This window comes from Vibrio sp. 070316B (assembly GCF_013114115.1).
Taxonomy (GTDB): domain Bacteria; phylum Pseudomonadota; class Gammaproteobacteria; order Enterobacterales; family Vibrionaceae; genus Vibrio; species Vibrio chagasii_B.
The window spans coordinates 1-57,671 of sequence record NZ_VTYC01000017.1 but is presented as its reverse complement, the minus strand read 5'-3'; the positions used below and the strand labels follow the sequence as shown (position 1 = coordinate 57,671).

The 57,671-nt window shown below is 46.0% G+C and carries 52 protein-coding genes and 1 pseudogene (1 of these 53 running past the window's edge); 18 read left to right on the top strand and 35 right to left on the bottom strand.

Annotation, left to right across the window (positions count from 1 at the left end; all coding sequences use genetic code 11):
* Positions 1-214 carry the 5' portion of a tyrosine-type recombinase/integrase gene (locus F0251_RS14205; RefSeq protein WP_171731212.1) on the bottom strand. It extends 1,262 nt beyond the left edge of the window, so only the first 214 of its 1,476 coding nucleotides appear in the window; its start codon is at positions 212-214; its stop codon lies off the left edge, out of view.
* A 97-nt stretch (positions 215-311) separates the two neighbouring features.
* Positions 312-920, bottom strand: a pseudogene (locus tag F0251_RS14200) (magnesium chelatase domain-containing protein); the annotation flags it as partial.
* 472 nt (positions 921-1,392) lie between these two features.
* On the opposite strand from F0251_RS14200, the gene ilvG reads away from it, so the two are divergent.
* From ilvG to ilvA, 5 genes are read left to right on the top strand one after another with little or no spacing between them, the layout of a single operon-like run.
* On the top strand, positions 1,393-3,039 hold the full coding sequence (gene ilvG / locus F0251_RS14195) for an acetolactate synthase 2 catalytic subunit (protein ID WP_116869882.1): 1,647 nt from the start codon (positions 1,393-1,395) through the stop codon (positions 3,037-3,039).
* A gap of 1 nt (position 3,040) precedes the next feature.
* Positions 3,041-3,325 carry an acetolactate synthase 2 small subunit gene (ilvM, locus tag F0251_RS14190; RefSeq protein ID WP_004739310.1) on the top strand — a complete coding sequence of 95 codons (285 nt, stop codon included), beginning with the start codon at positions 3,041-3,043 and terminating at the stop codon, positions 3,323-3,325.
* A 12-nt stretch (positions 3,326-3,337) separates the two neighbouring features.
* Entirely contained in the window at positions 3,338-4,291 is a 954-nt protein-coding gene (locus F0251_RS14185; RefSeq protein WP_061033959.1) for a branched-chain amino acid transaminase, read from the top strand.
* Positions 4,292-4,324: 33 nt separating this feature from the next.
* Positions 4,325-6,166, top strand: a complete 1,842-nt coding sequence (ilvD, locus tag F0251_RS14180) for a dihydroxy-acid dehydratase (RefSeq protein WP_171731210.1) — start codon at positions 4,325-4,327, stop codon at positions 6,164-6,166.
* Between the two features lie 3 nt (positions 6,167-6,169).
* Complete coding sequence (gene ilvA, locus F0251_RS14175) at positions 6,170-7,714, top strand: threonine ammonia-lyase, biosynthetic (protein WP_102426595.1); 1,545 nt, start codon at positions 6,170-6,172, stop codon at positions 7,712-7,714.
* A 71-nt stretch (positions 7,715-7,785) separates the two neighbouring features.
* On the opposite strand, the gene punR is transcribed toward ilvA, so the two are convergent.
* A complete protein-coding gene (punR, locus tag F0251_RS14170; RefSeq protein WP_008221371.1) occupies positions 7,786-8,700 on the bottom strand; it encodes a DNA-binding transcriptional activator PunR in 915 nt (304 codons plus the stop codon).
* A gap of 163 nt (positions 8,701-8,863) precedes the next feature.
* Here punR and punC point away from each other — a divergent pair, with 163 nt between their 5' ends.
* On the top strand, positions 8,864-10,075 hold the full coding sequence (punC, locus tag F0251_RS14165) for a purine nucleoside transporter PunC (RefSeq protein WP_171731209.1): 1,212 nt from the start codon (positions 8,864-8,866) through the stop codon (positions 10,073-10,075).
* 74 nt (positions 10,076-10,149) lie between these two features.
* Here the strand turns inward: punC and F0251_RS14160 are convergent, their stop codons facing one another.
* From F0251_RS14160 to F0251_RS14045, 24 genes are all read right to left on the bottom strand, one after another.
* Positions 10,150-11,769 (bottom strand): sensor domain-containing diguanylate cyclase, encoded by a 1,620-nt coding sequence (locus F0251_RS14160; protein ID WP_171731233.1) that lies wholly within the window; start codon positions 11,767-11,769, stop codon positions 10,150-10,152.
* 221 nt (positions 11,770-11,990) lie between these two features.
* Positions 11,991-13,349 (bottom strand): bifunctional UDP-N-acetylglucosamine diphosphorylase/glucosamine-1-phosphate N-acetyltransferase GlmU, encoded by a 1,359-nt coding sequence (glmU, locus tag F0251_RS14155; RefSeq protein WP_008221377.1) that lies wholly within the window; start codon positions 13,347-13,349, stop codon positions 11,991-11,993.
* Between the two features lie 182 nt (positions 13,350-13,531).
* Entirely contained in the window at positions 13,532-13,954 is a 423-nt protein-coding gene (locus tag F0251_RS14150; RefSeq protein WP_004739296.1) for a F0F1 ATP synthase subunit epsilon, read from the bottom strand.
* An 18-nt stretch (positions 13,955-13,972) separates the two neighbouring features.
* Positions 13,973-15,376, bottom strand: coding sequence for a F0F1 ATP synthase subunit beta (gene atpD / locus F0251_RS14145; protein WP_008221380.1), 1,404 nt, complete (start codon positions 15,374-15,376; stop codon positions 13,973-13,975).
* A 51-nt stretch (positions 15,377-15,427) separates the two neighbouring features.
* Positions 15,428-16,294 (bottom strand): F0F1 ATP synthase subunit gamma, encoded by an 867-nt coding sequence (gene atpG / locus F0251_RS14140; RefSeq protein WP_008221382.1) that lies wholly within the window; start codon positions 16,292-16,294, stop codon positions 15,428-15,430.
* 48 nt (positions 16,295-16,342) lie between these two features.
* A complete protein-coding gene (gene atpA / locus F0251_RS14135) occupies positions 16,343-17,884 on the bottom strand; it encodes a F0F1 ATP synthase subunit alpha (protein WP_008221384.1) in 1,542 nt (513 codons plus the stop codon).
* A gap of 13 nt (positions 17,885-17,897) precedes the next feature.
* Positions 17,898-18,431: a F0F1 ATP synthase subunit delta gene (atpH, locus tag F0251_RS14130; protein WP_004739291.1), complete on the bottom strand. Its 534-nt coding sequence runs from the start codon at positions 18,429-18,431 to the stop codon at positions 17,898-17,900.
* A 15-nt stretch (positions 18,432-18,446) separates the two neighbouring features.
* Entirely contained in the window at positions 18,447-18,917 is a 471-nt protein-coding gene (gene atpF / locus F0251_RS14125) for a F0F1 ATP synthase subunit B (protein WP_032498590.1), read from the bottom strand.
* A gap of 59 nt (positions 18,918-18,976) precedes the next feature.
* Positions 18,977-19,234: a F0F1 ATP synthase subunit C gene (gene atpE, locus F0251_RS14120; protein ID WP_004411110.1), complete on the bottom strand. Its 258-nt coding sequence runs from the start codon at positions 19,232-19,234 to the stop codon at positions 18,977-18,979.
* Between the two features lie 51 nt (positions 19,235-19,285).
* Positions 19,286-20,083 (bottom strand): F0F1 ATP synthase subunit A, encoded by a 798-nt coding sequence (atpB, locus tag F0251_RS14115; RefSeq protein ID WP_004739289.1) that lies wholly within the window; start codon positions 20,081-20,083, stop codon positions 19,286-19,288.
* A gap of 8 nt (positions 20,084-20,091) precedes the next feature.
* Entirely contained in the window at positions 20,092-20,481 is a 390-nt protein-coding gene (locus F0251_RS14110) for a F0F1 ATP synthase subunit I (protein WP_008221392.1), read from the bottom strand.
* 191 nt (positions 20,482-20,672) lie between these two features.
* Positions 20,673-21,554, bottom strand: coding sequence for a ParB/RepB/Spo0J family partition protein (locus tag F0251_RS14105; protein WP_061033953.1), 882 nt, complete (start codon positions 21,552-21,554; stop codon positions 20,673-20,675).
* Positions 21,555-21,577: 23 nt separating this feature from the next.
* Positions 21,578-22,351: a ParA family protein gene (locus tag F0251_RS14100; RefSeq protein ID WP_026084427.1), complete on the bottom strand. Its 774-nt coding sequence runs from the start codon at positions 22,349-22,351 to the stop codon at positions 21,578-21,580.
* 14 nt (positions 22,352-22,365) lie between these two features.
* The gene (gene rsmG, locus F0251_RS14095; protein ID WP_004739283.1) at positions 22,366-22,998 is read right to left on the bottom strand and encodes a 16S rRNA (guanine(527)-N(7))-methyltransferase RsmG; all 633 of its coding nucleotides are present in this window, start codon (positions 22,996-22,998) and stop codon (positions 22,366-22,368) included.
* A complete protein-coding gene (gene mnmG, locus F0251_RS14090; RefSeq protein WP_171731208.1) occupies positions 22,998-24,893 on the bottom strand; it encodes a tRNA uridine-5-carboxymethylaminomethyl(34) synthesis enzyme MnmG in 1,896 nt (631 codons plus the stop codon). The genes rsmG and mnmG overlap by 1 nt, the downstream gene beginning before the upstream one ends.
* Before the next feature lie 482 nt (positions 24,894-25,375).
* Positions 25,376-25,810 carry an FMN-binding protein MioC gene (gene mioC / locus F0251_RS14085; RefSeq protein ID WP_171731207.1) on the bottom strand — a complete coding sequence of 145 codons (435 nt, stop codon included), beginning with the start codon at positions 25,808-25,810 and terminating at the stop codon, positions 25,376-25,378.
* Positions 25,811-25,859: 49 nt separating this feature from the next.
* Positions 25,860-27,221, bottom strand: a complete 1,362-nt coding sequence (gene mnmE / locus F0251_RS14080) for a tRNA uridine-5-carboxymethylaminomethyl(34) synthesis GTPase MnmE (RefSeq protein ID WP_061033980.1) — start codon at positions 27,219-27,221, stop codon at positions 25,860-25,862.
* A 129-nt stretch (positions 27,222-27,350) separates the two neighbouring features.
* Positions 27,351-28,973, bottom strand: coding sequence for a membrane protein insertase YidC (gene yidC / locus F0251_RS14075; protein WP_171731206.1), 1,623 nt, complete (start codon positions 28,971-28,973; stop codon positions 27,351-27,353).
* 2 nt (positions 28,974-28,975) lie between these two features.
* Positions 28,976-29,233 (bottom strand): membrane protein insertion efficiency factor YidD, encoded by a 258-nt coding sequence (gene yidD, locus F0251_RS14070; protein WP_004735802.1) that lies wholly within the window; start codon positions 29,231-29,233, stop codon positions 28,976-28,978.
* On the bottom strand, positions 29,200-29,523 hold the full coding sequence (gene rnpA / locus F0251_RS14065) for a ribonuclease P protein component (RefSeq protein WP_017055478.1): 324 nt from the start codon (positions 29,521-29,523) through the stop codon (positions 29,200-29,202). Before rnpA ends, yidD begins: the two co-directional genes overlap by 34 nt.
* Positions 29,524-29,568: 45 nt before the next feature.
* Positions 29,569-29,703 (bottom strand): 50S ribosomal protein L34, encoded by a 135-nt coding sequence (gene rpmH / locus F0251_RS14060; protein ID WP_004735800.1) that lies wholly within the window; start codon positions 29,701-29,703, stop codon positions 29,569-29,571.
* A gap of 206 nt (positions 29,704-29,909) precedes the next feature.
* On the bottom strand, positions 29,910-30,647 hold the full coding sequence (locus F0251_RS14055) for an amino acid ABC transporter ATP-binding protein (protein ID WP_061033949.1): 738 nt from the start codon (positions 30,645-30,647) through the stop codon (positions 29,910-29,912).
* Positions 30,644-31,315, bottom strand: a complete 672-nt coding sequence (locus F0251_RS14050; RefSeq protein ID WP_004739268.1) for an amino acid ABC transporter permease — start codon at positions 31,313-31,315, stop codon at positions 30,644-30,646. The genes F0251_RS14055 and F0251_RS14050 overlap by 4 nt, the downstream gene beginning before the upstream one ends.
* Positions 31,316-31,432: 117 nt before the next feature.
* Positions 31,433-32,182: an amino acid ABC transporter substrate-binding protein gene (locus F0251_RS14045; RefSeq protein WP_008224665.1), complete on the bottom strand. Its 750-nt coding sequence runs from the start codon at positions 32,180-32,182 to the stop codon at positions 31,433-31,435.
* A gap of 310 nt (positions 32,183-32,492) precedes the next feature.
* Here F0251_RS14045 and dnaA point away from each other — a divergent pair, with 310 nt between their 5' ends.
* The 5 genes from dnaA to F0251_RS14020 all read left to right on the top strand — a co-directional run bounded on the left by dnaA (position 32,493) and on the right by F0251_RS14020 (position 39,555).
* On the top strand, positions 32,493-33,920 hold the full coding sequence (gene dnaA, locus F0251_RS14040; RefSeq protein ID WP_004739264.1) for a chromosomal replication initiator protein DnaA: 1,428 nt from the start codon (positions 32,493-32,495) through the stop codon (positions 33,918-33,920).
* Positions 33,921-34,001: 81 nt separating this feature from the next.
* Positions 34,002-35,102 carry a DNA polymerase III subunit beta gene (gene dnaN, locus F0251_RS14035; RefSeq protein WP_116869869.1) on the top strand — a complete coding sequence of 367 codons (1,101 nt, stop codon included), beginning with the start codon at positions 34,002-34,004 and terminating at the stop codon, positions 35,100-35,102.
* A gap of 37 nt (positions 35,103-35,139) precedes the next feature.
* The gene (gene recF, locus F0251_RS14030) at positions 35,140-36,219 is read left to right on the top strand and encodes a DNA replication/repair protein RecF (protein WP_061033946.1); all 1,080 of its coding nucleotides are present in this window, start codon (positions 35,140-35,142) and stop codon (positions 36,217-36,219) included.
* Between the two features lie 17 nt (positions 36,220-36,236).
* Positions 36,237-38,654 carry a DNA topoisomerase (ATP-hydrolyzing) subunit B gene (gyrB, locus tag F0251_RS14025; protein WP_061033945.1) on the top strand — a complete coding sequence of 806 codons (2,418 nt, stop codon included), beginning with the start codon at positions 36,237-36,239 and terminating at the stop codon, positions 38,652-38,654.
* Positions 38,655-39,120: 466 nt separating this feature from the next.
* Positions 39,121-39,555: an Hsp20 family protein gene (locus F0251_RS14020; RefSeq protein ID WP_171731205.1), complete on the top strand. Its 435-nt coding sequence runs from the start codon at positions 39,121-39,123 to the stop codon at positions 39,553-39,555.
* A gap of 253 nt (positions 39,556-39,808) precedes the next feature.
* Here F0251_RS14020 and F0251_RS14015 read toward each other — a convergent pair whose 3' ends face one another.
* The 4 genes from F0251_RS14015 to glyQ form a co-directional block, all read right to left on the bottom strand.
* Complete coding sequence (locus F0251_RS14015; protein ID WP_061033943.1) at positions 39,809-41,062, bottom strand: valine--pyruvate transaminase; 1,254 nt, start codon at positions 41,060-41,062, stop codon at positions 39,809-39,811.
* Between the two features lie 254 nt (positions 41,063-41,316).
* Positions 41,317-43,404, bottom strand: a complete 2,088-nt coding sequence (locus F0251_RS14010) for an alpha-amylase (protein WP_171731204.1) — start codon at positions 43,402-43,404, stop codon at positions 41,317-41,319.
* A gap of 202 nt (positions 43,405-43,606) precedes the next feature.
* Positions 43,607-45,673: a glycine--tRNA ligase subunit beta gene (glyS, locus tag F0251_RS14005; protein WP_171731203.1), complete on the bottom strand. Its 2,067-nt coding sequence runs from the start codon at positions 45,671-45,673 to the stop codon at positions 43,607-43,609.
* Positions 45,674-45,675: 2 nt separating this feature from the next.
* Positions 45,676-46,590, bottom strand: coding sequence for a glycine--tRNA ligase subunit alpha (gene glyQ, locus F0251_RS14000; protein WP_017632669.1), 915 nt, complete (start codon positions 46,588-46,590; stop codon positions 45,676-45,678).
* A 420-nt stretch (positions 46,591-47,010) separates the two neighbouring features.
* Between glyQ and F0251_RS13995 the strand changes: the two genes are divergently transcribed.
* Both F0251_RS13995 and F0251_RS13990 read left to right on the top strand, forming a co-directional pair.
* Positions 47,011-47,568 (top strand): TMEM165/GDT1 family protein, encoded by a 558-nt coding sequence (locus tag F0251_RS13995; RefSeq protein WP_004739245.1) that lies wholly within the window; start codon positions 47,011-47,013, stop codon positions 47,566-47,568.
* Positions 47,569-47,715: 147 nt separating this feature from the next.
* The gene (locus F0251_RS13990; RefSeq protein ID WP_008223224.1) at positions 47,716-47,970 is read left to right on the top strand and encodes a hypothetical protein; all 255 of its coding nucleotides are present in this window, start codon (positions 47,716-47,718) and stop codon (positions 47,968-47,970) included.
* Between the two features lie 84 nt (positions 47,971-48,054).
* Here F0251_RS13990 and tusA read toward each other — a convergent pair whose 3' ends face one another.
* A complete protein-coding gene (tusA, locus tag F0251_RS13985; protein WP_004739242.1) occupies positions 48,055-48,306 on the bottom strand; it encodes a sulfurtransferase TusA in 252 nt (83 codons plus the stop codon).
* Between the two features lie 149 nt (positions 48,307-48,455).
* Here tusA and F0251_RS13980 point away from each other — a divergent pair, with 149 nt between their 5' ends.
* Both F0251_RS13980 and F0251_RS13975 read left to right on the top strand, forming a co-directional pair.
* Positions 48,456-48,641: a hypothetical protein gene (locus F0251_RS13980; RefSeq protein WP_105057710.1), complete on the top strand. Its 186-nt coding sequence runs from the start codon at positions 48,456-48,458 to the stop codon at positions 48,639-48,641.
* A gap of 153 nt (positions 48,642-48,794) precedes the next feature.
* Positions 48,795-49,736, top strand: a complete 942-nt coding sequence (locus F0251_RS13975) for a LysR family transcriptional regulator (protein WP_105057711.1) — start codon at positions 48,795-48,797, stop codon at positions 49,734-49,736.
* Positions 49,737-49,818: 82 nt separating this feature from the next.
* Here the strand turns inward: F0251_RS13975 and F0251_RS13970 are convergent, their stop codons facing one another.
* From F0251_RS13970 to fadB, 3 genes are all read right to left on the bottom strand, one after another.
* Positions 49,819-50,799, bottom strand: coding sequence for an MDR family oxidoreductase (locus F0251_RS13970; RefSeq protein ID WP_061033939.1), 981 nt, complete (start codon positions 50,797-50,799; stop codon positions 49,819-49,821).
* Between the two features lie 243 nt (positions 50,800-51,042).
* Positions 51,043-52,206 (bottom strand): acetyl-CoA C-acyltransferase FadA, encoded by a 1,164-nt coding sequence (fadA, locus tag F0251_RS13965; RefSeq protein WP_061033938.1) that lies wholly within the window; start codon positions 52,204-52,206, stop codon positions 51,043-51,045.
* A gap of 26 nt (positions 52,207-52,232) precedes the next feature.
* Positions 52,233-54,404: a fatty acid oxidation complex subunit alpha FadB gene (fadB, locus tag F0251_RS13960; RefSeq protein ID WP_061033937.1), complete on the bottom strand. Its 2,172-nt coding sequence runs from the start codon at positions 54,402-54,404 to the stop codon at positions 52,233-52,235.
* Positions 54,405-54,631: 227 nt separating this feature from the next.
* On the opposite strand from fadB, the gene F0251_RS13955 reads away from it, so the two are divergent.
* From F0251_RS13955 to hemG, 3 genes are read left to right on the top strand one after another with little or no spacing between them, the layout of a single operon-like run.
* Positions 54,632-55,255, top strand: a complete 624-nt coding sequence (locus tag F0251_RS13955; protein WP_061033936.1) for a YigZ family protein — start codon at positions 54,632-54,634, stop codon at positions 55,253-55,255.
* A gap of 34 nt (positions 55,256-55,289) precedes the next feature.
* Positions 55,290-56,747, top strand: a complete 1,458-nt coding sequence (locus tag F0251_RS13950) for a TrkH family potassium uptake protein (RefSeq protein ID WP_008223210.1) — start codon at positions 55,290-55,292, stop codon at positions 56,745-56,747.
* 10 nt (positions 56,748-56,757) lie between these two features.
* Positions 56,758-57,285 carry a menaquinone-dependent protoporphyrinogen IX dehydrogenase gene (hemG, locus tag F0251_RS13945; RefSeq protein WP_061033935.1) on the top strand — a complete coding sequence of 176 codons (528 nt, stop codon included), beginning with the start codon at positions 56,758-56,760 and terminating at the stop codon, positions 57,283-57,285.
* The last annotated feature ends 386 nt before the right edge of the window (positions 57,286-57,671 follow it).

The following is a 57,671-nucleotide window of genomic DNA, read 5'->3' as shown; positions in this document are numbered from 1 at the left end:
AATTAACACGACCTGTGTATTTCTGCTGTAAGAACAAGTTAGCATCAAGACATTCACTCATCATAGAAGTGCTATGCAACACGGGAAACTTAAGTACCACCTCTGGTGCCTGATATTTGATAACTCTCAAATGTTCACCATTCAGCTCTTCTGTCTCTCCATTGAAAGAACCTAATGCGCCTACTTCTAATTCGATAGCCTTCTTAAGAATCATATGGATAACCACTGTTAAGTAACACAAACTAAAGGGTAACACTTTTTGCATTATTTTACAGGTGATACTTCCATAAACTTGATCGAGGTGACGGTGATGCTCGCTTACCTTGTTGTTGACCAATGATGTCTTGCAAGTCGCGAAGCTCAGATACATCGACTTGATGTTGCTCAGTGCGATACAACCCCAATTGAGCCTGGCCACACATATCCGCACAAACTTCTAACAGGGTTTGAGCCGATTTATGCGCCCCTTTACCAACTAATGCTGCCTGATCACCATTGTGATGCGGTACCACCAAGCAACGCTCAACGCTGTCCGCAGCCAGTGTCGCTGGCAGAACCCCTTTCACTGAACGCAACTCTCCAGACAATGCCAACTCACCAATAAATTCATGCTGCGCTATTTTTGATGTGGGTAACTGATCAGAGGCGACCAAAATCCCAAGCGCGATTGGCAAATCAAAACGACCTCCCTCTTTGGGCAAGTCAGCAGGAGCAAGGTTGACCGTGATTCTTTTCGATGGAAACTCAAAGCGAGAATTGATGATGGCACTTCTGACTCTATCCTTGGACTCTTTAACCGTTGTCTCAGGTAAGCCCACCAGCGTGAAACCGGGCATTCCGTTACTAATATGCACCTCAACCGTCACTTCTGGCGCTTCTACCCCCACACTAGCCCGGCTATGAATTATCGCGAGTCCCATAAGTTTCCTTTCTCTTTGATTTAAAAGTATTCGCTCTGGATATTCGTTGCGCACCAAAGCAATAAGATTGTTATATAGCTTGGTGGAATGGTGTTTTAATGTGAAAAAAGAATGACATTTTCCTTGTCATGCGACAGATTTGTGTGATAACACTAGAGATGTAGACATTTACTGAACAGAATAAACAAGAAAACTCGAATTATATGAACTTCAACGCTCGCATTTACGCACTGATTAACCTGATTATCGTAGTCATTATTGAGACTGCGCGGGGGCGAGTGGGAAAAAAGTAACCACGAATTAGAAAAAACCCCCGCACTGACAAGTCCGGGGGTTTTTTCTAATTTACAGATTCGAATTTTATATTTTTGAACATTTTCGGCTTTGCCGATTTACAGGAAGAATGGGAGCACAAGATGTGCAGAGACAAAGGAAAAAGTTACCAAAATAAAGGTAATACGGGAGAATTCCGATGAAAGGCGCAGAACTAGTTGTATCCGCACTAAAGCAGCAAGGAATTGAGACCGTATTTGGCTACCCAGGCGGTGCCATCATGCCAATCTACGATGCACTTTATGACGGCGGAGTTGAGCACATCTTATGTCGCCATGAGCAAGGCGCGGCCATGGCTGCGATCGGTATGGCTCGTGCAACACAAGATGTGGCAGTATGTATGGCAACCTCAGGTCCAGGTGCTACTAACTTAGTAACAGGCCTAGCCGATGCCTTTATGGACTCTATTCCACTGGTCGCTATCACAGGTCAGGTAGCAAGTTCCCACATCGGTACCGATGCATTCCAAGAGATGGATGTGATTGGTATGTCTCTATCATGTACTAAACACAGCTACCTAGTTACCGACATTGAAGAGCTAGCTCCAACACTAGCCGAAGCATTTGTGGTAGCGAAATCTGGCCGACCTGGCCCAGTTATCGTTGATATCGCCAAAGATGTTCAACTGGCTGAAGCTCCGGTAAACACTCTTCCTGAATTTACTCCTCCTGCAATTCCGGTAGCAACGACTGATGCTATTGAGCAGGCGCAGCACTTCTTATCTCAAGCTACCCGCCCTGTTTTATACGTAGGTGGTGGCGTTCAATTAGCAAAAGCGACCGATGCCGTTCGCGAGTTTTTGCGCCTTAACCCAATGCCAGCAGTAAGCACATTGAAAGGCTTAGGCACTATTGAGCGTGACGACCCGCACTACCTTGGTATGCTTGGTATGCACGGCACGAAAGCCGCTAACCTAGTGGTTCAAGAGAGTGACTTACTGATCGTAGTTGGTGCTCGTTTTGATGACCGAGTAACCGGCAAGCTTGATACCTTTGCACCACACGCGAAAGTTATCCATATCGATATCGATGCGGCTGAGTTCAGTAAACTGCGTCTTGCCGATGCGCCAATTCGTGGCGACATCAACAAGATCATGCCTCAACTTGAATTGAGCCAAGACATCTCCTCTTGGGTTCATCACTCAGAAGGCCTACGTAGCTCATTCAAGTGGCGCTATGACCACCCAGGCGATCTGATCTTTGCTCCACTGCTGTTAAAGCAACTGTCAGACATGATGCCTGCAAGCTCTATCGTTTCAACCGATGTGGGCCAACACCAAATGTGGGCTGCACAGCATATTCAACCTCGCGATCCACAAAACTTCATCACCTCTGCTGGTCTAGGCACTATGGGCTTTGGTTTACCAGCCGCGATGGGTGCTTCGGTTGGCCGTCCTGATGACCAATCTATTCTTATCTCTGGTGATGGCTCGTTCATGATGAACGTGCAAGAGCTGGGTACGCTAAAACGCCGCCAAATCCCAGTGAAGATGGTACTGCTAAACAACTCTCGCTTGGGCATGGTTCGCCAATGGCAATCGCTGTTCTTTGATGGTCGCCACAGTGAAACCATCTTAGATGACAACCCTGACTTCGTGATGTTAGCGAAAGCCTTCGATATCCCGGGCAAGACCATTACTCGTAAAGAAGAAGTAGAGCCCGCTCTAAAAGAGATGCTAGAGAGCAAGACGGCTTACCTACTTCATGTTCTTATCGATGAAGAAGAGAACGTATGGCCACTAGTACCGCCAGGTGCTTCAAACAGTGATATGTTGGAGAACACATAACATGAAAAGATACCTATTAGACATCAAAGCCGATGATAAGCCAGTACTACTAGAGCGTGTTCTTCGTGTTATTCGTCACCGTGGCTTTATCGTTAAACAAGTAGCCGGCACTCAGAACCATGAAAGCAAGATCGCTAGCGTTGAAATCATTGTCGACAGTGAGCGTCCGATTTCCTTCTTGGTCAATCAAATCGAAAAACTGTGGGATGTACGTACCGTTGACGTTATCTCTATCAGTCGTAATGAATTGCCAAACAATAACTTACAACAAAAGATAAGTGCATAAGGAACCGCAAACATGACAGCAAAAACGGCAGACTATATTTGGTTTAACGGTGAAATGGTTCCTTGGGCAGAGGCGAACGTTCACGTCTTAACCCACGCTATGCACTACGGTACTTCAGTGTTTGAAGGTGTTCGTTGCTACAACACACCAAAAGGGCCGGTCATCTTCCGTCACCCAGAACACGCAAAGCGCCTAAAAGATTCAGCAAAAATCTACCGCTTCCCGATTCCTTACACTGAGGAAGAGATTATGGAAGCGACTCGCGAAACACTACGTCAAAACAAACTAGAGTCAGCCTACATCCGCCCTCTAGGCTTTGTTGGTAACGTAGGTTTGGGCGTATGTCCTCCAGAAAATACTGAGATGGACCTTATCATCGCCGCTTTCCCTTGGGGCTCTTACCTAGGTGAAGAAGCGCTAGAAAATGGCGTAGATGCGATGATCTCAAGCTGGAACCGTGCAGCTCCAAACACCATCCCAACGGCAGCAAAAGCGGGTGGTAACTACCTATCTTCTCTACTGGTTGGTGGTGAAGCACGTCGTCATGGTTACGATGAAGGTATCGCTCTCAGTGTCGATGGTTACCTTTCAGAAGGTGCAGGTGAGAACATCTTTGTAGTACGCAATGGCGTGCTATCCACACCACCAGCGACCAGTGCGATTCTACCGGGCATCACGCGTGATTCGATCATGACGCTAGCAAAGGACATGGGTTATGAAATCCGTGAAGAGAACATTGCTCGTGAAGCGCTATACCTTGCCGACGAAGTCTTCATGACAGGTACAGCAGCGGAAATTGTTCCGGTTCGCAGCGTAGACAAAATTACAGTAGGTGAAGGCAAACGCGGTCCTATCACTGAAAAAGTTCAAGCGGCTTACTTTGGTCTCTTCAATGGTACCACTGAAGATAAGTGGGGCTGGCTAGACTATGTTTACCCAGAAAACCAAACTTCAGACAATCAGTAAGCAACAGCCAAATATTTTATAAGGATTTAAGCAATGCCAATCTATCGTTCAGCAACGACTACCCACGGACGCAACATGGCTGGTGCGCGCGCTTTATGGCGTGCAACTGGCGTTAAAGATGATGATTTCGGTAAGCCAATCATCGCAGTTGTAAACTCTTTCACTCAATTCGTACCAGGCCACGTTCACCTTAAAGATATGGGTCAATTGGTTGCAGGTGAAATCGAGAAAGCGGGCGGTATCGCTAAAGAATTCAACACCATCGCAGTTGATGATGGTATCGCAATGGGTCACGGCGGCATGCTGTACTCACTGCCATCACGTGAGCTTATCGCAGACTCTGTAGAGTACATGGTTAACGCTCACTGTGCGGACGCGATGGTATGTATCTCGAACTGTGACAAAATCACTCCGGGAATGATGATGGCAGCTATGCGCCTAAACATCCCAGTGATCTTTGTATCAGGCGGCCCAATGGAAGCAGGTAAAACCAAGCTTTCCGATCAAATCATCAAGCTAGACCTTGTTGATGCAATGATCCAGGGTGCCGATCCAACAATTTCAGACGAGCAAAGTGAGCAAGTAGAGCGCTCTGCGTGTCCAACATGTGGTTCATGTTCAGGTATGTTCACAGCTAACTCAATGAACTGTCTAACTGAAGCACTTGGTCTATCTCAGCCTGGTAACGGCTCTATGCTAGCAACGCACGCTGACCGTGAAGAGCTGTTCATCAATGCCGGTAAGCGTATCGTTGACCTGACTAAGCGTTACTACGAGCAAGACGATGAATCAGCACTGCCTCGCAATATCGCGAACCGCGCAGCCTTTGAAAATGCAATGGCTCTAGATATTGCAATGGGTGGTTCGAGTAACACCGTTCTTCACCTATTGGCAGCAGCTCAAGAGGGTGAAGTCGACTTTGATATGGGTGATATCGACGAGATGTCTCGCCGTGTTCCACACCTATGTAAAGTAGCTCCTTCAACACCGAAATATCACATGGAAGACGTTCACCGCGCAGGTGGTGTAATGGCTATCCTTGGTGAACTAGACCGTGCAGGCCTACTGAACAACCAAACTCGCACTGTGCTTGGTCTAAGCATGCAAGAGCAGCTTGCTCAATACGACATCATGCAGACAGAAGACGAAGCGGTACTTAAATTCTTCCGTGCTGGCCCTGCGGGCATTCGCACGACTAAAGCCTTCTCGCAAGATTGTCGTTGGGATCGCCTTGATGACGACCGTAAAGAAGGTTGTATCCGTACTAAAGAGAATGCATTCAGCCAAGAAGGTGGCCTAGCGGTACTTTCAGGTAACATCGCCGTTGACGGTTGTATCGTTAAGACAGCTGGCGTTGATGAAGAGAACCTGAAATTCCAAGGCCCAGCGATCGTATTTGAAAGCCAAGACACCGCCGTAGAAGGTATCTTAGGTGGCAAAGTAAAAGCGGGTGAAGTGGTTGTTATCCGTTACGAAGGTCCTAAAGGTGGCCCGGGCATGCAAGAGATGCTTTACCCGACGACTTACCTAAAATCTATGGGCTTAGGTAAGTCTTGTGCACTACTAACCGATGGTCGCTTCTCTGGTGGTACATCGGGTCTGTCTATCGGTCACGCTTCTCCAGAAGCAGCAAGTGGCGGTGTGATTGGTCTAGTCAATACTGGCGACATCATCACTATCGATATCCCTAGTCGCTCGATCACACTTGACGTGCCTGAAGCTGAACTAGAAGCGCGTCGTGTTAAGCAAGACGCACTAGGCTGGAAACCAGCAGACCGTCAGCGTGAAGTGTCGTTCGCACTGAAAGCTTACGCAAGCATGGCAACCAGTGCCGACAAAGGCGCGGTGCGTGATAAGTCGAAGCTTGAGGGCTAATCTATGAGTGATGACACGGTCAGTCCCCAAAAACAAACTGGCGCAGATTATCTGCGTCAGATCCTGAGAGCGCCAGTTTACGAAGCCGCAATCGTGACACCTCTTCAAGAGATGCCTCGCTTAAGTGCTCGCATTGGTAATCAGGTTCAGCTAAAGCGTGAAGACCGTCAGCCGGTCCACTCGTTCAAGCTACGTGGTGCCTACAACATGGTATCAAGCCTTTCAGAGCAACAGAAAGCCGCAGGTGTGATTGCAGCATCGGCAGGTAACCATGCTCAAGGTATGGCGCTGTCCGGTTCTAAGCTTGGTATTCAAACCACGATTGTGATGCCAAAAACCACACCAGACATCAAGGTTGATGCGGTACGTGGCTTTGGCGGTAACGTAGTTCTACACGGCAGCAACTTTGATGAAGCTAAAGCTGAAGCAGAACGCCTTTCCGCTGAACATGGCTACACCTTTGTGCCTCCTTTCGATCACCCATTAGTGATCGCCGGACAGGGCACCATGGGTATGGAAATGCTTCAGCAAAATGGTCACATGGATTACATCTTTGTGCCTGTCGGTGGTGGTGGTTTGGCTGCGGGTGTTGCCGTGCTAGTTAAGCAATTGATGCCAGAAATAAAAGTCATCGCGGTTGAACCTGAAGATTCATCTTGCTTGAAAGCAGCACTGGATGCCGGTGAGCCAGTAGTACTGGATCAAGTCAGCATGTTTGCCGATGGCGTTGCGGTTAAGCGCATTGGTGAAGAGACATTCCGTCTGTGTCAGCAGTACATCGATGGTCACATAGCCGTATCTAGCGATGAGATCTGCTCTGCGGTCAAAGACATCTTTGAAGACACTCGTGCGATTGCCGAGCCTTCTGGTGCGCTTGCTCTGGCTGGTTTAAAGAAGTTTGCAGAGCAGAACCAACTGCAAGGCAAACAACTGGCAACGGTACTTTCTGGTGCTAATACCAACTTCCATGGTCTGCGTTATGTGTCTGAACGTTGCGAGCTGGGTGAGAAACGAGAAGGTCTACTTGCGGTTACTATTCCAGAGCGACAAGGTGCCTTCCTAGAGTTCTGTAATATCATTGGCGGCCGTGCTGTGACTGAGTTTAACTACCGTCATAACGATGACAGCCTAGCGAACATCTTCGTCGGTGTACGTCTCAATGGTGGACAAGAAGAACTCGATCACATCATCAACGACCTGCGTGAAGGTGGCTATCCAGTCGTCGATCTGTCTGATGATGAGATGGCAAAACTGCACATTCGTTACATGATTGGTGGCAAACCATCAAAACCATTGAAAGAGCGCTTGTACAGCTTTGAGTTTCCAGAATATCCAGGTGCATTGATTAAGTTCCTTGATACATTGGGCACCCATTGGAATATCAGCCTGTTCAACTACCGTAACCACGGCGCTGATTACGGCCGTGTATTGTGTGGATTCGAACTGGATGATGATGATTTGGCTCAGTTCTCTACTCACCTCAGAGAGCTTGGTTACCAGTGTAAAGATGAAACCGATAACCCTTCTTACAAGTTCTTCTTGTCATAAGAGAGAGTTACCGAAACAAAAGAGCGAGTTTTCACTCGCTCTTTTTGATCTTACCAACAAAGATCTTTCAACTAGATCGCTTTGCGATGATCCAGCCAATCACGGTGAAGTTGTTCACTGGATCCTAAATAATTGACCATCCACTCGATCAACTTATGGTTATCGTCTTTTCGCCACACCAAGCAACACTGACTCAACGGGCTTGGTTCTGGCAAGATTTTCTCCACCAGCAAACCTTGTTCGATAATCGGCGCGGCAATATGCCTCGGCATGTACCCCACTCCAACGCCGTTCTTGAGGCATTCAATAGCGCTATACCAGTTAGGTAACAGCAAACGCCTTTGATTGGTGTAGTGTCCAGTATGACGCTTAGGCAGCACGCTTGAGGTATCATCCAAGCAGATGGCTGGATATTGGCTCACGAACTCTTCATTAAGGTTCTGTTCGCGCACACACGGGTGGCTTGGCGACATCACAAACGCCCAATCTAATTGCCCCATGTCTTTGACTTCAAAATCGCCACCAACTGGCACAGCTGACGTGGCGCCAATCACGATATCCGCCCTGCCCTGTGCAATCGCTTCCCATGAACCGTTGAATACCTCCATGTTGATCTGAAGTTCGGCAAATTCAAAGGTTTGATAGAACTCTTCAATCATCGGCTTCATCTTGTCGAGCTTCACCACATTGTCGAGCGTGAGACGCAAAGTTTTCTTCCAACCACGGGCTGCTCGACGAGTCTGGGCACTGACCTCTTCCATTTGCCTCAGTAGTGCACGCGCCTCTTCAATGAACAATTCACCTGCCGGAGTGAGCTCGACCTTTCTAGGTAAACGCCTGAAAAGTAGTACATCTAGTTCTTGTTCGACCTGTCTAACACCATAGCTGATCGCCGAGGGCACTTTGTGCAACTGCTCCGCCGCAGCAGTAAAGCTACCTAAACGCGCTACCGTGTCGAGCATTTCTAAAGAGGATTTAGAGAACATAAGCCTTCAAATTTTTTGATTGATAACCACATATTTTAGCGTTTTATTTTATCAGATCCGAAAAATAGAATGTCAGCATAAATAAACAGGGACTTTCACCTCTGTATATCAAACAATTTTTTTGATGATAAAAACATCACTACTTTTAGCGTAATGGCATCTTATGAATATTTCTAAATTTCAATTGGTCTACCTTGCAGTACTTTCAATGCTAGGTTTTATCGCGACTGATATGTACCTTCCTGCATTTAAGGCGATGGAGATCGATTTCGCAACCGGTCCTGAACAGATCGCCCTATCTCTTACTGTATTCCTTGGTGGTATGGCTATGGGTCAACTGCTTTGGGGATTAGCGAGCGATAAATACGGTCACCGTAACACGCTGGCGGTTGGTCTTTTGATTTTCACTGCCGCTTCGTTCGGTTTGGCATTCAGTACTGAAGTTTGGCACCTACTGACGCTGCGCTTCATTCAAGCGATTGGCGTATGTGCACCAGCGGTAATCTGGCAAGCGATGGTTATCAAGCGCTACTCTGAGAGCAGCAGCCAACAAATTTTTGCAACCATCATGCCTTTGGTGGCACTGTCTCCAGCGCTGGCACCTCAACTTGGTGTGTTGCTGGCAGATAACTTTGGCTGGCACAGCATCTTCGTAACATTAACCCTAATGGGTGCGCTGCTAGTGGCAACCACTATGGCTCAGCCAAAAGAAGCACCAGAAGTAAAACAAACATCAGTGAAAACTGATATCAAAATGCTGCTTAAATCGAAGCCTTACGTGGGTAACGTATTGATGTTTGCATCGGCTTCTGCAGCGTTCTTTGCTTACCTAACGGGTATGCCTGAGATCATGGCGCAATTAGGCTACGAAGCAAAAGACATTGGTCTGAGCTTCATCCCACAGACGATCGCATTCATGGCAGGTGGTTACTTCGGTAAGCAAGCCGTGAAGAAATATGGCGATGGTGTGGTGCTAAGAAATCTGATCGGTTTGTTCAGCGTTGCTGCAATGCTTATCTTTATCGCATCACAGTGGGAACTGACATCAATCTGGCCTCTACTTGCACCCTTCTGTCTGATTGCAGTAGCAAATGGCGCACTTTACCCAATCGTAGTAAACCGTGCTCTATCAAGTGCAAAACAAAGCCCAGCAACAGCGGCTGGTCTACAGAATAGCTTACAAATCAGCATCAGCGGCCTTTCAAGCGCATTGGTAGCAGCAATGGCGAGCCAAGCATTAAGTGCGACAGGCATCGCGGTTGTGATTTGTTTGGGCGCATTGTGGATTGGTTACATCGTTTCAAACAAAGAGCTTTCAGAACACTTCGCTGCGCCGGATAACTCTCGCGTTGTAGCAGAAGAGAAACAAGACTAGTTTCTAGTTTAATAAAAACTAAAAAGAGCGAGGTAACTCGCTCTTTTTACATCTGAATTTTGTACTCACTAGAGTTAATGCGTAGCCGCTTCTCCATCAACAACTTCTAACGCAGGCGCCTTATGGCGGCTGTATTCATCATAATTAACCACTCGACTGCGTCCCATGTCTTTCGCCATGTACAGCGCGTTGTCCGCCATCTTCACCAGAGATTCGGTATCGGAGGCAGGCTTAGGATACGTAGCAACACCGATCGATACACCCAACTGACCTAAAGAAAGTCCTTTGTGTTCTAGGTGCATAGAACGAACTGCATCACACAAGGTTTGTCCGAACTCGGTCGCTTGCTGCATAGTGTAATGTGGAAGCAGCACCGCCAACTCTTCACCACCTAAGCGACAAGCTATCTCATCTTCACTGACACTTTGTTTGAGTAGCGCGCTAATCTCTTTCAACACGAAATCACCTGCATCATGACCAAAGTTATCATTGAAGCGTTTGAAGTGATCCAAATCGAGCATCAGCAAAGACAGTGGCTGCTCGCTGGTGGCTGAGTTCATTGAGTGCTCTTCCAACTTCTGCTCGAAGAAGCGACGGTTGAATAGTCCTGTCAGTGGATCGCTCAATGCTTGTGAGCGAAGCTTCTCTTGCAGGCTCAAGTTAGCCAGCGCCAAGCCTAGGTGTTCTGACACACTGAAAGCCAATTGCTCGGTGATGGGGTCAATCTCGATATGACCTTGACCGAAATAGAGGTGCATGATGCCTATGGTATTGCCATGCGCGGTCAATGGGATACAAAGGGTTTGATTGTTTTCCATCTCGTGCATGTGCCCACAAGTTAACGAATGGAAGTCATCATTTGATTGATGTGCTCGCCCCTTACGCAGTGACCAACACTCTTCAGGTGCAAAGCTCGTACTTCCGGGCCAAGTGTCTCCCCAATCTAGCTGGGTAATTAATTGATTTCGTGATGCTCGCATCAGTGAAACGCTGCCGTTCACCTTACCAAGAATTCGCGGCAAGATATCTGAAACGATCTGCTGAGCTTCCACCATGTTATTACACGCTGCAAGCATGTTGGCCAAACGGTGCATCAACTCAATCTCATGGGTTCTTTGGCGAATACGCTCATCTTGCTTCTTCTGCTCTTCTTCAACCTTGTGCACGATCTGACGGTTACTCACATACGAAGTGCCAATCAAAAAGCTCAAGCTCAATACAACCATCCCGATCAGAATACCCATTAGTTGGAAGTTCATCTGCTTAAGTTGATGCATTGGTGAAGAGATTACGATAACGAAACTGCTACCGTTCATCGACTCTTTATGCGAGTAATAGATACGATCAACGGAGGTAACGGTACTAAAGCGCACGTCACTACCAAGGCCGTTTTTTAAAGCTTGTTGAAACTCAGGACGATTGCTGTGGTTCTCAACACTCGCCAATGCATGATCAGAAAGGTCTGTATCACCAATCACCACACCATCAGGCGTAATAACCTGGATTCTCAATCGCGTACTGGCTTGAGTAAGATTGCCAATGTAATCATCCACATCCACTCCAGCAGTAAATAGGCTACTATCTTCACGGATCTCATAAACAACGTCAGACATCAATGAGACGAGATGGTTACGTTCGTTCTCTACCACTAACTTTTCCAAAGTGATGTAAAAACCATACAGGCCCACCAGCATTGAAAAAGATAAAATAATGATCGGCAAAGTTTGCCACTTTTTATCGACGAGCTTCATCTTGCGCACACTTTCAATTTACAGAACAACAACCCGATTATTAACAATCGTCCTACAAAATACAATTAGGAAATAGATTATTTTTTTGTCAGTCAGTGATGACAAAAAAGCCAGCAACGTAAGTTGCTGGCTTTCACAAGAATCAAACTTTAGGTGTTAGAAGATTACTTCTTCTTTGGGCGCTGCCAGTCCGCAATTTTGCGCTCTTTAGCACGGCTGATAACCAGTTCGTTCTCAGAAACGTCACGTGTTACCGTAGAACCAGCACCCACTGTCGCACCATTACCGATAGTAACAGGCGCGATTAATTGGCTATCAGAGCCAACGAATACGTCATCGCCAATGATGGTCTTAAACTTATTCGCACCATCGTAGTTACAAGTAATAGCACCTGCACCCACGTTAACACGCTGACCAATCTCTGCGTCACCTAAGTAAGTAAGGTGGTTCGCTTTAGAGCCTTCACCAAGACGAGTGTTCTTCACTTCAACAAAGTTACCAACATGCGAATCATTGCGCATGTCAGCGCCTGGACGTAGGCGAGTAAATGGACCAACTGTGCAGTCTTCACCAACAGTCGCACCTTCAATTACGCTGTATGGGCGAATAACGGTGTTGTCATCAATTTCGCAGTCTTTTAGTACACAGCCAGTACCGATAACCACGTTATCACCAATGCTTACACTGCCTTCAATAATAACGTTGGTGTCGATCTCAACGTCCATACCACATTGTAGTTCGCCACGTAGATCAAAGCGACTAGGGTCGCGTAGCATAACGCCCTGCTTCAATAGTTTGTCAGCTTGTTCTGCTTGGTAAGCACGCTCTAAACGAGCAAGTTGAGAGCGATCGTTCACGCCTTCAACTTCAATTGGGCTTACAGGGTGTACCGCTTCTACCGCACGACCTTCATCGTGAGCTGCAGCAATCACGTCAGTTAGATAGTATTCACCTTGCGCGTTGTCATTGCTTAGACCTGACAACCAACGCTTCAGATCGCCACCTGTCGCAACCATCACGCCGGTGTTGATCTCTTTGATAAGCTTCTGCTCATCCGTTGCATCTTTTTGTTCAACGATCGCCACTACTGGACCATTGCGACGAATGATACGGCCGTAACCCATTGGGTTATCCAGCACAACCGTGAGTAGTGCGATGCCACCATTTGGTTGAGCGTCTAATAGGTTTTCAATGGTTTCAGGCGAGATAAGCGGAACATCACCGTAAAGCACCAGGACTTTCTCATCATCAGCAAAGTGCGCTGATGCCTGATCAACCGCGTGGCCTGTACCTAACTGCTCTGCTTGCAGTGCCCAATTTACCGATTCCTCAGCCAAAGTAGCCTTCATCTGATCACCACCATGACCATAAACCAAGTGGATATTTTGAGCGCCTAGACCATTACAGGTATCGATCACATGCTTCACCATTGGTTTGCCCGCAAGAGTGTGCAGAACCTTTGGTGTGTTTGAGTACATGCGAGTACCTTTGCCCGCTGCAAGAATTACCGCGCTAAACTTCATTGTAAACCTATCCGACGTAATTTTTATTAAGCTGATATTGTAACCGTTTTGAGGCAAAAACTTAAATCGTAATAACCATTTAAACGTTAGGTATACGTATAGAGAGCGTTTATGAGAGCGCAAAAAACAAAAAGGCGACCCTTAGGTCGCCTTTAGCTCAGAACCAATAATCTTATAAAAGATTAGCGGCGCTGTTTTGTCAGTTCGATAACTCGTAACTGAGCAATGGCTTTAGCCAGTTCACCGGCCGCTTGTGCGAAGTCTATGTCGCCATGCTGATTTTGGATATTCTCCACAGCCTTGCGCTTAGCTTCTTCCGCCTTTGCTGCGTCTAGTTCTTCACCACGGATAGCTGTATCAGCCAGTACAGTCGCTGTACCAGGCTGAACTTCTACCATACCACCAGAAACATAAATGATTTCTTCGTGGCCGTGCTGCTTAACAATACGCACCATACCAGGCTTGATAGCGGTCAGCAGTGGAGTATGACCATGGAAAATACCAAGTTCACCCTCACTACCGGTCACCTGAAACGTCTCAACAAGACCAGAGAAAAGCTTTTTCTCTGCACTTACTACGTCTAGGTGAAAGGTTATTGCTGCCATATCGCCTCCTAGTTAGCCTTATAGCTTCTTAGCATTCTCAATAGCTTCGTCGATAGTACCGCAGTACATAAACGCTTGCTCTGGAATGTCATCGTATTCACCAGATAGTAGACCTTGGAAGCCACGTAGAGTCTCTTTTAGAGGTACGTAAACACCTGGGTCACCAGTAAATACTTCCGCTACGTGGTAAGGCTGAGTAAGGAACTTCTCAATCTTACGAGCACGAGATACTACCTGCTTATCTTCTTCAGATAGCTCGTCCATACCTAGGATAGCAATGATATCTTTCAGCTCTTTATAGCGCTGAAGTGTAGACTGAACGCCACGAGCGATGTCGTAGTGCTCTTGTCCAACTACCAATGGATCCAGTTGGCGAGATGTAGAATCTAGCGGGTCGATCGCTGGGTATAGACCCATAGCTGCGATGTTACGGTTAAGTACAACCGTTGCATCCAAGTGCGCGAACGTTGTTGCTGGAGACGGGTCAGTCAAGTCATCCGCAGGTACGTATACCGCCTGTACAGACGTGATAGAACCTTGCTTAGTTGACGTAATACGCTCTTGTAGAACACCCATTTCTTCTGCAAGAGTAGGTTGGTAACCTACCGCAGAAGGCATACGGCCTAGAAGTGCTGATACCTCAGTACCTGCAAGCGTGTAACGGTAGATGTTATCTACGAATAGTAGAACGTCACGACCTTCGTCACGGAAACGCTCAGCCATTGTTAGACCAGTCAGTGCAACACGTAGACGGTTACCTGGTGGCTCGTTCATCTGACCGTAAACCATCGCTACTTTAGATTCTTCAGGGTTTTCAACGTTTACAACGCCTGCTTCCTGCATTTCAAAGTAGAAATCGTTACCTTCACGAGTACGCTCACCTACACCTGCAAATACAGATAGGCCAGAGTGTTGAAGTGCGATGTTGTTGATAAGTTCCATCATGTTAACGGTCTTACCTACACCTGCACCACCGAATAGACCGATTTTACCACCCTTAGCGAATGGACAAACCAAGTCGATTACCTTAACACCCGTCTCTAGAAGAGCTGTCTCGTTAGACTGTTCTTCGTAGCTTGGAGCTTCACGGTGAATTGCGTAGTGCTCTTCTGCACCGATTTCACCACACTCATCAATCGCGTCACCTAGAACGTTCATGATACGACCTAAGGTCTTAGTACCTACTGGTACTGAGATTGGAGCGCCAGTATTTTCAACTGTCAAACCACGACGTAAACCATCAGAGCTACCCATTACGATTGCGCGAACTACGCCACCGCCAAGTTGTTGCTGAACTTCAAGAACTAGACGCTCTTTCACTTCATTAACATTCAGAGCATCGTATACACGAGGTACTTCGCCCTGTGGGAACTCTACGTCGACTACCGCACCGATGATCTGTACGATCTTACCTGTAGCCATCGTTAATCCTCTAACTATTTAGTTTTACCTAAGCTTAAAACGAATAAGCGATTAAACCGCTGCTGCGCCTGAAACGATTTCAGAAAGTTCTTGTGTAATAGCCGCTTGACGCGCCTTGTTGTACACAAGCTCTAAATCATCGATTAGGTCGCTAGCGTTGTCGGTTGCAGCTTTCATTGCAATCATTCGAGCCGCTTGCTCACAAGCAAGGTTCTCTACCACACCTTGGTACACTTGAGATTCGACGTAACGAACCAATAGTGCATCTAGTAGTGGTTTTGGCTCAGGCTCATAAATGTAGTCCCAAGCATGATCGCGCTGCATATCTTCGCTATCTGATTTAGGCAAAGGAAGTAATTGATCGATCGTTGGTTCTTGTACCATAGTGTTTTCAAACTTGTTGAACACTACGAACAGGCGATCCAATTCACCTTCATCATATTTCTTTAGCATTACGCTTACAGAGCCGATTAAGTCTTCAAGGCTTGGGCTATCGCCTAGGCCAGAAACTTGAGCTGCTACTTTCGCGCCGCTGTTGTTGAAAAATGCTGTTGCTTTTGAACCGATAATTGCCAGTTCAACGTCAGCACCTTTCTCAGACCAATCTTTCATGTCGTTCATGGCTTTCTTGAACAAGTTAATGTTCAAACCACCACAAAGACCACGGTCTGTAGAAACGATGATGTAACCAACACGTTTGGCTTCACGTTCCTCAAGATAAGGATGCTTATACTCAAGGCTACCGTTAGCCAAATGACCGATCACTTTACGCATTGTTTCTGCATATGGACGAGTAGCTTCCATTGCGTCTTGAGAACGACGCATTTTTGAAGCTGCTACCATTTCCATTGCTTTCGTAATCTTCTGTGTGCTTTTAACACTACCGATTTTATTACGTATCTCTTTTGCGCCGGCCATCGTTACTCTCCGTTAATGGTATGAGGTGACCCGAAGGCCACCCACCAATTACCAGGTCTGGGTTGCTTTGAAATCGTCAACAAGCTTCTTCAGCTCAGCTTCGATATCATTGTTGTAAGCACCCGTTGTGTCGATCTGTGTAGCTAGATCGCCATATTGACCGCGAGCAAACGATAGTAAAGCAGCTTCAAAGTCTAGAAGCTTAGCAAGCTCTACGTCTTGAAGGTAACCACGCTCTGCAGCGAAGATTACAAGTGCTTGGTCAAATACAGACATAGGAGCGTATTGCTTCTGCTTCATTAGCTCTGTAACTTTTTGACCATGGTCTAGCTGCTTCTTAGTCGCTTCATCAAGGTCAGACGAGAACTGTGCGAATGCCGCAAGTTCACGGTACTGTGCTAGAGCTGTACGGATACCGCCAGATAGCTTCTTGATGATTTTAGTCTGCGCTGAACCACCTACACGAGATACTGAGATACCTGGGTCAACAGCTGGACGTACGCCCGCGTTGAATAGCTCAGTTTGTAGGAAGATCTGACCATCGGTAATCGAGATTACGTTCGTCGGTACGAATGCAGATACGTCACCAGCTTGCGTTTCGATGATAGGAAGAGCAGTTAAAGAACCAGTCTTGCCTTTCACTTCACCGTTAGTGAATGTTTCTACGTAGTGTTCGCTTACACGAGCAGCACGCTCTAGTAGACGAGAGTGAAGGTAGAAAACATCACCTGGGAACGCTTCACGACCTGGTGGACGCTTAAGTAGTAGCGAGATCTGACGGTAAGCTACTGCTTGCTTAGATAGATCATCATAAACAATCAGTGCATCTTCACCGCGATCACGGAAGTATTCACCCATCGCACAACCTGCGTATGGCGCTAGGTATTGTAGCGCTGCAGATTCAGAAGCTGATGCAACAACAACGATAGTGTTAGCTAGCGCGCCGTGCTCTTCTAGTTTGCGAACTACGTTAGCGATAGTCGATGCTTTCTGACCGATTGCTACGTAGATAGAGAAAATACCTGAATCTTTTTGGTTAATAATCGCATCGATCGCCATCGCTGTTTTACCAGTTTGACGGTCACCGATTACTAGTTCACGTTGACCACGACCGATTGGGATCATTGAGTCAACAGACTTGTAACCAGTTTGTACAGGTTGATCTACCGATTTACGGTCGATTACACCTGGTGCAATTACTTCTACAGGCGAAGTCAGTTTCGCTTCGATAGGACCTTTGCCATCAATTGGCTCACCTAGTGTGTTTACAACACGACCAAGTAGTTCTGGACCTACTGGCACTTCAAGAATGCGGCCAGTACCTGTAACTTTCATGCCTTCCTGTAGGTCAGCATATGGGCCCATTACAACAGCACCAACCGAATCACGGTTCAAGTTAAGTGCTAGCGCGTAACGGCCACCCGGTAGTTCAATCATTTCACCTTGCATCACGTCCGCTAGGCCGTGAATGCTAAGGATGCCATCGCTTACCGAAACGATAGTACCTTCATTGCGAGCTTCACTAACAACGTCGAAAGATTCAATACGTTGTTTAATTAGATCGCTAATTTCAGTGGAATTAAGTTGCATGCTCCAATCCCCATTAAGACTGCAATGCATCGCTCAGGCGGTCTAGTCGACCACGCGCTGAGTTATCGATGACTAGGTCTCCGGCTCGAATAATAACTCCGCTAAGCAGAGTCTCATCTATACTGCAATTCAGCTGTACTTTGCGCGCTAGGCGCTGTTCCAATTTGCTGCTGATATCTGCGCGTTGTTCTTCAGAAAGTTCAACCGCTGAAGTTACTTCAACGTCGATCTCTTTCTCGTGCTCTTGTTTGAGCAATAAGAACTCTTTGCAAACATCAGGAAAAGCCATTAAGCGGCCATTCTCTGCCATCACTTTAATCAAGTTCTGGCCGAATTCATCAAATTGTTCGCCACAAACTGCAATGAATACTTCCGCTAATTTTTCAGCAGTTAGAGAACTGCTTAGTAGATTGTGGATATCATTGTTTTGTGCCACTTCGGCAGCAAAAGAGAGCATTTGACTCCATTGGTCAAGCTCACCTTTCTCTACCGCAAAGTCAAAAGCTGCTTTAGCATAGGGGCGTGCGATTGTTGTCAAATCAGACATATACAGCCCCTTGCTTTAAAGTTTTGCAGTAATGTTGTCAAGAAGGTCTTTGTGTACGTCTTTATCGATCGTACGCTCAAGGATCTTCTCAGCACCAGCTATAGCCAGAGTTGCGACTTGTTTGCGCAGGTCATCACGGGCACGTGTGCGCTCAGCTTCAAGTTCTGCTTCCGCTTGCGCTAAGATTTTCTGGCGTTCTGCCTGAGCTTCTTCGCGAGCTTCATCAATAATTTGAGCTTTACGTTTGTTTGCCTGTTCAATAACCTCAGTTGCAGTGCGCTTTGCTTCTTTCATTTGCTCAGAAGCGTTGGCTTGTGCCAGGTTCAAGTCTTTAGCAGCGCGCTCAGCGGCTACTAGACCGTCAGCAATTTTCTTCTGACGCTCTTCAATTGCTTGCATGATTGGTGGCCATACATATTTCATGCAGAACCAAACAAACAGTGAAAAAGCAATTGCTTGACCTAGCAGAGTTGCGTTCATATTCACAACAGCTACCCCTCGTTAAGAATCAACTACAAAAATTTAATTAACTATTGAAGAGTTAATTAGCCTGCTAGTTGACCAACAAATGGGTTAGCAAACGTGAATAGTAGTGCGATTACGATACCGATCATTGGAACAGCATCCAGTAGACCAGCGATGATGAACATCTTAACTTGTAGCATAGGAGCCATTTCAGGTTGACGCGCAGCGCCTTCTAGGAATTTACCACCAAGAATAGCAAAACCAATTGCAGTACCTACGGCACAAAGACCAACAATAATAGCAACAGCGATTGCTGAAAAACTTAGTACAGTTTCCATTTACGTTCTCCGATTAACATTAATAGTTAGAATAAAGCTTAAAAATTTTTTTTAGTGATCACTATCTTCATGAGCCATTGATAAGTAAACAATTGTCAACATCATGAAAACAAATGCTTGAATCAAAATAACCAAGATATGGAAGATAGCCCAAGGTAGTGCACCTACCCATTGTAAGTACCACGGTAGCATTGCCGCGATAAGAATAAACACCACCTCACCCGCAAACATATTACCAAATAAACGCATACCTAGAGATAGTGGCTTCGCCAGAAGCGAAATTACCTCAAGTACCAAGTTAAATGGAATCATGATTGGGTGATTAAATGGATGCAGTGCCAATTCTTTAGCAAATCCGCCCAAGCCTTTTACTTTGATGCTGTAGTAGATCATCAGAGCAAAAACACCTAGAGCCATTGCCATAGTTATATTTACATCAGCTGTAGGAACCACTTTCAAGTAAGGGATGCCTAACCAATGCTCTGCAGGATATGGTAAGAAATCGATTGGCACTAAGTCCATCAAGTTCATTAAAATAATCCAGCAGAATATAGTCAGTGCTAATGGGGCAATCAGCGGGTTGCGGCCATGGAAAGTTTCCTTAACGTTGTCGCCAACGAATTCCACTACCATTTCTACAAAACACTGAAGCTTACCAGGTACACCTACTGTTGCTTTCTTAGCGACTGAGCGAAAAACCCAAAGGAATAACATCCCTGTCAACACCGAAAAAAACAGACTGTCTATATGTACGTTCCAGAAACTTGTCTCCTCTACAAAACCTAACTTAGCTAAAGATAGATTCTGTAAGTGGTGTTCAATGTATCCGGATGCTGTTGCCGCAGCCATAACTCGTCCTATTTCTTATTGTTAATGAAAAGCACTGGCGCAAAGATATTAATACCAAGAACCAGTAAATAGGTCAGTTTGAGGGGGATTAACTCCACCTGCATATACATGTAGACAATAGAGAATAGTAGAACTGTGATTAGGATTTTTAGCGCTTCGCCAGCATAGAACGACGCCGCAACTAACTTAGTCGCACGAGCTCCACAAAATAGGAAAGCACACACACAAAAAACTACATTCGCGATGACAAAAATGCCGCCACCGATTAATGCAGCAAAACCCCAGTCAGGATTAACAGCTAAACCTAACCCTATCGCCACTAATATAACCGCGCTAAGCTCGATCAATAACATTTGCTTTGCAAGCACTCGTCCTGGTCTTGCTAACGCCGCTACCATGTATTCGTTCCTCTTTAAGCCCACTTTACCACTCGCTCAAAAGCGTGCTGAGAAATTGGCGAAAATTATACGTTCAGCCAAATTGATTGCAATAAGAACGCTGCAATCATTTACATTTTTGCATACAAACCGACAACTTTTGTACGAAATTACTTGTTTATTACATAATTGACCTAAATCAATTATCTCATTTAGTACTCTAATTTAGCAATAAGTTGCTCTAATTTGTGAGGCTCATCAAGAGTAATCGTCACTTTTGACTTACCGCTAACAGAACGAGTAACTGAAACGTTTGCTTGCAATTTTTCCGTGAGTCTTCGTGAAAGTTCGATAGCTTCTGTGTCTTCAGGCTTCGATTCTGGTTCAACGTCTGGTTTTAAACACTTTTTAACAAGTTGTTCAGTTTGACGCACGGTCATGTTTTTGGTCGCCGCAGTGTTCGCTGCCTCAACCTGGGTATCACCTTCAAGCGCAAGCAGTGCTCGAGCATGCCCCATTTCCAGTTGTTTGTTGGAAACTAAACCTTTTACTTCATTTTCGAGCTGATTTAGACGTAATAAGTTACTAACCGTTGCTCTCGATTTACCAATCACATCAGCAACTTGCTGATGCGTCAGTTCAAATTCATTCTGTAAGCGCTCTAGCGCTTGTGCTTCTTCGATAACATTCAGGTCTTCACGCTGAATATTCTCGATTAACGCCATCGCAATCGCGGCTTTGTCTTCCACTCGCTTGATAAGACATGGCACTTGCTTAAGGCCCGCTTGACGAGCCGCTCTCCAACGACGCTCACCCGCAATAATCTCATACTGATCTTGCGCTAATGGACGTACAACGATTGGCTGGATGATGCCTTGAGATTGAATTGAAGCCGCCAGCTCTTCTAGCGCTTCTGGCGCAATATCTTTACGCGGTTGATATACCCCTGGTTTCAAGCAACCAACAGCCAACTCAGTGAGCTCTCCATCAGCCGATAACGCCTGACTATGAGAAGCAACTTGCTGTTTTTCACGAGCCAACGAGCTAGTTGCAAGCAGTGCATCTAACCCTTTTCCTAAACCACGCTTAGACATTGAGCGAATTCCTTTGATTAGACCTATACTGGGACTTCTTCACGACGCAACATTTCGCCTGCGAGAGCAAGATATGCTTTGGCACCAGCGGAATATTTGTCGTAGTACATTGCAGGCTTGCCGTGACTCGGCGCTTCAGCTAAACGTACATTTCGAGGGATCACAGTTCGGTAAACCTTGCTACCGAAGTGCTTTTTGAGTTGATCAGATACTTCGTTCGATAAGCGGTTACGCGGATCATACATAGTACGCAGAAGACCTTCGATCTTCAGGTTCTCGTTAACGACCGCTGCGAGCTTACTGATGGTATCCATCAACGCAGTCAAACCTTCAAGTGCAAAGTATTCACATTGCATTGGAACTAACACGGAATCGGCTGCAGCCATCGCGTTAATTGTAAGAAGGTTTAGAGAAGGTGGGCAATCAATAAAGATGAAATCATAATTATCGCGAATGGATGCGAGTGCATTCTTAAGGCGAACTTCACGCGCAAACACTTCCATCAGCTTGATTTCTGCCGCAGTAACATCACCGTTAGCGGCGATGAGGTCATAATTGCCAGATGTACTTCGACAAACTACCTCATCAAATGGGGTGTCTTCAACCAACAAATCGTAAGCAGTTGCTTCAACCTGATATTTGTCGACACCGCTCGCCATAGTGGCATTACCTTGAGGATCGAGGTCAACAACCAATATCTTGCGCTTTGTCGCCGCCATTGATGCTGCTAAGTTAATGCAAGTTGTTGTTTTTCCTACGCCGCCCTTCTGGTTGGCAATTGCTACGATTCTACCCACTATGGCCTCGCTGATTATCCCTGACGCGATAAAGTTACTAGATGACGCTCTCCATCAAGCTCTGGTACTCGCAAAGCTTTGATGTCTGTCACTGAACACCATTCAGGTAACAGGTCGATTTCATCTCTAGGATGTTGTCCCTTAAGAGCCAAAAATACACCGGATTGCTCTTTAGGTAAATGGTGACACCACTCTACCATGTCTGTCATTGACGCAAATGCGCGACTGAGCACTGCATCAAACTTTTCTTCAGGTTGAAACTCTTCAACACGGCTTTGGACCGGCACGACGTTGTCGATTCCCAACTCGTGAACCACCTGCTTAATAAAACGAATACGCTTACCTAAGCTATCTAGCAAGTAAAACTCGCAGTCTGGATTCATGATTGAGAGCGGAATCCCAGGTAAGCCAGGTCCGGTTCCCACATCGATAAAGCGCTTACCCTGTAAGTGAGTGCTAACAATGATGCTATCTAAGATATGTTTCACCATCATTTCTAATGGGTCACGAACCGAAGTCAGATTGTAAGCCTTGTTCCATTTGTTGAGTAACTCAACATAGCCAACTAGCTGGCTACGTTGTTTTTCAGATACTTCTAGGTCAGTCTGGCCAATCAGGTGATCCAGTTTTTCGCGTAATACGCTCATTATGCTTCCTCACCCTTTTTCAACAGGCCGTGTTTTTTCAAGTAAACCAGTAGGATTGAAATTGCCGCAGGTGTAATACCCGAAATACGAGAAGCAATACCAATTGAATCCGGTTTAGCGTTAGTTAGTTTTAGAACTACTTCGTTAGAAAGCCCTTTTACCTGGCTGTAATCAATATCAGCAGGCAGTTTGGTGTTTTCATGACGCAGTGATTTTTCAATTTCGTCTTGTTGACGCTGAATGTAGCCTTCGTACTTCACTTGGATCTCAACTTGCTCAGCCGCTTGTTGATCTTCCAGTGCTGGAGAAAAACGATCCAGAGCCGTCAGCTGTGAATAAGTCATTTCTGGACGACGCAGAAGATCTTCGCCGCTCGCTTCACGAGACATTGGTGTTTTTAGGATCTGGTTCAGCGCGCCAATATCTTCAGATTTTGGATTAATCCAAGTCTCTTTCAGACGCTGACGCTCTTTCTCCATGTTGTCCATCTTCTCGTTGAATCGAGCCCAACGCGCATCATCAACCAAACCAAGTTCACGAGATTTTTCTGTCAGACGGATATCGGCGTTGTCTTCACGAAGCAACAGACGGTATTCCGCACGAGACGTAAACATACGGTACGGTTCTTTGGTGCCCATAGTTGATAGGTCATCGATAAGAACGCCCATGTAAGCTTGGTCACGACGTGGGCTCCAGCCCTCTTTGCCTTGAGTGAATAAGCTTGCGTTTAAGCCAGCCATGAGACCTTGTGCTGCCGCTTCTTCATAACCGGTAGTACCGTTAATTTGACCAGCAAAGAACAAGCCTTTAATAAACTTAGTTTCGTAAGTCAGTTTTAGGTCGCGAGGATCAAAGAAATCATACTCAATTGCGTAGCCAGGACGCACGATGTGAGCATTTTCGAACCCCTTCATTGAGCGAACTATTTGAACCTGTACATCAAAAGGCAGACTAGTAGAGATACCATTCGGGTATAACTCATGTGTCGTTAGGCCTTCAGGTTCAATAAAAATTTGGTGGCTGTTTTTATCAGCAAAACGCATCACTTTGTCTTCAATCGAAGGACAGTAGCGAGGACCAATACCCTCAATCACGCCAGCGTACATCGGGCTGCGGTCAAGGTTGGCACGAATCACATCGTGCGTATTTTCATTGGTATGCGTGATGTAACATGGGATTTGGCGCGGCTGTTGTGCTCGGCTGCCCATGAATGAGAAAACCGGTGTTGGGTTATCACCGTGCTGAACCTCAAGTTCAGAAAAATCAACACTGCGCGCATCGATACGAGGAGGTGTACCTGTTTTCAGGCGATCAACTCGAAATGGAAGATCACGAAGTCGGTCAGCCAAAGCGATCGATGGTGGATCGCCAGCACGACCACCAGAAGAGCTTTCCATACCAATATGGATCTTACCGCCGAGGAATGTCCCTACCGTCAGTACCACAGCATCGGCACGGAACTTAAGGCCCATTTGAGTGACCACACCGACCACTTGATCCTGTTCAACGATCAGGTCATCAACCGATTGCTGGAACAAGGTTAGGTTTGGCGTGTTTTCAAGGACATTACGAACAAAGGCTTTGTAGAGTGCACGGTCTGCTTGAGCGCGAGTTGCACGAACCGCAGGGCCTTTTGATGCGTTTAATGTTCTGAATTGAATACCTGCATGATCAATAGCTTGCGCCATTAAACCACCCATAGCATCGACCTCTTTTACCAAGTGGCCCTTACCAATACCACCGATAGCTGGGTTGCAGGACATTTGTCCCAATGTATCGATATTGTGAGTAAGTAATAACGTACTTTGACCAGTACGTGCAGATGCGAGTGCGGCTTCCGTTCCTGCATGGCCACCACCAACAACGATGACGTCAAATTTTTCGTGATAAAGCATGAACCGACCTCAGGTATTCAAACGTTTTCTAGACTGATAAAAAGGAGCGATATTCTACCTGTTTTCATAGCTTGAGAAAACGTTTTTGGAATTTTTCGAATAAGCTGTTTTTAATTAATATAGATAAGATCTTTAAAGAGATCTTTTATTGGATCTATTATTAGGATCGAAGGTGGCTGTGGATAAGTCGAAAATAATCAACGAGATCATGGATCTTTTTTGGATCAAATGATGTGATCTAACTTTGATCAGGATGAGGATTAGCTGGGATCAAAATGGCTACTTATTCACAGGGGGAAATAGGCATAAAACTTATTATTTGGATAACTATAGGTTAATCACCGAATATGTATGATCTTATCCACAGCAGATCTTGAAAATAAATGGTTATTTTTCGGCTTTTACTCAAAAAAGTTATTCACAATCTCGATATTCAGGCATAAAAAAAGCGGCAAAAGCCGCTTTTTGAGGAGAAGAGGGGGTTAAAGCTGGTCGCTATGATCGTTAAACCACTCTTCTGCAGCGTCTTCGGGTACCGGAGTCTCCAATACATCGATGGTAAAACAGTCAGAAATCGCCTGTCCGCCAAGTTTTGTTAATAACTCATGAGCGGCTTGGCCTGCTGCGCAGAAGGTATCGTAACTTGAATCACCTATGGCTATCACAGCAAAGCGAACCTTATCGAGTTGAGGTGCGTGCTCTGTCAGATGGGCAATGAATGGCTTGATATTATCAGGGAATTCACCCGCACCATGGGTCGAGGTCACTACTAACCAGAAGCCTTGCTGAGGAATATCATTGTATTCAGGCTGGTTGTGCAGCGTTATCTCATGGCCTTGTTCTTCTAGAAGATCATTAAGGTGATCGCCAACGTATTCGGCGCCGCCTAAGGTGCTACCTGTAATAATGTGGATCATTAAGCTGTCCTTACTAAGAAAAAGGCCAGCATTCGCTGGCCTTTATAGGTTATTTACCGATACAGAAAGAAGAGAAGATACGACCTAAAAGATCGTCTGAGCTGAACTCACCTGTAATCTCGTTGAGGTGCTGTTGAGTGATACGAAGCTCTTCCGCTAAGATCTCCCCAGCCATGTAGCCTTCAAGTTGTTGCTGGCCAATATCCAAGTGCTCAGATGCGCGTTCTAGGGCGTCTAAGTGGCGACGACGCGCCATAAAGCCACCTTCATGACCACCAGCAAAGCCCATACACTCTTTTAGATGGCTGCGCAGTGCATCGACACCTTGGCCTGTTTTCGCTGATAGGCGGATTAGGGTTGGATCGTTCACATGGCAAATACCCAGCTCTTCATTGGTTTGATCCGCTTTGTTGCGAATCACCGTCATACCGATGTTATTTGGTAAACGATCAACGAAATCAGGCCAGATATCTTTCGGGTCAGTAGCATCGGTCGTGGTGCCATCCACCATAAATAGAACTCGGTCTGCTTGAGCAATTTCTTCCCAAGCTCGTTCAATACCGATTTTTTCGACTTCATCGGAAGCATCACGCAGACCCGCGGTATCAATAATGTGCAGTGGCATACCATCAATATGGATGTGTTCACGTAGTACATCACGCGTGGTGCCAGCAATATCAGTCACGATCGCCGATTCTTTGCCTGACAGGGCGTTCAGTAGGCTAGATTTACCGGCATTTGGGCGACCAGCAATCACCACCTTCATGCCTTCACGCATGATGGCACCCTGATTGGCTTCTTGGCGTACCGCCTCTAGGTTATCGATGATAGCCTGTAAGTCAGCACTTACTTTACCGTCAGCCAGAAAGTCGATTTCTTCTTCAGGGAAGTCTATCGCCGCTTCAACATAGATGCGCAGGTGAATCAGCGAATCCACTAGGGTGTTAATACGTTTTGAGAACTCACCCTGAAGAGATTGCAGTGCCGATTTGGCCGCTTCTTCTGAGCTTGCATCAATCAAGTCAGCAATCGCTTCGGCTTGGGTTAAGTCCATCTTGTCGTTCAAGAACGCACGCTCTGAGAACTCACCAGGACGAGCTGCACGCACGCCTGAGATGCCTAGGATGCGCTTGATGAGCATGTCCATAACCACTGGGCCGCCGTGACCTTGCAGCTCTAGAACGTCTTCGCCGGTAAAAGAGTGCGGGTTAGGGAAGTAGAGCGCGATACCTTGGTCGAGCTCGATGCCATCGGCAGATTTAAAAGGTAAGTACTCAGCGTAGCGAGGCTTAAGTGTTTTTCCCGTTACTTCTAGGGCAACCTGAGTCGCTAATGGACCGGAAACGCGGATAATACCGACGCCACCACGGCCGGGCGCGGTCGCTTGAGCAACAATCGTATCTGTAGTCATAGTTGTGCCTGCTAGCATGTGAACGCCAAAAAGGGCATTCACGATTAATCAATTAGCTGAATTGTAATCAGCTAAAAACAAAAAGGCGACCTTTTGGTCGCCTTTCTTTAGCTCTTTCTGTTATCGAACTTACTTAGAATGTAAGCCTTTCTTTTCCAGCGCGCGGTAGATAAGCGTTTGCTGAATCAGAGTTACGATGTTCGATACTAGCCAGTAAAGAACCAGACCTGAAGGGAAGAACAGGAAGAAGAATGTGAACATAACCGGCATAAAGGTCATGATCTTCTGCTGCATTGGATCCGTTACAGTCGTCGGGCTCATCTTCTGGATTAGGAACATTGAAGCCCCCATCAGAAGTGGCAAGATGTAGTATGGGTCTTGCGCTGAAAGGTCAGTAATCCAACCGAAGAACGGTGAGTGACGCAGTTCAACAGACTCCATTAGTGCCCAGTATAGCGAAATGAAGATAGGCATTTGCAGAAGGATAGGTAAACAGCCACCTAGTGGGTTTACTTTCTCTTTCTTGTAAAGCTCCATCATTTCTTGGCTCATGCGTTGACGGTCGTCGCCAATACGCTCACGCATTGCTGTCAGCTTAGGCTGAAGCATACGCATTTTCGCCATAGACGTGTACTGAGCTTTCGTTAGTGGGTACATAGCACCACGAACGATGAAAGTTAGGATGATAATTGCTACACCCCAGTTCGATACGAAGCCTTGAATGAACGAAAGCAGAGTATGAAGTGGTTTAGCAATGAACCATAGCCAGCCGTAATCTACTACCAAGTCTAGGTTTGGTGCAGTTGCTGCCATTTGGTCTTGAAGTTTTGGACCAACCCAAAGCGTTGCTTTAAAGCTCGCTTCGTCACCGCTAGCGATAGTTTTGTTCGGCATACGAACACCGATGTCGCCTAGGTTACCAATTACACGAGTGTAAAGGTTGCTGCCTGCTTCGTCGCGTGGAATCCAAGCACTTGCAAAGTAGTGTTGAATCATCGCTGCCCAACCTTGACCGTTTGCTAGGTTAAGAGATAGGTTGCGATCTTGCATATCGTCGAAGCTGTATTTCTTGTAACGCGTATCTTCCGTAGAGTAAGCACCACCACGGTAAGTTGGCATTGTTAGGCTACCGCCGTCATCCATAACGTTTTGACGTAGGTGAGCGTACATACCGAATGTCGCGTTGTTGCCAGAGTTGTTGACTACATCGTATTCAACGTCAATCGCGTAGCTGCCGCGCTTAAGGATGAATGTTTTTGTGTAATCTAGACCGTTCGCTTGGTAAGTCATTGGGATGCGTAGTTCATCCTGACCGTCAGCCAGCGTAAAGCTGTCTGCTGAAACCGTGTAGCTAGGGCGGTTAGTGCTGCTAAGGTCGATACCTTGAGGACCAACTAGACCGCTTTGCGCGATAAATTGGTGACCTGGTTCATTCTTAAGAAGAACAAAGCTCTCTTCAGAATCAAACTCAGCTGAGTAATCATTTAGGTTTGCTGTCACAACATCACCACCAACCGTATCAATTGACAGAGTCAGTACATCAGTGGTTACTGTGATAGTTTTTGCAGAAGAAGCAACTTGACCAGGAGCCGGGTCTAGATCATCTGCATAAGATGGCGCTGGTAGGGTGCTGCCAGATTGTGCCTGCTCAACCGCTTGAGGAGCTGGGTTCTTAGCTACATTCCATTGTTGGAAAAGTAGGAAAGAAACCAAAGCCAATGCGATTAACAGGATATTACGTTGAGAATCCATCGTTATTTATCTCTGTCTTGTTTTTGGACTGGTGGAACGGGGTCAAAGCCCCCTTCGTTCAAAGGATGGCATTTTAATAGACGTTTGCCTGATAACCAACACCCTTTTACAAAACCGTGAGCTTTCAACGCTTCTATCGCATATAAAGAGCAGGTTGGAGTAAATCGGCAGCGTGGGCCGATGAGTGGACTAATAAACCATCTATAAAAATAGATGGGTATTAGCGCTATCCACGCGAAGGGCGAGACAGGCGAAGCCATAATTTGTCGAGTAGCTTGAACATTTCTTCATTGCTTAAATCTTGCGCGCTCTTCTTAGCGATTACAACAAAATCTTTGTTAGGAAGTTTGTGCTGAGTGTTACGAAAGCTTTCACGAGTAAGACGCTTGAATCGATTACGACCCACGGCTGTTTTAATCTGTTTTTTCGGAACGGCTAATCCAAGACGAGGATTTGAAAGAGAGTTATTTCGAGCAATGATGGTGAAATGAGGAGAGCCAGCTCGATGAGCTTGCTTGAAGACATTTTGATAATGTTCGGGAGTTAACAAGCGTAACTCCCGACCGAAGGCTAGCTTATTCAAAATAATCAAAGATTACTTAGAAAGACGCTTACGGCCTTTTGCACGACGTGCATTGATTGTTGCGCGACCGTTCTTAGTAGCCATGCGAGCACGGAAACCGTGAGTACGCTTACGCTTTAGAACTGTAGGTTGAAAAGTGCGTTTCATTGTAATTACCTTACTGATCAGTAGTTTTAGGTTTTTGTTAAACCCGGCGTGGGCATTTTTTCTTTTCTTTATATAAGAAAGGAAAACCGACGCCTCTCAACAAAGAGGCGGAATTGTAATCACTGTCACAAAAAGTGTCAATGATTGGGTTAACTAAAATTCCGGTCGGGGGATTATACGTAGAATAACTAAAATCACAAGGATCCTTAGTCGATCCCCACCTTATTTAGGAATTTTTTTAATTTAGGATCTTGTGGATTACCAAAAATATCCTGTGGAGATCCCTGCTCGACAATATGGCCGTCAGCCATGAAGATCACTCGGTCTGCGACCTCTCTCGCGAACTGCATTTCATGGGTAACCACCAGCATGGTTTGATGCTGATTAGCCAATTTTTTCATTAGGTTAAGTACTTCGCCAACCCACTCAGGATCCAGCGCTGAAGTCGGCTCATCAAACAGTAAAAGCTCAGGTTGAAGTGCCATGGCACGACCAATACCGACACGTTGCTGCTGACCGCCAGAAAGCGCAGCTGGGTAGCTGTCTGCTTTGTCGCCTAGGCCGATATCATCGAGTATTTGTTGTGCTTTTTCATGCGCTTGCTGCTTCTTCCAGCCACGCACAGTAATTAAGCCTTCAGCAATGTTTTGCTTGGCGGTTTGATGAGCAAACAGGGCGTAGTTCTGGAAGACAAAGCCGGTCTTACGTCGCAGTGCTAGCACTTCTGCTTTTGTGTGCTTCTGGGCATCGACTTTGATGTCATCAATAGAGATCGTGCCTTGGTCGGCTTGCTCAAGAAAGTTCACACAACGCAGTAGCGTAGACTTACCAGTACCGCTTGAACCTATGATGACAATGATCTCACCTTGCTTGATTTCTAGGTCGATCCCTTTAAGAACTTCGGTGTCACCAAAGTGCTTGTGGATATTTTGTAATTTGATCATCGTACGTACGCCTTATTCAGTTTCACTTCGGCCCAGATTTGAATACGAGTGAGGATAACCACCACGCCCCAGTAAATCAGCGCCACTGCCAAGAAAGCCTCGAAGAAACGGAAGCTTGAAGACGCCTCCATCTGAGCCTTAGCCATAATCTCAGCCACACCTAGCGTGAAGGCGAGTGAGGTTGATTTGATCATATCGATGAAGTAATTCATCAGAGAAGGCAGAGCAACGCGGGTCGCTTGTGGCAAGATCACTCGACGCATCGCTTGGCTAGTCGTCATACCCACCGAAAGGCTCGCTTCCATCTGGCTGCGATCAATACCGATAATCGCGGCGCGAATACTCTCTGCCATGTAAGCGGCAAAGTGCAGGGTTAAACCAATGACGGCAGCGCTGAATGCATCTAAGCCAACCATCCACGGGAATACCTGAGGTAAGCCGTAATAAAGGAGGAATAGCTGAACCAGCAGTGGGGTGCCACGGAAGAAGCTAATGTAAAGCTGGCTGAGTTGGTCGAGTACTGGGATTTTGAACACACGAATGTTTGCCAGTATCACAGACAGGATCAGAGCAAAGAACAAGCCCCAAATCGCCATCTCCATGGTGGTGCCGAGATACTTTAACAGTATCGGCAGCAGCTCTAGCATGTAGTTAAAATCAAATCCCATAATCTATCTCGTATTTTTATTGGAAGTGTCGTTATATCAAGCGTTTTAATCAGTGATACAAAAGCAAAAAGCCCACCGCCGTGTAAGCAGTGGGCCTCGTATGGAGAGAGTGAGTGATTACTTCTGAGTAATGTCCGCACCAAACCATTTCTGAGAGATACTTTCTAGCGTACCATCTGCGCGCATTGCTGCTAATGCTTCGTTTACTTCTGCTTGCAGTTTCTTACCGTTATCGTTGTCTACGAAAGGCCAAGCATTTTCAATGGTTTCGAATGGCTGACCTGCTAGTTGTAATGGTAGACCAGTCTTCTTGATAAGCTCTAGTGCTGATAGGCGATCCATGACGAATGCATCGGCACGACCAAGAGCGACATCATGCTCAATACCAGTGTCGTAGGTCTTTACGTTGATCTTGCCATCTTTGTCGTAGCTGCGTAGCAGTTGCTCAAAGTTCGAGCCTAGGTTGACTGCAACAGTCTTGCCTGCAAGGTCTTCGATGCCTTTAATGCTGTCATTACCCTTACGAACGGTAATTTGTGCGCCATCTACTACGTATGGGTCTGCGAATAGGTATTTCGCTTTACGTGCATCCGTCATTGTAATTTGGTTAGAAATGGTATCGATTCGACCAGTTTCAAGAAGACCAAACAGACCAGAGAAGTTCGCTGTTACGTATTCAACCTTGTAGTCGTTACGTTTACCGATCTCATCCCATAAATCCACTTCAAAACCTTGTAGTTGGTCTTGCTTAACGAAAGTAAATGGGAAGTAGCGACCAGACATGCCGACTTTTACTTCAGTCGCAGCTTGAACAGTAGCAGCAGAGAGTGCGATAGCCGCAATTGCAGCCTTAATCCAGTTATTCATTTGGTAACTCCTTATATTTATGGGATTGGATGTTACTGGGAAAATGCTCGATAGAATAAATAACCAGATGTTATTAACCATAACTAGATCGCATTCTCATTTTGGGGATAACTAGCAAGGATCCGGGCATAAGTGGATCGTTGTGTGAGTAAATTAGGGGCAAGATGTGCGGATCCACCCATTAATTATAAATTTATTGTGAATAACTTGGATCTTATTCACTGGATCTGTGATCAATTGCTGGTGATCTGACTTATCAACAGGTAAAATTAGCAGTCATTTCATATTACTTAAATAGAGTGGGGGCACCGTGTCATCTTCGCTTTGGTTGCAGTGTTTGCAACAGCTTCAAGAAGAGTTACCAGCTACAGAATTCAGTATGTGGGTTCGTCCGTTACAAGCGGAGCTCAATGACAATACTCTAACTCTATTTGCACCGAACCGTTTCGTACTCGATTGGGTTCGTGATAAGTACTTAAATAGCATTAACCGTCTGCTGCAAGAATATTGCGGCAACGATATCCCGCATCTGCATTTTGAAGTAGGCAGCAAACGTGTATCGGCACCTAAGCCGGCAGCACCTGCATCTGCTCCAGCGCCAACTCGTACTGCTGCGGATGTAGCGGCAGAGTCTTCGGCGCCTGCACAGCTGCAAGCTCGTAAGCCAGTTCACAACACATGGCGCGATGAAGAGCCAGTGGATGTGGATATCAACCACCGTTCAAACGTCAACCCTAAACACAAGTTCAATAACTTCGTTGAGGGTAAGTCGAACCAACTTGGTTTGGCAGCAGCACGTCAGGTGGCGGATAACCCAGGCGCGGCATACAACCCACTATTTCTATACGGTGGCACCGGCCTAGGTAAAACTCACTTGTTGCACGCGGTAGGTAATGCCATTGTTGATGGTAAGCCGAATGCAAAAGTGGTGTACATGCACTCTGAGCGTTTTGTTCAGGATATGGTTAAAGCGCTACAAAATAACGCGATCGAAGAATTCAAACGCTACTACCGTAGTGTTGATGCATTGCTTATCGATGACATCCAATTCTTCGCTAATAAAGAGCGTTCTCAAGAAGAGTTCTTCCATACCTTTAATGCGCTGCTTGAAGGCAACCAACAGATCATCTTAACGTCTGACCGTTATCCAAAAGAGATCAACGGCGTAGAAGATCGTCTTAAATCTCGTTTCGGTTGGGGTTTGACGGTTGCGATCGAGCCACCAGAGCTTGAGACGCGTGTTGCGATCTTAATGAAGAAAGCAGAAGACCATCAAATTCATCTTGCGGATGAGGTGGCATTCTTTATTGCTAAGCGTCTGCGTTCTAACGTTCGTGAGCTAGAAGGCGCACTGAACCGTGTAATCGCGAATGCGAACTTCACTGGCCGCCCGATCACGATCGATTTCGTACGCGAAGCGCTACGTGATCTACTGGCTCTGCAAGAGAAGCTGGTTACTATCGATAATATTCAGAAGACCGTTGCTGAGTACTACAAAATCAAAGTGGCTGATCTGCTGTCTAAGCGTCGTTCTCGTTCTGTTGCTCGCCCACGTCAACTGGCGATGGCACTAGCAAAAGAGCTGACTAACCACAGCTTGCCTGAGATCGGTGATGCATTTGGTGGCCGTGACCACACCACGGTACTGCACGCTTGCCGTAAGATTGCTCAGCTGCGTGAAGAGAGCCACGACATTAAAGAAGATTATTCGAACTTGATTCGTACCCTTTCTTCTTAATACACAGTATTCTTAACCTTAATAAGCAGAATCTTGGTCACGTACATATGCTGCGTGCCATTTAGACCGTAAGAGCAAGATATGAAATTTACCATTGAACGTAGTCATCTGATTAAGCCATTACAACAAGTGTCTGGCGCGCTAGGTGGCAGGCCAACGCTTCCAATTCTAGGAAACCTACTGATTAAGGTAGAAGATAACGTGTTGTCGATGACAGCAACGGATCTAGAAGTTGAACTGATCAGCCGTGTAACGCTTGAAGGTGATTTCGAAGCGGGCAGCATCACAGTACCTTCTCGTAAATTCCTAGATATCTGCCGTGGTTTACCTGATAACTCAGTGATCACTGTGTTATTGGATGGTGACCGTGTTCAAGTACGCTCTGGTCGTAGCCGTTTCTCATTGGCAACCTTGCCTGCGGCCGATTTCCCTAATATTGAAGACTGGAGCAGTGAAGTTGAAGTGTCTGTGACACAGGCTGAACTGCGTGGTCTTATCGAAAAAACTCAATTCTCAATGGCGAACCAAGACGTTCGTTACTACCTCAACGGTATGTTGTTTGAGATTGAAGGCTCTACATTACGCAGTGTGGCGACCGATGGTCACCGTATGGCGGTATCTCAGGCTCAGCTTGGTGCGGATTTCGCACAGAAGCAGATCATTGTGCCTCGTAAAGGCGTGCAAGAGCTGGTGAAGCTATTGGATGCGCCTGAACAACCGGTAACACTGCAGATTGGTAACTCAAACGTGCGTGCTGAAGTGAACAACTATGTCTTCACTTCGAAGCTGGTTGATGGTCGTTTCCCAGATTATCGCCGCGTAATGCCGCAAAACACCACCAAAACGCTAGAAGCGGGTTGTGATGAACTGCGTTCAGCGTTCTCTCGAGCTGCGATTCTATCGAATGAAAAATTCCGTGGTGTTCGCGTTAACCTTGCAGATAGCGAGATGCGCATTACTGCTAACAACCCAGAGCAAGAAGAAGCCGAAGAGATGCTGGACGTGACCTTTGAGGGTGATGCACTAGAGATCGGCTTTAACGTAAGCTATGTACTTGATGTTCTCAATACACTGCGCTGTGAGCAAGTTCGTATCTCAATGTCAGACGCGAACGCGAGTGCCTTGATTGAAAATGCACAAGATGACAGCGCAATGTACGTTGTTATGCCAATCCGTCTGTAGAGTTGGTGCCATCGTTAATGATTAATGTGATGACGCTATGCCACTCTCTCGTCTAATCGTTAAGCAGTTTAGAAATATTGAAGCCTGTGACATTCAACCGTCATCAGGCTTTAACTTTCTTATAGGGCCTAACGGAAGCGGTAAAACCAGTGTTCTTGAAGCGGTATATCTGCTCGGCCACGGTCGCTCATTTAAGAGTTCCCTAACGGGACGTATCATACAAAATGAGTGTAGCGAACTGTTTGTGCACGGCCGTTTTATGACCTCGGATCAATTTGAGCTGCCAATTGGCATTAATAAGCAGCGCGATGGCACAACAGAGGTTAAAATAAGCGGTCAAACTGGGCAAAAACTCGCGCAGTTAGCGCAAGTCTTACCTTTGCAGTTGATTCACCCTGAAGGGTTTGATTTACTGACAGATGGACCTAAGCATCGCCGCGCATTCATTGATTGGGGAGTCTTCCACAGTGAGTCGGGTTTCTATGATGCATGGGGCAGGGTTAAGCGCCTCAATAAGCAGCGAAACGCCTTATTGAAAACGGCAACCCACTATCGAGAGCTGAGCTACTGGGACCAAGAACTGGCCCGTTTAGCGGAAAGCATCAGTGAGTGGCGTGCCACCTACGTTGATCAGCTTAAAGAAGTCGCCGAAGAGATCTGTGCGACCTTCCTACCTGAGTTTGAGATAAAGATTAACTACTATCGCGGCTGGGACAAAGACACCCCATACGCCGAGATATTAGAGAAGAATTTTGAGAGGGATCAGCAGCTTGGTTACACCTTTAGTGGGCCAAACAAAGCGGATCTGAAGATAAAAGTGAACGGCACTCCAGTGGAAGATGTCTTGTCACGAGGTCAATTGAAGTTGATGGTGTGTGCGTTGCGAGTTGCACAAGGGCAACACCTCACTCAAATGACAGGTAAGCAGTGCATCTATTTAATAGATGACTTCGCTTCCGAATTAGATAGCCAACGCCGCGCACGTCTTGCTGAGTGTTTAAAGGCGACCGAGGCTCAAGTTTTTGTAAGCTCTATTACCGCTGATCAGATTGCAGATATGCATGATGAAAATAGCAGGATGTTTCATGTGGAACATGGCAAAATAGAGCAAGGATAATTAGTCAGAGAGTAACTATGTCAGATAATTACGATTCATCGAGTATTAAGGTACTGAAGGGTCTGGATGCGGTTCGTAAGCGTCCTGGAATGTACATTGGCGACACGGATGATGGTACCGGTCTGCACCACATGGTCTTCGAGGTAGTAGATAACTCTATTGATGAAGCGCTTGCTGGTCACTGTAATGACATCATTGTTACTATCCATGAAGACAATTCAGTATCGGTACGCGATGACGGCCGTGGTATTCCAACTGAAATTCACCCAGAAGAGAACGTGTCTGCTGCTGAAGTAATCATGACGGTTCTTCACGCTGGTGGTAAGTTCGATGATAACTCATACAAGGTATCAGGTGGCTTGCACGGTGTAGGTGTTTCAGTAGTAAACGCACTGTCTAAGCAGGTTACTCTTACTATCCACCGCGGTGGTAAAATCCATACTCAAACGTACCACCATGGTGAGCCTCAAGCGCCACTAGCTGTGATTGGTGATACGGACCAAACGGGTACAGAAATCCGTTTCTGGCCAAGTGAAGAGACATTCTCAAATGTACTTTTCCACTACGATATTCTAGCTAAACGTCTACGTGAACTGTCGTTCCTAAACTCAGGCGTTTCTATCAAGCTGATTGATGAGCGTGAAGAAGATAAATCGGATCACTTCATGTTTGAAGGTGGTATTCAGGCGTTCGTTGATCACCTAAACACCAACAAAACACCGATCATCCAAAAAATCTTCCACTTCGACCACGAACGTGAAGACGGCATTACTGTTGAAGTAGCAATGCAATGGAACGATGGTTACCAAGAGAACATCTACTGTTTCACAAACAACATTCCTCAACGTGATGGTGGTACTCACCTTGCTGGTTTCCGTGCTGCGCTGACGCGTACTCTGAACAGCTTCATGGATAAGGAAGGCTTCTCTAAGAAAGCGAAGACAGCAACATCAGGTGATGATGCTCGTGAAGGCCTAACTGCGGTTATCTCGGTAAAAGTGCCAGATCCTAAGTTCTCTAGCCAAACTAAAGACAAGCTGGTTTCTTCTGAAGTGAAATCTGCCGTTGAACAAGCGATGGGTGAAAAACTGTCTGAGTTCCTTATCGAGAACCCAACAGAAGCGAAAACCGTTTGTACTAAAATTATCGATGCAGCACGAGCTCGTGATGCAGCGCGTAAAGCACGTGAAATGACGCGTCGTAAAGGTGCTTTAGACCTAGCTGGCCTACCAGGCAAGCTTGCAGACTGTCAGGAAAAAGACCCTGCACTGTCTGAACTATACATAGTGGAGGGTGACTCGGCAGGCGGCTCCGCAAAACAAGGCCGTAACCGTAAGAATCAAGCGATTCTTCCACTAAAAGGTAAGATCCTAAACGTAGAGAAAGCACGTTTCGACAAGATGCTTTCTTCACAAGAAGTAGCAACGCTGATCACAGCTCTTGGCTGTGGTATTGGCCGCGACGAATACAACCCAGATAAGCTGCGTTACCACAACATCATCATCATGACCGATGCCGATGTCGATGGTTCGCACATTCGTACGCTACTGTTGACCTTCTTCTACCGTCAAATGCCAGAGCTTATTGAGCGTGGTTACATCTACATCGCTCAGCCACCGCTTTACAAAGTGAAGAAAGGTAAGCAAGAGCAGTACATCAAAGATGAAGATGCAATGAACCAATACCAAGTGGCATTGGCTCTAGACAACGCAGCGCTACACGTAAACCCTGATGCACCAGCATTGGCAGGTGAAGCACTAGAGAAGCTAGTTCAGCAATACAACTCTGGTATCAAGCTGGTGGAGCGTATGAGCCGCCGTTACCCACATGCTCTAATGCATGAAATGATCTACATGCCTCGTCTAACTGCAGAGCAGTGTCATGATGAGTCAGCAGTAGAAGCATGGGGCAAGCAGCTAGTAGAACAACTGAACGCGAAAGAGGTTGGTGCAAGCCAGTACTCTCTAGAAGTTGAGAAGCATGAAGAGCTAGGTCTAAGCCTACCTAAGATTGTGGTTCGTACTCACGGCGTGACACACGAACATGCATTAAGCGTTGAACTGTTCAACTCGAAAGAGTACGGCAAGCTAGCAAGTCTAGCAGAAGCGTTAGATGGCCTGATCGAAGAAGGCGCTTACATCAAGCGTGGTGAGCGTACTCAAGCAGTATCAAGCTTCGTTGAAGCGCTGAACTGGTTGATTAAAGAGTCTCGTCGTGGTCTAAGCCTACAACGATACAAAGGTCTAGGTGAGATGAACCCAGATCAGCTTTGGGAAACCACAATGGACCCAGAGACACGTCGTATGATGCAAGTAACGATTGAAGATGCAGTCGGCGCAGACCAACTGTTCACCACACTAATGGGTGACCAAGTTGAACCTCGTCGTAACTTCATCGAAGAGAACGCATTGAAGGTTGCTAACTTGGATGTGTAGATTGTCCTAAAAAACAATCTGAAAATTTTAAAAGACTGCCAGAAATGGCGGTCTTTTTTATTGCCGATATTTTGATTATCTTTCAATAAGTTGGCTCGTCATCCTCAAGAGGGAGGAACGACCGAGTTGGGGATCTCTAGAAGCGCGTAGAAAAATTTTTAGCTCGATCCCTTGAAACTATTTTGCTCAATCCATATATCTATTTGTGAAGAGGATGACTGTCTTGCTCTACAAGAGAAGAAACAGAACCTTCATTACCGCTGACTAAGTATCGCTCAACAGAGGATAACTTTAGCAGCACACAACTTAAAAATTGATTCACTGTCATGTCCCAGTGTTGTCGCCAACAGAGGTGAAACCCGAGGAATGCGAATTGAATCTCTTAGCTGTTTACTTGGTCTCATACACAGGTTCGATCTAAGTAAAATTCGCAGCTAAGACTATTGCTTACTAGAAGGATAGCATTATGAGAACTGTAGATTTCACTCCACTTTACCGCAACGCAATCGGCTTCGATCGTCTATTCAACATGATGGAAGCGAACACATCGAAGAACACTTCTGGCGGTTACCCTCCATACAACATCGAGCAAAAAGACGAGAACAACTACCGTATCACTATGGCTGTTGCTGGTTTTGCTGATAACCAATTAGACCTGACTCAGAAAGAGAACATGCTAATTGTTAAAGGTGAGCGTAAACCTGAAGCAGAAAAAACCTATGTGTATCAAGGTATCGCAGAGCGTGATTTCGAGCGTAAATTCCAACTTGCAGACTACGTAAAAGTAGTAGGAGCAAGCATGGAAAATGGTCTTCTTCACATCGACCTAGAACGCGAAATCCCAGAAGCGATGAAACCACGTAAGATTGCTATCAATGGTAATGGTCTAATCGAAGGCTAATCCCCGTCATACTTGAAGCTACAGCGTTGTTGACGTCGTAAATTCCCCCTAATCACATAGGTTCCCTATGCTCATAGGGCTGAATTTTCTAGTCGCCTAGCTGAACCCCCAATTATTTAGGGTATTCAAGTGACAAAAAATATCGGGAAGTAAAAGTGAAAGAGCACCAGTACCTTGAAGAAGGTCGGTGCTCTTTTTTGTTTATCCTATCATCGTCATTCCATAGAGGGAGGAACGACCGAGTAGGGAATCTCTATTTGCTTTCGCTGTAAGCCTTTTTCACTTCTTCAGCAATAATCGCAATACCTTTTTGCATTGCTTCATCGTCTTGTACGTAGTTCATACGTAGGCACTGATGAGCATGATCCCACTCATCTTCTTGGCCGATAAAGAAGTATTCACCCGGAACAATCAGCACGCCGCGAGCTTTTAATCTGTCGTACAGTTCCATGGTGGTGATTGGCAGTTCATCAAACCATAGCCACAAGAAGATAGCGCCTTCAGGTTTGTGAATACGGAAACGTGGGTCATCAATCGCTTCTTGTAGCAGTTCGACAGCGCGCAAAGACTTCTCTTTATAGAAAGGTTTAATCACTTCGCTGCTTAAACGCAATAGATCACCTTTTTCAATCATGTGATTGGCAATCGCTGGCCCAACACTGTTTGGCGCTAAGCTTATGATGCCATTCATGTTGGTTAGTGCTTGAGTGACTTCTTCGCTCGCAATCACGATACCGCAGCGCACTCCTGGCAAACCAAGCTTAGAAAGGCTCATGCACAGAATCGTGTTTTCATTCCAGAATGGTTCGACATCTTCAAAGATGATGTTTGGAAATGGTAGGCCGTAAGCGTTGTCGATCAGCAGTGGGATGTTGTTCTCACGCGCGAGTTTATCCAACTTACGTACTTCTTCGTCGGTCAGTACGTTACCCGTCGGGTTGGTTGGGCGAGACGCACAGATAGCCGCGACTGAGTCATCAACCTTAAGTTGTTCAAAATCGACATGGTATTTGAACTGGCGGTTTTCTAGCAGTTCGATCTCTGGGTGGTAAGAGATAAAGATATCGTCATCAATCCCCGCATCGCCGTAGCCGATGTATTCCGGTGCGATTGGCAGTAGGATTTTCTTATGTGAGCCATCTGGCTGTTGGCCTGCTAGCAGATTGAACAGGTAAAAGAAGCCACTTTGACTGCCGTTAGTTAGGCTGATGTTCTTTTCGCTGATGTCCCAGCCATAGGTCTCTTTTAGCATTGCAGCGAGAGACTTAATAAAGCTGTCTTTGCCCTGCGGGCCATCGTAGTTGGCGAGGGCGGCGATGAGTTCTCCACTGGCGAGCATATCTGCACTGGCTTGGTTAAAGTAATCGAGCATGGCTGGGATAGCAGCTGGGTTGCCACCACCAAGCATGATTGCGCCAGGAGTGCGCAGGCCATCATTCAAATCATCCATTAAACGAGTGATTCCAGAGTAACGATTAAACTTTTCACCAAACTTAGAGAACTGCATTACTTATTTTACCTAATTCATTGTGATTGCTTGTTATGTGTCATTAAGGCAGACCTTATGTCTGCCATCAGTGTAATCCTTGAACATACCGCAATGTTTTTGCGACGCATAGCGCCAAATGCTCTAACACGTAAAAAACTTCTATAAAGTTTGGCTAATGAGTAACTGCTTGCTTATTGCACTGGTTTTTGAGATCAAAAAGGAGAAGCCGAAGCTTCTCCTTGAGTTTCTACTGTTTTATGTCTACGAACGCTTTATTTCGAACCGGTATACACAACCAACACCTTGTCATCTTGGTATTGACGTTCGAAGGCGTAATATCCCTTACTGTTGCGGATGATGTGCTTACCTTGCGCGACAGCAGGGTGGCGTTGGCGGAATTGTCCGAGTGCTTGCCAGTGCTTTAACAACTCGGCACGCTCTCCGGTGATTTGCTCCCAAGGCATGTCTGAGCGAGTGCCTTGCATTGGGTCTGATCCTGTTGGTCCAAAGTCACGGGCTATTTCATCTCCGTAATAGATCTGCACTGCACCCGGAGCCAGCATTAACGCATTCGCGGCTTTGGTTTGTTTGGCAAAGTCATTGCCGTGCTGCGTCCAGAATAGTGAGGTGTCGTGAGAGGATAAGTAACTCAACACGTTGAACTCGCTGTCACTGTTGATCTTCTCTGCATAGCGAAGGTAGTCAGCATCGAGATCGGATAGGCATTTAAGCGCTTTAGGGGCGATATCGCTCTGGAATTCAAAGTTGATGATCGAATCAAATCCGTTAGCGAAGTAATCTGACTTCACCACGCTGTGTGCCCATACTTCGCCGGTCATCCAGAAGGGTAGGTCATCTAGAGCTTTGTCTGGGTTGTTCTGTTTCCATTCAGCCAGTGCTTGGTTAGTGCTCTTTTTCAGTTCTGCCCACGCTTCCAGTTCAACGTGCTTGGCGGTATCGACTCTAAAGCCATCCACGCCGTATTCACGTACCCAGTCTGAAAGCCAAGTGATGAGGTGGTCACGAGGTGTTTTGAGTTCATCAGTCGCGCTGGTGGATTTGTTGCGATAGAAATTCGGTAGTCCTGTTGTTTCTTTCGATTCTGTTTTGAAATCAGGCAAGTGCGCTAATGACATGGTCAGATTGTTGTAACCTGGAGAGTCGTAAGCACCGATATCGCTGCGTAGCCAGGCTTTGCCCCACCATTTTTCCCACGCCTCTTTGTCGCCGTAAGAGATGTAGTTGTTGAAGTAGTGCCAGTTCTGACCTTTAGCAGGTTGCCAATCTGTCCAGTTCTCACCCAGCGTTTTTGTTGCTTCTTCATCACTCAGGTTGAGCTTACCAAAGTCGAACTCCTGCATATCGGCAAGGGTAGCGTAGCCTGTGTGGTTCATGACTATGTCCCAGATGACACGAATACCTTTGCTGTGCGCGGTATCGATGAAGGTTTTTAGCTCGTCTTCGGTACCCATGTTTTTATCAAGTTTGGTCCAATCTTGATGGTAGTAACCATGGTAGCCATAGTGTTTGAAATCACCACGGTCACCACCGCCAACCCAACCATGTATCTGCTCTAAAGGAGATGTAATCCAGATAGCATTAGCACCCAGTGATTCAATGTAGTCGAGTTTTTCGGTTAAGCCTGCTAGGTCACCGCCGTGGAAGGTGCCGATTTCATTTTGTCCATCTTGGCTACGGCCGTAACTACTGTCGTTGTCAGGGTTGCCGTTGTGGAAACGGTCTGTCATCACGAAGTAAACCGTGGCGTTATCCCAACTAAAATCTGCTTTGGTTTCAGGCTCTACCTTTTCTAGCAACAAAACACCTTGGCTATTTTCTGCTGGCTGCATGGTGACACTGCCGTTAGTGACTGTTGTTTGTATTCCGGAAAGGGCATCTCTGATCAAGGTGCCATCGTCAAAGGTTTGAGCAACATTGATGGTCGTCGGTGCGCCACTAGGTACTGGGCAGGCAAAGCTTTGGAGTTGTTGCTGTTTTGGCTTTATTTGAACCGTTAACTCATTAGTTTGCGGGTTGAGAGTAAACTGGTAGGTATTCGCGCGAAAGACCTTAATGGCGAGCTCAGATTTCTCGGCGCAATCGTCTAGGCGAAGGGGCTTATTGAATTTGATGCGACTCTCTTCCGCCAGTGCATAGTTGGTGCCACAGGTGTTTTTACTGTCGCTGATGGAGAAGGTATAGCTACCTTTAGCGAGTTCCTGTTCTGCGATCACAGTGCCTTTGCCTGTTGATTTGAATACCGCGGTGTCGTTATCAATCGTCAGTAATAGGCTGTTGTCGCTGGTTTGACTGCATGCGCTGAGAGCAAGCATTGAAAGTGCGAGTACTGTTTTTTTCATTGTTCCCTTCCCCTGAATAAACAGGTCAGTTATAGCAAACAATGCCCTCTACAGTCTGAGTGCTGATTCATTCAGTTAATCAATAACACCTCTACAAACAAATGCTTGGTTCACAAAAACAAAAAGGGAAGCTTTCGCTTCCCTTTGGGTATTTACCTTTCGTTGCTCAGAGCATCGCTTTGAACAGCTTCCTCACTTGCACTTATTTTTGCAGTAGAGAGATATCAGCAATCTGTAGGAACAGGTTACGTAGGTTATTCAGTAGCGTTAGACGGTTCTTCTTAAGCGCTTCGTCATCAGCCATAACCATTACGTTATCGAAGAACGCATCAACAGGCTCACGTAGAGCTGCTAGCTTGCTTAGGGCTTCTTGGTAGTTACCTGTAGCGAATGCTGGCTCTAGTGCTTCTGTCATTACGGCAACGTTTTCAGCCAGTGCTTTCTCTGCATCTTCTTGAAGAAGGGCTAGATCGATATCAGCTGCTAGCTCACCATCGAATTTCGCAAGGATGTTACCTACACGTTTGTTCGCTGCTGCTAGTGCTTCTGCCGCTTCTAGTTCACGGAAGTGAGAAACCGCTTTAACACGTTGGTCAAAGTCAGCTGGCTTAGTTGGACGGTTAGCTAGTACTGCCTGGATGATATCCACGCTGAAGCCAGCATCTTGGTACCATGCACGGAAACGACCTAGCATGAAGTCGATAACGTCAGCTTCTACGTTGTCGTTGGTTAACTTGTCGCCTAGTAGTTCTTTCGCTTTTGCGATCAGCTCCGTTAGGTCTAGGTTGTAGCCGTTTTCAACGATAATACGTAGCACACCTAGTGATGCACGACGTAGAGCGAATGGGTCAGAACCTTTTGGAGCTTGGCCAATACCGAAGATACCTACGATAGTGTCTAGCTTGTCTGCCATTGCTACTGCAGAAGAAATACCAGTGCTTGGTAGGTCATCACCCGCGAAACGAGGCATGTACTGCTCGTAAAGTGCTAGTGCAACCTGCTCGTCTTCGCCATCGTGAGTCGCGTAGTGCATGCCCATTACACCTTGAGTATCCGTGAATTCGAATACCATAGAGGTCATTAGGTCACATTTAGCCAGTAGGCCTGCACGCTTAGACTTCTCAACGTCAGCATCGATTTGCTCAGCGATGTAGCCAGCAAGCTCTGTGATGCGGTCTGTTTTGTCTTTGATAGTACCAAGTTGCTTTTGGAAGATAGCTTGGTCTAGTTCTGGAAGACGGTCGATCAGAGGACGCTTACGGTCTGTGTTGAAGAAGAACTCTGCATCAGCAAGACGTGGACGTACCACTTTCTCGTTACCTTCGATAACGTGGCGAGGCTCTTTAGACTCGATGTTCGATACGAAGATAAAGTTAGGAAGTAGCTTCTTGTTTTCATCGTAAACAGGGAAGTATTTTTGGTCACCTTTCATGGTGTAAACCAAGGCTTCAGAAGGCACCTTTAGGAACTCTTCTTCAAACTTCGCTGTTAGTACTACTGGCCATTCAACCAGAGACGTTACTTCTTCTACTAGATCATCTTCTAGCTCAGTGATACCACCGACAGCAGCACCTGCTTTTTCAGCATCAGCAAGGATGATTGCTTTACGCGCTTCGTAATCTGCCATTACTTTACCGCGCTCTTCTAGGATCGCTGGGTATTGCTCTGCAGAATCGATAGTGAACTCTTGCTCACCCATGAAGCGGTGACCACGGATAGTGCGGCCAGATGCTACGCCTAGGATCTCACCTTCGATAAGGTCAGCGCCCATCAGCATAGTCAGTGTTTTAACCGGACGGATGAACTGAGTCGTCTTGTTACCCCAGCGCATCGGCTTAGCGATAGGCAGGTTACCTAGTGCTTTAGCCGCTAGATCAACAACGATTTCAGACGTTGCTTGGCCTTTTACTTCTTGTTTGAAAAGAAGCCATTCGCCTTTGTCTGTTACTAGACGGTCAGCTTGTTCAACCGTGATGCCGTTACCACGAGCCCAACCTTGAGCCGCTTTTGTTGCGTTGCCGTCAGCATCGAATGCGACAGAAACTGCTGGGCCACGTTTTTCAACAACTTTGTCTTCTTGGCCTTCAGCCAGTGCTGCTACTTTAAGAGCAAGACGACGAGGTGCTGCGTACCATTTCACGCCTTCGTGCGCTAGGTTTGCGCCTTTTAGCTCAGCTTCGAAGTTTGCCGCGAATGCTTCTGCTAGAGTGCGAAGTTGCGTTGGTGGTAGCTCTTCAGTACCCAGTTCAATTAGAAAATTCTTCGCCATGATTATTTGTCCTTCTTACACATTGGGAAGCCAAGCGCTTCACGTGACGCGTAGTACGCCTCAGCAACTGATTTAGTCAGGTTGCGGATACGAAGGATGTAACGTTGACGCTCTGTTACAGAGATTGCTTTGCGCGCATCAAGGATGTTGAATGCGTGACCTGCTTTTAGAATACGCTCGTAAGCTGGAAGCGGAAGTGGCTTCTCAAGCTCAAGTAGCTCTTTACACTCTTTCTCGCACTGATCGAAGAAAGTGAATAGGAAATCTACATCTGCGTGTTCGAAGTTGTATGTTGATTGCTCAACTTCGTTTTGGTGGAAGATGTCACCGTAAGTCACGTTAGAACCGTCTGGTGCTACGTTCCATACTAGGTCGTAAACAGAATCTACTTCCTGGATGTACATTGCTAGACGCTCGATACCGTAAGTGATCTCGCCAGTTACTGGCTTACACTCTAGGCCGCCAACCTGTTGGAAGTAAGTAAACTGAGTTACTTCCATGCCGTTTAGCCATACTTCCCAACCAAGGCCCCATGCGCCTAGTGTTGGGTTTTCCCAGTTATCTTCAACGAAGCGAATATCGTGAACAAGTGGGTCAACACCAAGAACCTCTAGTGAGCCTAGGTACAACTCTTGGATATTGTCTGGCGATGGTTTTAGCGCTACTTGGAATTGGTAGTAGTGCTGCAGACGGTTAGGGTTTTCACCGTAACGGCCATCGGTCGGACGACGAGAAGGTTGAACGTAAGCTGTAGACATTGGCTCTGGGCCAAGTGCTCGTAGACATGTCATTGGGTGAGAGGTGCCTGCACCTACTTCCATATCTAGAGGTTGAACAATGGTACAACCGTTTTGAGCCCAGTAATCCTGCAGCGCGAGGATCATTCCCTGGAAGGTTTTGATATCGTATTTTTGCATAGTCAGGTTCGCGCGATTCTTTTAAATGAATGAGAAAAATAACCTCTGAGTATACCGAGATATTCGTAAAGCGAGTAGGGGTAATCTTGTTTAATTAGTGGTCTAAAATGTCGTTTAATGGATTTTTTTGCCTTTAATGTTTGTTTTTCGGTGCAAGTAGATATTTTGATAAGTTTGACACTTGTTTTTGACTACGTGGGTGATTAGAATCTCGCGGTCTTTGGGGAGTAGCTTACTTGTTCATATCCTAGTGAATGAGTTCGTTCGTCAACATAATTGATGCAAAATCATCATGGCGTTCGAGGCAACCACCACCTTGGTGGCGCTTAGCAAGACCTTAGACAAGCATCGTGAACCGGGATGGGGCGCGAGGTTTGTCTTTGGTTAAATATAATAATCTCCATCCCAAATGAGCATGTCGTGAGCGTTTTAGCAATTTCAATTACAACTGTCGCCTTAGCCGAGATCGGTGATAAGACCCAGTTGCTATCCCTTTTATTAGCCAGTCGATATCGAAAACCGATACCTATCATTGCAGCCATCTTCTTTGCCACCATAGCCAATCATGCTCTTGCAGCATGGCTCGGTGTGGTCGTCGCCGATTACTTATCGCCAGAAGTTTTAAAATGGGTGCTGGTGGTCAGCTTTATTGCAATGGCGGGCTGGATTCTGATTCCCGATAAGCTCGATGATGACGAACAGATCTCAAACCGTGGTCCTTTTGTTGCCAGCTTCATTGCGTTTTTTATCGCTGAAATTGGTGATAAGACTCAGATTGCGACTTCTATTCTAGGGGCACAATACGCCGATGCTTTGGCGTGGGTGATTCTGGGTACAACCATAGGCATGTTGCTGGCGAACGTACCTGTGGTGATCATTGGTAAGCTGTCGGCAGATAAGATGCCTCTCGATCTGATTCGTAAGATCACAGCCCTGTTATTTGTTGGTTTGGCTATCGCTGCTGCGTTTTACTCATGAGTGTTTTGAGTCTTATTATACTCAACCAGTGGAGTAATGTGTTGTAGGTCATACTCTTACAGAATTGTGGGTTTTATCGAGCGAATGGACATATAACTGTCATACTTGTCATGATATTTTAATCTTGTGAGTTTAGAACACGAGGGCATGATTATGTTGACGCGTTATATGGGTATTACTCCACAAAGCCAAAGCTATCTATTTACCTTTGGTCTTGCTCTTACACTATTAGGCATGGTGCTGACGGACATGTGGCTACCAATGGTCGCCGGCGCTATGATCATGACTGGACTTGCAGTTGAGGCTTGGATTCGAGTCGCACATATTATTCCGATGCGTAAAGACATTCGAGCGTTACAACAACAGCTTGATTATCTGCAAACCAAGTCTAGAGATGAATAAACAAAAAGCCGCTGGTACTCTGAGTTCTGCTTGAGAACATAAGGTACCAGCGGCTTTTTTTGATGTTTGATTCTCGGTGGGGCGTTAAGCCTCCAATCCCTTTTTGATCAAATACTGGTATGGCAGCGTTTCTGTCTCTTGGCCTACCAACTGGTGATCCATGAATCGACAAAAGCTCGGGATATCTCGAGTGGTCGACGGATCGTCAGCTTTTACCAGTAACACATCGCCATCCTGCATGTTTCTAATTGTCTTCCTGACCATCATTACTGGCTCTGGGCAACGCAGGCCTTCAGCTTCTAAAGTATGGGTTGCCAGTTCAGGTTTGAATGTCATGGTTTGTATCTCTATATCTATCTAACGTGTGAATAATACGTCTGCAGAAAAAATATGCAATAAGTGCTTGGCAAACAGAATCATTTCCTATAACTTAGTTAACAAGTTGATAACAACTTGAAACAAAGGCAACTAGCTAAGGAGTGGCGATGTTGACAGGATTAGATAGATTAACAATTTATTCGGTTCTCTGTTTTATTTCTTTTTGTGCGTTAGTTTTACGCTCATCGACAGAGACCTCACTGATGCCTATTTTTGGCATAGTAGCAACGATTATTGGTATTTGGGTTGAGATGCGCCGTTGGCAGAGTGTAGCCGAAGAGCAAGAGCACTAACCTAAGTACAGCAAACAAATTCCGATACGACATTCCGACACTATCCCCAAATTTTCTTGGGCTTCCCCGCGTAATTGCGGGATTTTTTTTATCTAAAGCATGCTATAAACAAGTTAGTGAACAATGATCATTGTATTCAGCTAGGTAAGTGGCGTGGAATTAGAAGACATCTATCGTAGAGACCTTAATTTATTGGTCGCTTTAAAGGTATTGATTGAAGAGGGTAGCGTTAGCCAGGCCGCGCTTCGTCTTAACTTGAGTCAGTCGGCAACCAGCCGAGTACTCGGGCGCTTAAGAGACCTGCTCAACGATCCTCTGTTTACTCGTCAGGGCCAACACCTTATTCCGACCAAAAAAGCGCTCGAGATCAGCCAGCGAATTGATCAGCCTTTGGAATCATTCCGTCAACTCCTTAGCCCTAGTGATTTCGACCCTTACTATTGCAGTGAACGCTTTCTAATTGCGACCACTGATTATGCGATGCAAACCATTTTGCCGTATGCACTGCCGAAGATTTATGAGCAAGCACCGAATATCTCTTTAGAATTCGCCCCGCTGCAGCATGAGCATTTGTTTAAGCAGCTTAGTACCGAGCGCGTCGATATGGCGATTTGCCGACCAAGTGGCAGTGTTGTACCACTTCATCAAGAGGTCCTTGGCCCTGTGGGGGTGTCGTGCTTACTCTCTAAAAATCACCCCTTGGCAGACAACTCGTTGAGCCTTGAAGATTATGTCTCTTTGCCTCATGCGATGATTGCGATCAGTGATGGTGTAAAGGCTTTATTGGACAATGCTTTAGCCAATCAACAACCCAGAAAAATGGTACTGCGTGCTTATCATCTTGAAGCGGCATTGGCGATTGTCGATAGAATGCCGTTAGTGATTACGGTACCTGCTGATTTGGCATACTTGGTTGCAGAGCGTTATGACTTAGTCGTTAAGCCGCTGCCATTCGAGTTTATGCCATTTGATTACTCGTTGATTTGGCATTCACGCTGCGACTCTTCTGCATCACAACAATGGTTGAGAAGAGTAGTCAAAGAAGAGTGTGGTGAGTTAATTCAAAAGCGGATTGCCGATGTCGGCTTGGGTTAGAGTAAATAGCAGATAGCAAAAAGGGCTGATCACATGTTCAGCCCTTTTATTTTATTACGTGTTGCTTTTAGAGTGCGAGCGATTACAGCTTGATAACTACACGGCCTGTAATTTGACCATTAGTGATGTCTTCTGCCGCTTGAATCGCGTCATCTAGAGATACTTCTTTTGTCGCGCTGTTGTAGAAAGACTCAGGTAGTAATTCAGCCAGTTGTTCCCACGCTTTAATGCGTTTTTCACGAGGGCACATAACAGAATCAACACCTTGCAGGCGAACGTTACGTAGAATGAATGGCATTACCGTTGTTGGTAAGTCAAAGCCACCTGCTAGACCACAGATTGCAACCGCACCGTTGTAATCAATTTGTGCCAATACTTTCGCAAGTACTTTGCTGCCTACAGTGTCGATAGCACCAGCCCACATTTGTTTCTCAAGTGGTTTCGCTGGCTCTTCTAGTTCAGCACGCTCAACAATGCGAGTTGCACCTAGTGATTTTAGTAGCTCACCATTCTCTGAAGCACGACCTGTTACTGCTGCTACTTTGTAGCCTAGCTGGTTTAGTAGAGTGATAGATACGCTACCTACACCGCCACTTGCGCCAGTCACTAGGATTTCACCGTCTTCAGGTTTGATACCTGCATCGACAATAGCTTGAACACAAAGCATAGCAGTGAAGCCTGCTGTACCAATCGCCATTACTTTCTTAGCGTCTAAGCCTTTAGGCATTGGTACTAACCAGTCACCGTTTAGGCTTGCTTTCTCAGCCATGCCACCCCAGTGACCTTCACCAACACCCCAACCAGTTAGAACCACTTCGTCGCCTGCTTTGTAGCGAGGGTCATCAGATTGTGAAACTACACCAGAAAGGTCGATACCAGGAACCATAGGGAAGTTGCGAACAATGCGCCCTTTACCTGTAATCGCCAAACCATCTTTGTAGTTCAAAGAAGAGTAGCTTACATCGATCTTCACGTTACCTTCTGGTAATTGAGACTCTTCAATTTGAGAAACTGATGCGATAGTTTTTTTGTCTTCTTGGTTTAGTACAAGTGCTTTAAACATGATCTGCTCCATGGGAGAAATATTAGGAAACTGAAGTAACTTTAGTTGAATCGTTGTAGAAAAAATAATGAAACATCAACATTGAATCTATGCGTTTTATGCATAGATGTCGTTGGCTACTTTCCTCCTGATTGAGTTTGCTGAACGAACCTATCGTTTGTCTGATAGCTAGAAATAAAAAGTGCAGCTATATAAAGATAGCTGCACTTAAGATTATCCGACAAATATTACCGTCGATGAGTGCTATGGGCGTTCAAATACCGTTGCAATACCTTGGCCTAAACCAATACACATGGTTGCTAATCCGTATTTCACGTCTTGCGCTTCCATTAGGTTGATTAGGGTTGTAGAGATACGAGAGCCTGAACAGCCTAGAGGGTGACCTAGTGCAATGGCACCGCCATTAAGGTTCACTTTTTCGTCAACCACATCCAGTAGACCTAGGTCTTTAGCACAAGGTAGAGATTGTGCCGCAAATGCTTCGTTCAGCTCAATCACACCCATGTCTTCAATTGTTAAACCTGCACGCTTAAGCGCTTTTTGAGTTGCAGGCACTGGGCCGTAACCCATGATTGAAGGATCGCAGCCTGCGATAGCCATAGACTTAACGCGAGCACGAATCTTAAGACCCAGTGCGTTAGCTTTTTCTTCACTCATGATAAGCATTGCCGATGCACCATCAGATAGAGCTGATGAAGTACCTGCAGTTACTGTACCGTTGGCAGGGTCAAATACAGGGCGCAGCTGAGATAGGCCTTCAACCGTGGTTTCTGGGCGAATCACTTCATCGTAATCTAGAGTAAACAGTGAACCGTCAGCAGCGTGACCTTCTGTCGGTAGAATTTCGTTTTTAAAACGACCTTCAACCGTTGCTGCTTGTGCACGAGCGTGTGAACGTGCAGCGAATGCATCTTGGTCTTCACGGCTAATGCCATGCAGCTTACCAAGCATTTCAGCGGTTAGGCCCATCATACCTGCAGCTTTTGCTACGTTCTTTGACATGCCAGGGTGGAAATCAACACCGTGTGTCATTGGTACGTGGCCCATGTGTTCCACACCACCGATTAGGCAAATTTCCGCATCACCAACCATGATTGAGCGAGTTGCATCATGCAGAGCTTGCATAGATGAACCACACAAACGGTTAACTGTGACGGCACCAATCTCAATTGGTAAACCAGCCAGTAGCGCAGCGTTACGTGCAACGTTGAAGCCTTGCTCTAATGTTTGCTGTACACAGCCCCAGTAGATATCTTCGATCTCTGAAGGGTTAACTTCTGGATTACGCTCTAAAATACCCTTCATTAAATGTGCAGACAGATCTTCAGCGCGAGTGTGACGGTAAGCTCCACCTTTGGAACGTCCCATTGGGGTGCGAAGGCAATCAACAACAACTACATTATTCATTTTGCTATTCCTTTTCCAAATGTGGGTTACAGAGAACTTGCTTGTTGAGCGTCGTAAAAGCTTTCGCCTTTCGCAGCCATATCAAGCAATAGTTGAGGAACTTGGTACATTGCACCTAAGTCTTGGTAGCCCTTCGCCATTTCTACGAAGTTACCAATACCCACACTGTCTAAGTAACGGAATACGCCGCCTCGGAATGGAGGGAAGCCTAAACCGTAAACCAGTGCCATATCCGCTTCTTGCGGTGTCGCGATGATGCCTTCTTCTAAACAAAGAACGACTTCGTTGATCATTGGAATCATCACACGTTGGATAATTGTTTGGTCATCAAAATCTTGTGGTGCTTGGCATACGTCAGCCAAGATAGGAAGAATGTCTTCAGAGAAGGTCTTCTTCGGGCGACCACGCTTGTCTACGCTGTATGTGTAGAAACCGCTACCGTTTTTCTGACCGTATTTTTCAGCAACGTAAAGTGCATCAATCGCATCACGACCTTCTTTGCCCATACGCTCTGGGAAACCTTGCGCCATCACAGCTTGTGCGTGGTGTGCTGTGTCTAGGCCTACAACGTCTAGTAAGTAAGCCGGACCCATTGGCCAACCAAACTTGCGCTCCATTACTTTATCGATCTTAGTGAAATCAGCACCGTCACGTAGCAACATGCTGAAACCGCCAAAGTAAGGGAAAAGTACACGGTTAACGAAGAAGCCTGGGCAATCATTTACAACGATAGGGGATTTGCCCATCTTCGCTGCGTAAGCCACAACGCGATTAATCGTCTCTTCTGAAGTGTGCTCGCCACGGATGATCTCAACCAAAGGCATGCGGTGCACTGGGTTAAAGAAGTGCATACCACAGAAGTTTTCTGGGCGTTTCAGAGATTTCGCTAGCAGGTTGATAGGAATTGTAGAAGTATTTGAGGTCAGTACAGTGTCTTCACCGACTAGGCCTTCCACTTCGCTCAGTACCGCTGCTTTTACTTTTGGATTCTCCACCACGGCTTCTACAACAACGTCTGATTGCTCAACACCAGCGTAATGCAAGCTTGGAGTAATCGAAGACAGGATACCTGCCATCTTGAAGCCATCTAAGCGACCGCGAGATAGACGCTTATTCAATAGCTTCGACGCTTCGTTCATACCAAGATCAAGCGATGCTTGTGCGATGTCTTTCATCATCACTGGCACGCCTTTCAGTGCAGATTGGTAAGCAATGCCGCCACCCATGATGCCTGCACCTAGTACAGCAGCACGTTGAGTGTCTTTGTTTGCTGACTTACCTGCTTTTTTAGCAAGACCTTTGATGTATTGGTCATTTAGGAACAGACCAACCAGTGCTTTCGCTTCTTCAGATTTCGCTAGCTTGATGAAGTGTTTACGTTCGATATCGAGTGCTGCATCACGATCGCTGCGTGCTGCTTCTTCAATCGCAATCACAGAAGTAATCGGAGCTGGGTAGTGAGGGCCAGCTTTTTGAGCAACGAGGCCTTTCGCCATGGTAAAGCTCATCATCGCTTCGAGTTTGCTTAGCGATAATGCTGATGTTTTCTGTTTGCGGCGTAATTGCCAGTCTAGTTTTTCATTGGCAGCCAGAGAAACGGTATTGATTGCCGACTCTAGCAGTTGGTCTGTTTCTACAATCGCGTCTAACAAGCCAATTTTTAGTGCTTCATCAGCTCGGCAAGCTTTGCCTTGAGTGATGACTTCCATTGCACTGTCAGCACCGATAACGCGAGGCAGGCGCACACAACCACCAAAGCCAGGCATGATGCCAAGTTTGGTTTCAGGTAAGCCAATGCTGGTGGTCTTGTCACCGATACGGAAGTCAGTTGCCAATACACATTCACAACCGCCGCCTAGGGCATGGCCGCGCATCATTGAAAGAGTTGGAACAGGAAGGTCTTCTAGCTTGCTGAAGATGGAGTTTGCAAATCTTAACCATTCATCAAGTTCTGATTCTGGCTTGGCAAATAGACCAAGAAATTCAGTGATGTCTGCGCCTACAATGAACGCGTCTTTGTTTGAAGTTAAGATTAAACCACGTAGTCCTGCGTGAGCTTTAAGAGCGTCTAACGCTTTGTCTAGTGATTCTAAAGTAGCAAGGTCGAGTTTGTTTACAGAGGCTGGAGCACAGAAGCTTAATTCTGCAATGCCATCTTGTAATTCCTTTACCTGTAGGGTGTTAGCTTGGTAAATCATTGTCTATCTCCATGACATACAATCCACGATTGTTTGAGAGAATCTTGTTGTCTTTCTATTATTGTAGAATACCTGGTAAGACCAGTTATCTTAGTCTGTACCTCTGCAAGATGAATTTCAATACATTTTTTAAACAATTGTTTAACATTGTGCGATAGCACAGATCCTCTAACCCTTATTATTCACGCGTGATACACTTCGCCGCTCTTATTAATTAAGTTAACGATATGAATGAACAGCCTTATTTAATACCGTCAGCTCCAGCTTTGTTTGAAGAAGAGATCAAGAAGAGCATCTTTATTACCCACCTTGCGCATACTCCAAGTGTAGGAGCCGCGAAGCAGTTCGTGGAGCAGGTAAAAAAAGAGCACGCTTCAGCGCGACATAATTGTTGGGGCTTTGTTGCTGGTCGACCTGAAGACTCAATGCTTTGGGGCTTTAGTGATGATGGAGAACCCTCCGGTACCGCGGGTAAGCCTATCTTGGCGCAATTGTCTGGATCTGGTGTGGGTGAATTAACGGCTGTCGTCACGCGTTACTCTGGTGGAATTAAGCTTGGAACTGGTGGTTTGGTTAAAGCTTATGGTGGCGGAGTGCAACAAGCTCTCAAGCTGCTTCAAACTATCGAGAAAAAAATAACCACAAAATTACGGCTAGAGTTAGACTATGGCTTTGTGCCAATCGCACAATCCATCATGGCTCAGCATCAGGCTGTTGAGGTCCAAGCGGATTATGGTGTGCAAGTTGAGCTTATTATTGAGATAGAGCTCCTGCAGGTAGATGCGTTTACCCAAACCATGATCAATAAAAGCGGTGCTAAGGCACTGGTAACGAAAGTCAAAGACAACTAGGAAGTGTGAAGCATTTCGCTTCGTTCAATAGCTCATGCAATTTCGCTCAATTATTCGAATCGTCGGATTATTATTAGCACTTTTTAGTGTATCAATGCTCGCACCTGCGTTAGTCGCTCTGATCTATCGAGATGGTGCGGGTGTGCCATTTGTAACGACTTTCTTTGTTCTGTTATTTTGTGGTGCGACGTGTTGGTTTCCAAACCGACGTTATAAGCATGAGTTAAAAGCGCGCGATGGCTTTTTGATTGTGGTTCTGTTTTGGACGGTAATCGGTAGTGCGGGTGCGTTGCCGTTTTTGATCGCTGATAACCCCAATGTTTCGGTAACCGATGCCTTCTTCGAATCCTTTTCTGCACTAACCACTACCGGTGCGACGGTGATTGTCGGCCTTGATGATTTACCTAAGGCGATCTTGTTTTATCGCCAGTTCCTGCAATGGTTCGGTGGTATGGGTATCATCGTATTGGCGGTAGCCATTCTTCCTGTTCTGGGTATCGGTGGTATGCAGTTGTACCGAGCTGAGATTCCAGGCCCGGTAAAAGACAGCAAAATGACTCCGCGTATCGCTGAAACGGCAAAAGCGCTGTGGTACATCTATCTCAGCCTAACCATTGCTTGTGCGGTGGCGTTTTGGCTAGCCGGTATGAGCTTCTTTGATGCAATCAGTCATAGCTTTTCTACTATTGCTATTGGTGGCTTCTCCACTCACGATGCAAGCATGGGCTATTTCAACAGCCCGGCTATTAACATGATTACCGTGGTGTTCCTGCTTATATCTGCATGTAATTACTCTCTTCATTTTGCTGCATTTGCTTCGGGTGGTGTGCATCCTAAGTATTATTGGAAAGATCCTGAGTTCCGCGCCTTTATCTTTATTCAGGCAGTACTGTTCTTGGTTTGTTTCTTATTACTGCTCAATCACCACTCTTATGATTCGTACTATGATGCTTTCGACCAAGCCTTGTTCCAAACCGTGTCTATCTCTACGACCGCGGGTTTTACAACGACGGGTTTCTCAGAGTGGCCATTGTTCTTACCCGTACTGCTTTTGTTCTCTTCTTTTATAGGGGGATGTGCAGGTTCTACGGGTGGTGGTATGAAAGTGATTCGAATCTTACTACTTACTCTGCAAGGTGCTCGTGAAATGAAGCGTCTTGTTCACCCACGGGCTGTCTATACCATCAAGGTTGGCGGTTCTGCACTACCACAACGTGTTGTAGATGCGGTCTGGGGCTTCTTCTCTGCATACGCATTAGTGTTTGTGGTTTGTATGCTGGCTCTTATTGCAACTGGTATGGACGAGTTGAGTGCTTTCTCTGCGGTAGCGGCGACATTAAATAACCTTGGCCCGGGCCTTGGTGAAGTCGCGGTGCACTTTGGCGATGTGAACGACAAAGCAAAATGGGTACTTATCGTATCTATGCTGTTTGGCCGATTAGAAATCTTCACCTTATTAATCTTATTGACCCCTACGTTTTGGCGTAGCTAAGGACAACATTGTGGCAAAAGCGTTATTTTTGTATTCAAGCCGTGAAGGGCAGACCAAGAAAATCTTGAACTATATAAAAGAAGAAATGAGTGAGTTCGAATGTGAGCTTCAAGATCTGCACACTATTGGCAAGGTGGACTTTGCTCAGTACGACAGAGTGCTGATTGGCGCATCGATTCGTTATGGCCACCTTAATAAGAAGCTATATCAATTTATTGATGCCAACCTTACTCAGTTGCAATCAAGCAAGGTTGCGTTCTTCTGCGTGAACTTAACGGCGCGTAAAGAAGACCAAGGCAAAGATACACCAGAAGGCAGTGCTTATATTAAGAAGTTCCTTATCAAGTCTCCATGGCAGCCGACTTTAATCGGTGTATTTGCAGGTGCCCTCTATTACCCACGCTATAACTGGTTCGATAGAACCATGATCCGCTTTATTATGAATATGACAGGTGGTGAAACGGATACAACGAAGGAAGTTGAGTACACAAACTGGGAAAAAGTCTCTTTGTTCACTGAAAAACTGAAGAATATGTAAGAGAAAAGCCTACTTTTGAGGCGTTTTGAGTTCTTTTTAATCGAACGAATAAAAAAACGAAAAAAACTTAAAAAAGGGCTTGCCAGTGTGATCGAAATCTCTATAATGCCACCTCGCTGACACGGGATGGCTTCTTAGGAAACCTGAACGAACCAGCAAGCCAAATTAGCCAAGCCAAGCGCTTGAAAAAAGTTTTGAAAATAGTGGTTGACACTAAAGCTTAAATCGCTAAAATGGCCGTCCGATTTGAGCGAAGCTCAAAAAGGAAAAGCTCTTTAACAGTTTAAACCTATCAATCTGTGTGGGCACTCGTTGATGAATATCAAAAATTGATTCTTAGGAATCACATTGATTTCAATGAACTGAGTGACCAATCGATAATTTAT

Excerpts from the sequence above, each read along its gene's own strand:
- tusA (WP_004739242.1), bottom strand. The coding sequence starts at position 48,306 with ATGACATTCAAACCTGAACTGGCAACCCATACTTTAGAAGCTGAAGGC.
- glyQ (WP_017632669.1), bottom strand. The coding sequence starts at position 46,590 with ATGCAAAAATACGATATCAAAACCTTCCAGGGAATGATCCTCGCGCTG.
- F0251_RS14050 (WP_004739268.1), bottom strand. The coding sequence starts at position 31,315 with ATGGGATTTGATTTTAACTACATGCTAGAGCTGCTGCCGATACTGTTA.
- atpB (WP_004739289.1), bottom strand. The coding sequence starts at position 20,083 with ATGGCTGCGGCAACAGCATCCGGATACATTGAACACCACTTACAGAAT.
- F0251_RS14185 (WP_061033959.1), top strand. The coding sequence starts at position 3,338 with ATGACAGCAAAAACGGCAGACTATATTTGGTTTAACGGTGAAATGGTT.
- F0251_RS14055 (WP_061033949.1), bottom strand. The coding sequence starts at position 30,647 with ATGATCAAATTACAAAATATCCACAAGCACTTTGGTGACACCGAAGTT.
- gyrB (WP_061033945.1), top strand. The coding sequence starts at position 36,237 with ATGTCAGATAATTACGATTCATCGAGTATTAAGGTACTGAAGGGTCTG.
- F0251_RS14015 (WP_061033943.1), bottom strand. The coding sequence starts at position 41,062 with ATGCAGTTCTCTAAGTTTGGTGAAAAGTTTAATCGTTACTCTGGAATC.
- F0251_RS14010 (WP_171731204.1), bottom strand. The coding sequence starts at position 43,404 with ATGAAAAAAACAGTACTCGCACTTTCAATGCTTGCTCTCAGCGCATGC.
- atpA (WP_008221384.1), bottom strand. The coding sequence starts at position 17,884 with ATGCAACTTAATTCCACTGAAATTAGCGATCTAATTAAACAACGTATT.
- fadB (WP_061033937.1), bottom strand. The coding sequence starts at position 54,404 with ATGATTTACCAAGCTAACACCCTACAGGTAAAGGAATTACAAGATGGC.
- mnmG (WP_171731208.1), bottom strand. The coding sequence starts at position 24,893 with ATGCTTTATCACGAAAAATTTGACGTCATCGTTGTTGGTGGTGGCCAT.
- atpD (WP_008221380.1), bottom strand. The coding sequence starts at position 15,376 with ATGGCTACAGGTAAGATCGTACAGATCATCGGTGCGGTAGTCGACGTA.
- mnmE (WP_061033980.1), bottom strand. The coding sequence starts at position 27,221 with ATGACTACAGATACGATTGTTGCTCAAGCGACCGCGCCCGGCCGTGGT.
- yidC (WP_171731206.1), bottom strand. The coding sequence starts at position 28,973 with ATGGATTCTCAACGTAATATCCTGTTAATCGCATTGGCTTTGGTTTCT.
- dnaN (WP_116869869.1), top strand. The coding sequence starts at position 34,002 with ATGAAATTTACCATTGAACGTAGTCATCTGATTAAGCCATTACAACAA.
- F0251_RS13970 (WP_061033939.1), bottom strand. The coding sequence starts at position 50,799 with ATGTTTAAAGCACTTGTACTAAACCAAGAAGACAAAAAAACTATCGCA.
- recF (WP_061033946.1), top strand. The coding sequence starts at position 35,140 with ATGCCACTCTCTCGTCTAATCGTTAAGCAGTTTAGAAATATTGAAGCC.
- yidD (WP_004735802.1), bottom strand. The coding sequence starts at position 29,233 with ATGGCTTCGCCTGTCTCGCCCTTCGCGTGGATAGCGCTAATACCCATC.
- mioC (WP_171731207.1), bottom strand. The coding sequence starts at position 25,810 with ATGATCCACATTATTACAGGTAGCACCTTAGGCGGCGCCGAATACGTT.
- glyS (WP_171731203.1), bottom strand. The coding sequence starts at position 45,673 with ATGGCGAAGAATTTTCTAATTGAACTGGGTACTGAAGAGCTACCACCA.
- punR (WP_008221371.1), bottom strand. The coding sequence starts at position 8,700 with ATGTTCTCTAAATCCTCTTTAGAAATGCTCGACACGGTAGCGCGTTTA.
- F0251_RS14020 (WP_171731205.1), top strand. The coding sequence starts at position 39,121 with ATGAGAACTGTAGATTTCACTCCACTTTACCGCAACGCAATCGGCTTC.
- F0251_RS14045 (WP_008224665.1), bottom strand. The coding sequence starts at position 32,182 with ATGAATAACTGGATTAAGGCTGCAATTGCGGCTATCGCACTCTCTGCT.
- fadA (WP_061033938.1), bottom strand. The coding sequence starts at position 52,206 with ATGAATAATGTAGTTGTTGTTGATTGCCTTCGCACCCCAATGGGACGT.
- F0251_RS14105 (WP_061033953.1), bottom strand. The coding sequence starts at position 21,554 with ATGTCTAAGCGTGGTTTAGGAAAAGGGTTAGATGCACTGCTTGCAACT.
- atpE (WP_004411110.1), bottom strand. The coding sequence starts at position 19,234 with ATGGAAACTGTACTAAGTTTTTCAGCAATCGCTGTTGCTATTATTGTT.
- punC (WP_171731209.1), top strand. The coding sequence starts at position 8,864 with ATGAATATTTCTAAATTTCAATTGGTCTACCTTGCAGTACTTTCAATG.
- rsmG (WP_004739283.1), bottom strand. The coding sequence starts at position 22,998 with ATGAGCGTATTACGCGAAAAACTGGATCACCTGATTGGCCAGACTGAC.
- F0251_RS14160 (WP_171731233.1), bottom strand. The coding sequence starts at position 11,769 with ATGCTGGTGGGCCTGTATGGTTTTTACATCACTTTGGAAAAGTTAGTG.
- atpH (WP_004739291.1), bottom strand. The coding sequence starts at position 18,431 with ATGTCTGATTTGACAACAATCGCACGCCCCTATGCTAAAGCAGCTTTT.
- F0251_RS13955 (WP_061033936.1), top strand. The coding sequence starts at position 54,632 with ATGAATGAACAGCCTTATTTAATACCGTCAGCTCCAGCTTTGTTTGAA.
- F0251_RS13950 (WP_008223210.1), top strand. The coding sequence starts at position 55,290 with ATGCAATTTCGCTCAATTATTCGAATCGTCGGATTATTATTAGCACTT.
- rpmH (WP_004735800.1), bottom strand. The coding sequence starts at position 29,703 with ATGAAACGCACTTTTCAACCTACAGTTCTAAAGCGTAAGCGTACTCAC.
- ilvD (WP_171731210.1), top strand. The coding sequence starts at position 4,325 with ATGCCAATCTATCGTTCAGCAACGACTACCCACGGACGCAACATGGCT.
- glmU (WP_008221377.1), bottom strand. The coding sequence starts at position 13,349 with ATGAAGTTTAGCGCGGTAATTCTTGCAGCGGGCAAAGGTACTCGCATG.
- F0251_RS14110 (WP_008221392.1), bottom strand. The coding sequence starts at position 20,481 with ATGGTAGCGGCGTTAGCAAGACCAGGACGAGTGCTTGCAAAGCAAATG.
- ilvG (WP_116869882.1), top strand. The coding sequence starts at position 1,393 with ATGAAAGGCGCAGAACTAGTTGTATCCGCACTAAAGCAGCAAGGAATT.
- F0251_RS14150 (WP_004739296.1), bottom strand. The coding sequence starts at position 13,954 with ATGGCAGCAATAACCTTTCACCTAGACGTAGTAAGTGCAGAGAAAAAG.
- F0251_RS13990 (WP_008223224.1), top strand. The coding sequence starts at position 47,716 with ATGATTATGTTGACGCGTTATATGGGTATTACTCCACAAAGCCAAAGC.
- ilvA (WP_102426595.1), top strand. The coding sequence starts at position 6,170 with ATGAGTGATGACACGGTCAGTCCCCAAAAACAAACTGGCGCAGATTAT.
- atpG (WP_008221382.1), bottom strand. The coding sequence starts at position 16,294 with ATGGCCGGCGCAAAAGAGATACGTAATAAAATCGGTAGTGTTAAAAGC.
- F0251_RS13980 (WP_105057710.1), top strand. The coding sequence starts at position 48,456 with ATGTTGACAGGATTAGATAGATTAACAATTTATTCGGTTCTCTGTTTT.
- ilvM (WP_004739310.1), top strand. The coding sequence starts at position 3,041 with ATGAAAAGATACCTATTAGACATCAAAGCCGATGATAAGCCAGTACTA.